This is a genomic window from Stenotrophomonas sp. STEN063, from assembly GCF_056854515.1.
Genome location: NZ_JBXFWF010000028.1, coordinates 1 through 53,076, shown reverse-complemented (window position 1 = coordinate 53,076; position 53,076 = coordinate 1). Strand labels below are relative to the sequence as shown.

Annotated in this window: 42 protein-coding genes; 30 read left to right on the top strand and 12 right to left on the bottom strand. The window is 63.7% G+C overall.

Features of this window, described 5'->3' with window-relative positions; genetic code table 11:
- Positions 1-155 precede the first annotated feature (155 nt).
- Together AC1VWL_RS09630 and AC1VWL_RS09625 are read right to left on the bottom strand one after the other, a co-directional pair.
- Positions 156-533, bottom strand: a complete 378-nt coding sequence (locus AC1VWL_RS09630; RefSeq protein WP_482986520.1) for a hypothetical protein — start codon at positions 531-533, stop codon at positions 156-158.
- Between the two features lie 318 nt (positions 534-851).
- Entirely contained in the window at positions 852-1,775 is a 924-nt protein-coding gene (locus AC1VWL_RS09625) for a LysR family transcriptional regulator (protein ID WP_482986519.1), read from the bottom strand.
- Between the two features lie 107 nt (positions 1,776-1,882).
- Between AC1VWL_RS09625 and AC1VWL_RS09620 the strand changes: the two genes are divergently transcribed.
- Together AC1VWL_RS09620 and AC1VWL_RS09615 are read left to right on the top strand one after the other, a co-directional pair.
- Positions 1,883-3,394 (top strand): FAD-dependent oxidoreductase, encoded by a 1,512-nt coding sequence (locus AC1VWL_RS09620; protein WP_482986518.1) that lies wholly within the window; start codon positions 1,883-1,885, stop codon positions 3,392-3,394.
- A gap of 2 nt (positions 3,395-3,396) precedes the next feature.
- The gene (locus tag AC1VWL_RS09615; protein ID WP_282272769.1) at positions 3,397-3,588 is read left to right on the top strand and encodes a hypothetical protein; all 192 of its coding nucleotides are present in this window, start codon (positions 3,397-3,399) and stop codon (positions 3,586-3,588) included.
- Positions 3,589-4,036: 448 nt separating this feature from the next.
- On the opposite strand, the gene AC1VWL_RS09610 is transcribed toward AC1VWL_RS09615, so the two are convergent.
- From AC1VWL_RS09610 to AC1VWL_RS09590, 5 genes are read right to left on the bottom strand one after another with little or no spacing between them, the layout of a single operon-like run.
- A complete protein-coding gene (locus AC1VWL_RS09610) occupies positions 4,037-4,945 on the bottom strand; it encodes a 2-dehydro-3-deoxygalactonokinase (RefSeq protein WP_482986517.1) in 909 nt (302 codons plus the stop codon).
- A complete protein-coding gene (locus AC1VWL_RS09605) occupies positions 4,942-5,862 on the bottom strand; it encodes an SMP-30/gluconolactonase/LRE family protein (RefSeq protein ID WP_482986516.1) in 921 nt (306 codons plus the stop codon). Before AC1VWL_RS09605 ends, AC1VWL_RS09610 begins: the two co-directional genes overlap by 4 nt.
- Positions 5,856-7,007 (bottom strand): galactonate dehydratase, encoded by a 1,152-nt coding sequence (dgoD, locus tag AC1VWL_RS09600; RefSeq protein ID WP_482986515.1) that lies wholly within the window; start codon positions 7,005-7,007, stop codon positions 5,856-5,858. Before dgoD ends, AC1VWL_RS09605 begins: the two co-directional genes overlap by 7 nt.
- Entirely contained in the window at positions 7,004-7,621 is a 618-nt protein-coding gene (locus tag AC1VWL_RS09595; protein ID WP_482986514.1) for a 2-dehydro-3-deoxy-6-phosphogalactonate aldolase, read from the bottom strand. Before AC1VWL_RS09595 ends, dgoD begins: the two co-directional genes overlap by 4 nt.
- A gap of 1 nt (position 7,622) precedes the next feature.
- On the bottom strand, positions 7,623-8,357 hold the full coding sequence (locus AC1VWL_RS09590; RefSeq protein WP_482986513.1) for an SDR family oxidoreductase: 735 nt from the start codon (positions 8,355-8,357) through the stop codon (positions 7,623-7,625).
- Positions 8,358-8,602: 245 nt separating this feature from the next.
- On the opposite strand from AC1VWL_RS09590, the gene AC1VWL_RS09585 reads away from it, so the two are divergent.
- The 12 genes from AC1VWL_RS09585 to AC1VWL_RS09530 all read left to right on the top strand — a co-directional run bounded on the left by AC1VWL_RS09585 (position 8,603) and on the right by AC1VWL_RS09530 (position 32,749).
- On the top strand, positions 8,603-9,556 hold the full coding sequence (locus AC1VWL_RS09585) for a LysR substrate-binding domain-containing protein (protein ID WP_282267426.1): 954 nt from the start codon (positions 8,603-8,605) through the stop codon (positions 9,554-9,556).
- 304 nt (positions 9,557-9,860) lie between these two features.
- The gene (locus AC1VWL_RS09580; RefSeq protein ID WP_482986512.1) at positions 9,861-12,800 is read left to right on the top strand and encodes a TonB-dependent receptor; all 2,940 of its coding nucleotides are present in this window, start codon (positions 9,861-9,863) and stop codon (positions 12,798-12,800) included.
- Positions 12,801-12,892: 92 nt separating this feature from the next.
- On the top strand, positions 12,893-15,085 hold the full coding sequence (locus AC1VWL_RS09575; protein ID WP_482986523.1) for a cellulase: 2,193 nt from the start codon (positions 12,893-12,895) through the stop codon (positions 15,083-15,085).
- Between the two features lie 17 nt (positions 15,086-15,102).
- Entirely contained in the window at positions 15,103-17,004 is a 1,902-nt protein-coding gene (locus tag AC1VWL_RS09570) for a sialate O-acetylesterase (protein ID WP_482986522.1), read from the top strand.
- 38 nt (positions 17,005-17,042) lie between these two features.
- Positions 17,043-18,740 carry a DUF5597 domain-containing protein gene (locus AC1VWL_RS09565; RefSeq protein WP_482986511.1) on the top strand — a complete coding sequence of 566 codons (1,698 nt, stop codon included), beginning with the start codon at positions 17,043-17,045 and terminating at the stop codon, positions 18,738-18,740.
- A gap of 55 nt (positions 18,741-18,795) precedes the next feature.
- A complete protein-coding gene (locus AC1VWL_RS09560; protein WP_482986510.1) occupies positions 18,796-21,663 on the top strand; it encodes a TIM-barrel domain-containing protein in 2,868 nt (955 codons plus the stop codon).
- Between the two features lie 97 nt (positions 21,664-21,760).
- Positions 21,761-24,142, top strand: a complete 2,382-nt coding sequence (locus AC1VWL_RS09555) for a glycoside hydrolase family 95 protein (RefSeq protein WP_482986521.1) — start codon at positions 21,761-21,763, stop codon at positions 24,140-24,142.
- A gap of 28 nt (positions 24,143-24,170) precedes the next feature.
- A complete protein-coding gene (gene xylB, locus AC1VWL_RS09550) occupies positions 24,171-25,664 on the top strand; it encodes a xylulokinase (RefSeq protein ID WP_482986509.1) in 1,494 nt (497 codons plus the stop codon).
- Positions 25,665-25,702: 38 nt separating this feature from the next.
- Positions 25,703-27,037 (top strand): xylose isomerase, encoded by a 1,335-nt coding sequence (xylA, locus tag AC1VWL_RS09545; RefSeq protein WP_482986508.1) that lies wholly within the window; start codon positions 25,703-25,705, stop codon positions 27,035-27,037.
- Between the two features lie 41 nt (positions 27,038-27,078).
- Entirely contained in the window at positions 27,079-28,488 is a 1,410-nt protein-coding gene (locus AC1VWL_RS09540) for a sugar porter family MFS transporter (RefSeq protein WP_482986507.1), read from the top strand.
- Between the two features lie 2 nt (positions 28,489-28,490).
- A complete protein-coding gene (locus AC1VWL_RS09535) occupies positions 28,491-31,067 on the top strand; it encodes a glycoside hydrolase family 3 protein (RefSeq protein ID WP_482986506.1) in 2,577 nt (858 codons plus the stop codon).
- A 119-nt stretch (positions 31,068-31,186) separates the two neighbouring features.
- Positions 31,187-32,749, top strand: a complete 1,563-nt coding sequence (locus AC1VWL_RS09530; RefSeq protein ID WP_482986505.1) for a sodium/sugar symporter — start codon at positions 31,187-31,189, stop codon at positions 32,747-32,749.
- A gap of 437 nt (positions 32,750-33,186) precedes the next feature.
- Here AC1VWL_RS09530 and AC1VWL_RS09525 read toward each other — a convergent pair whose 3' ends face one another.
- From AC1VWL_RS09525 to cutA, 3 genes are read right to left on the bottom strand one after another with little or no spacing between them, the layout of a single operon-like run.
- On the bottom strand, positions 33,187-33,777 hold the full coding sequence (locus tag AC1VWL_RS09525) for a TlpA family protein disulfide reductase (RefSeq protein ID WP_482986504.1): 591 nt from the start codon (positions 33,775-33,777) through the stop codon (positions 33,187-33,189).
- Complete coding sequence (locus tag AC1VWL_RS09520) at positions 33,777-36,137, bottom strand: protein-disulfide reductase DsbD family protein (protein ID WP_482986503.1); 2,361 nt, start codon at positions 36,135-36,137, stop codon at positions 33,777-33,779. Before AC1VWL_RS09520 ends, AC1VWL_RS09525 begins: the two co-directional genes overlap by 1 nt.
- Positions 36,138-36,140: 3 nt before the next feature.
- Entirely contained in the window at positions 36,141-36,464 is a 324-nt protein-coding gene (gene cutA / locus AC1VWL_RS09515; protein WP_282267453.1) for a divalent-cation tolerance protein CutA, read from the bottom strand.
- A gap of 187 nt (positions 36,465-36,651) precedes the next feature.
- Here cutA and AC1VWL_RS09510 point away from each other — a divergent pair, with 187 nt between their 5' ends.
- The 10 genes from AC1VWL_RS09510 to AC1VWL_RS09465 all read left to right on the top strand — a co-directional run bounded on the left by AC1VWL_RS09510 (position 36,652) and on the right by AC1VWL_RS09465 (position 46,398).
- Entirely contained in the window at positions 36,652-37,059 is a 408-nt protein-coding gene (locus AC1VWL_RS09510) for a type IV pilin protein (RefSeq protein ID WP_481533468.1), read from the top strand.
- Positions 37,056-37,556 (top strand): pilus assembly FimT family protein, encoded by a 501-nt coding sequence (locus tag AC1VWL_RS09505; protein ID WP_481533469.1) that lies wholly within the window; start codon positions 37,056-37,058, stop codon positions 37,554-37,556. The genes AC1VWL_RS09510 and AC1VWL_RS09505 overlap by 4 nt, the downstream gene beginning before the upstream one ends.
- Entirely contained in the window at positions 37,540-37,959 is a 420-nt protein-coding gene (locus AC1VWL_RS09500; protein WP_481533470.1) for a type IV pilus modification PilV family protein, read from the top strand. Before AC1VWL_RS09505 ends, AC1VWL_RS09500 begins: the two co-directional genes overlap by 17 nt.
- Before the next feature lie 2 nt (positions 37,960-37,961).
- Complete coding sequence (locus tag AC1VWL_RS09495; protein WP_482986502.1) at positions 37,962-38,663, top strand: hypothetical protein; 702 nt, start codon at positions 37,962-37,964, stop codon at positions 38,661-38,663.
- Between the two features lie 20 nt (positions 38,664-38,683).
- Positions 38,684-40,942: a hypothetical protein gene (locus AC1VWL_RS09490; RefSeq protein ID WP_482986501.1), complete on the top strand. Its 2,259-nt coding sequence runs from the start codon at positions 38,684-38,686 to the stop codon at positions 40,940-40,942.
- Positions 40,943-41,206: 264 nt separating this feature from the next.
- A complete protein-coding gene (locus AC1VWL_RS09485; RefSeq protein WP_482986500.1) occupies positions 41,207-43,720 on the top strand; it encodes a type VI secretion system Vgr family protein in 2,514 nt (837 codons plus the stop codon).
- 4 nt (positions 43,721-43,724) lie between these two features.
- Entirely contained in the window at positions 43,725-44,000 is a 276-nt protein-coding gene (locus AC1VWL_RS09480) for a DcrB-related protein (protein ID WP_482986499.1), read from the top strand.
- Positions 44,001-44,057: 57 nt separating this feature from the next.
- Positions 44,058-44,552, top strand: a complete 495-nt coding sequence (locus AC1VWL_RS09475; RefSeq protein ID WP_482986498.1) for a hypothetical protein — start codon at positions 44,058-44,060, stop codon at positions 44,550-44,552.
- Complete coding sequence (locus tag AC1VWL_RS09470; protein ID WP_482986497.1) at positions 44,549-45,868, top strand: PAAR domain-containing protein; 1,320 nt, start codon at positions 44,549-44,551, stop codon at positions 45,866-45,868. Before AC1VWL_RS09475 ends, AC1VWL_RS09470 begins: the two co-directional genes overlap by 4 nt.
- On the top strand, positions 45,868-46,398 hold the full coding sequence (locus AC1VWL_RS09465) for a hypothetical protein (RefSeq protein WP_482986496.1): 531 nt from the start codon (positions 45,868-45,870) through the stop codon (positions 46,396-46,398). The genes AC1VWL_RS09470 and AC1VWL_RS09465 overlap by 1 nt, the downstream gene beginning before the upstream one ends.
- 277 nt (positions 46,399-46,675) lie before the next feature.
- Here AC1VWL_RS09465 and AC1VWL_RS09460 read toward each other — a convergent pair whose 3' ends face one another.
- Positions 46,676-46,843 (bottom strand): hypothetical protein, encoded by a 168-nt coding sequence (locus AC1VWL_RS09460; RefSeq protein ID WP_482986495.1) that lies wholly within the window; start codon positions 46,841-46,843, stop codon positions 46,676-46,678.
- Between the two features lie 425 nt (positions 46,844-47,268).
- Here AC1VWL_RS09460 and AC1VWL_RS09455 point away from each other — a divergent pair, with 425 nt between their 5' ends.
- Positions 47,269-47,556 carry a co-chaperone GroES gene (locus tag AC1VWL_RS09455; protein ID WP_282267469.1) on the top strand — a complete coding sequence of 96 codons (288 nt, stop codon included), beginning with the start codon at positions 47,269-47,271 and terminating at the stop codon, positions 47,554-47,556.
- A gap of 84 nt (positions 47,557-47,640) precedes the next feature.
- Positions 47,641-49,290 carry a chaperonin GroEL gene (gene groL / locus AC1VWL_RS09450; RefSeq protein ID WP_282267471.1) on the top strand — a complete coding sequence of 550 codons (1,650 nt, stop codon included), beginning with the start codon at positions 47,641-47,643 and terminating at the stop codon, positions 49,288-49,290.
- Between the two features lie 248 nt (positions 49,291-49,538).
- Here the strand turns inward: groL and trxC are convergent, their stop codons facing one another.
- Positions 49,539-49,985 carry a thioredoxin TrxC gene (gene trxC / locus AC1VWL_RS09445; RefSeq protein ID WP_482986494.1) on the bottom strand — a complete coding sequence of 149 codons (447 nt, stop codon included), beginning with the start codon at positions 49,983-49,985 and terminating at the stop codon, positions 49,539-49,541.
- Positions 49,986-50,505: 520 nt separating this feature from the next.
- Between trxC and AC1VWL_RS09440 the strand changes: the two genes are divergently transcribed.
- From AC1VWL_RS09440 to AC1VWL_RS09425, 4 genes are all read left to right on the top strand, one after another.
- Positions 50,506-51,579, top strand: coding sequence for a 3-deoxy-7-phosphoheptulonate synthase (locus AC1VWL_RS09440; RefSeq protein WP_482986493.1), 1,074 nt, complete (start codon positions 50,506-50,508; stop codon positions 51,577-51,579).
- Positions 51,580-51,729: 150 nt separating this feature from the next.
- Positions 51,730-52,173, top strand: a complete 444-nt coding sequence (locus tag AC1VWL_RS09435; protein WP_481533475.1) for a hypothetical protein — start codon at positions 51,730-51,732, stop codon at positions 52,171-52,173.
- Between the two features lie 16 nt (positions 52,174-52,189).
- The gene (locus tag AC1VWL_RS09430) at positions 52,190-52,447 is read left to right on the top strand and encodes a GIY-YIG nuclease family protein (protein WP_481509357.1); all 258 of its coding nucleotides are present in this window, start codon (positions 52,190-52,192) and stop codon (positions 52,445-52,447) included.
- A 129-nt stretch (positions 52,448-52,576) separates the two neighbouring features.
- Entirely contained in the window at positions 52,577-52,912 is a 336-nt protein-coding gene (locus tag AC1VWL_RS09425; RefSeq protein ID WP_482986492.1) for a YegP family protein, read from the top strand.
- Positions 52,913-53,076: the final 164 nt, after the last annotated feature.

Genomic DNA, 53,076 nt, shown 5'->3' with positions numbered 1-53,076 from the left:
GGTAGCCTTGAAATGATCGGTATAGCGGTAGGTGCTTCTGGGGCCAGGGCGGGGCATTGGGATACTCCTGATCGTTAGGTCAGGGTGTCCACTAAAGCGAAGGAGCTACCGGTTCGGCTTGAATGAATTGTTAGGTGCCATCGAAGCGATAGACACTAGCTTGCGATCTCCATCTTGGCTGACCCGTAAAGGCGAACTGACCGCTCAAGAGATGGAGAGCCTTCATGCTCTGGGTATGAGGACACACTTATCACCCAATTTTGACCAAAGAACACAAGTTCGAGTGGGGTCAGCTTAGTGAGGAAGAGCAATGCCAACTGTTCCTCAGAGCTTGCAGTGAAGAATTCGAAGTCTGCCTTGTACTCTTCTACGCCAATTGCAGACGACCCGCCTTTGGAGCTAACGAAGCGACCTATTTTGCTGAGCCAGGCGCCATAAGCATCTGCCTCTGGAAATAGCTCAATTCTCTCCATGGGGCTCTGCAATATTTTCCGAAGAGTTTCAGCTTCCTGCTTTGTGACCGGAGCAATCATTGGACCCTCTTGTGGCACCTAACTCTTAGTAGACCGCCTAAACGCGGTGTAAAGCTGAGTATGCCCACTTTCGAACCGCTTTGAAACGGGAGTGGTTCTCCGTATAAACAATGGCTTGCAAAATGCGGCGCGGCTTGCGATCACCTCCTCCCTCCCAGTTTAGGATCGTTTGTTCACGGTGATATCGAATACACCCCTTTCCCGTCGGGCGTATTGGCGCTTGGAATGTCGTGATCGCGATGATTCCTCCGTCGGTTCATCCAGGCCGCGTGACGATTCCGGAGTCGACCCAGTGCTCCGCCACGCTTGCTCAAGCCGTTACTCCACTTCCCGAATCCGCGCCAACTCCGCCGCATTCCGCAGCGCCTGTAGGAATCTCGCCAGCGGCGCGTTTTGCGGCTCGCCGTCACGCGTGTAAACCATCACCGGCCGCTGCCAGGAAAACCCTGGTGCATCCAGTTTCACCCACTGTCCGGCAAGCAGCTCTGCCTGCGCCAGACGGCTGGGCAACAACGTGAGATAGCCGCCATCACGAATCATCGCGCGCATGAATTCGGGGGAACCACTTTCCATCGTGTTGAGCGGGGGCTCCAGCCCTGCTTCATGGAAGCGCTGGCGGAATGCGCCCTCCACCGCGCCGAGGCGACGGCCGAAAATCCATGCCTGCGCCAGCAGCTGCGCCGGCGTGATGGCGCGTTGCCGCGCCAGCGGGTGACGCACGCTGGCGAGTACGCGGTACTCGTCGTGCATCAGCACTTCGCTCTTGATGCGCGGGTCGGGGTCGCCATCGCCAAAGGTGTGCAGGGTGACTACCGCATCGAGTTCGCGCGCCAGCAGGCTGGGCAGCAGTTCGGGCAGGATACCGCTGCTGACATGGATGCCGATCTTCGGCCAATGCCGCCGCAGCGCCAGCACCGCCGGTGCTACCAGCGAGCCGGCGGTACTGGGGCCGGTGCCGATGCGGACTTGCCCTTCGGCGCCGGTCTGCAGCTCGAGTAGGCGGTCCTCGAAGCGGCGCACGGCGTCGTGGGCAGGCTGGGCGTGTTCCATCAGCAGGCGGCCGACGTCGGTGAGCCGGGCCTCGCGGCTGCCGCGTTCGAACAAACGGGCGCCCAGCTGTTGCTCCAGTGCCTGGATGCCCTTGCTCAGGGCCTGCTGGGTGCGGCCGGTGGCGGCGGCGGCGCGGGTAAAGCTGCCGTGTTCGACCACGGACAGGAAGTAGCGAAGCTGGCGGAGGTCCATGGCGGCACGAGGTAACAACCAATGGTTGTGGATCGTACTCGAATTGGTTGGCGGTAATCGGGGCAGGCCATCGATAGTCGGCTGATCGCATCTCCCGGAGGGGCACCATGGCCAGCCGCAACGCCGTCAAACAGTGGGACCAGCAGTACGACCTCGTCATCGCCGGATTTGGTCTGGCCGCCATGTGTGCCGCCATCGAGGCGCACGACCTGGACCCGAACCTGTCCATTCTTATTCTGGAAAAGGCCAATGAGGCTGAGACCGGTGGCAACAGCCGCGTTGCCGGGCAGTCGTTGCTGATCACCAGGAACGCCAAGGTGCTGGCCGAGTACCAGCGCAAGATGAGCGTAGCCAACCCGATCCCGGAGGACATGCTGGTGCCGTGGTCAGAGGCGATGGAAGCGCTGGAACCGTGGATCCAGGAGCGTGCGGCCCAGGCCGGCGCGCAGTTCATCCACGGCACCGGCTTCTCCGAGCGAGATGCGGTGCTGGAGTTCCCGGAGTTCGGTGCGCGTGAGGCCGTGCATTGCACCGCCACCATCCTGCCGATCCCATCCGGCGTGTACCTCGCTTTCCGCGAGAATATCCGCCTGCGCCCGCGCATCCAGATCGCCTATGAGTCGCCGCTCAAGGATCTGGTGCAGGACCCGGATACGCTGGAGGTATTCGGCGTCATCGCCGAGCAGAACGGCGAGCGCGTGGCCATCCGTGCCAACAAGGGCGTGGTGATGGCGACCGGTGGCTTTGAGGCCAACCTGGACATGCAGCGCAATTACTTTGGTCTTGCCAACCCGGCACCGCTGGGTACGCCGCACAACACCGGCGACGGCATCAAGATCCTGCAGAAGGCCGGTGCGGATCTGTGGCATATGCGTAACCAGGGCCAGTCCGGTGGCATCTGGCCGGGCTTCAAGCCGGAAGGTTTCGTCAATGGCTTCCTGCGCAACTTCTTCTGGCAGAGCTTCAGCTGGATCGAGGTGGATGCGAACACCGAGCGCTTCTACAACGAAACCGCCGAATTGCAGCTCACGCACTATAAGGAAAAGAAGCACGGTCATTGGGTGGACACCCCGCATTACCGTGCGCAACCGGTGCATATGATCTTTGATGCCATCACCTGCCAGTACAACAAGCTGGTGGTTGAAGTGATGAGCTGGAACCCGGTGGTGCGTGGTTACACGTGGTCAGATGACAATTCGGTGGAAGTGGAGAAAGGGTGGATCCAGAAGGCCGATACGCTGGAAGAGTTGGCAGCGCAGATCAACCGCGATCCGGCCAAGCTGCGTGCCGAGGTTGAGCGCTACAACGCGGCCTGTGCAGCGAGGAATGATGCCGATTTCGGGCGTAACCCTGAGACCTTGTTCCCGATCGCGCAGGCGCCGTTCTATGCCATGCGGATTGATCCGGTAATCGTGTGCACGGGCGGTGGCGCGCGCCGCAACATCAAGTCCGAGGTGCTGGACCATGATGGCAAGCACATCCCGCGTCTGTATGAAGCCGGTGAGATGGGGTCGATGTTCTCCGATCTCTATCAGAACGGTTCGTACCTTACCGAGGCAATGATCTCTGGACGCGCTGCGGGTCGTGAGATCGTCGGTCTTGGCAACTGGGAGGCTTGAGCATGAAGGTTGCTACCCCCGCGATGAAGCTGGATGTGCGCATCAATGACGTGAAGGCCGAGGAAGGGCTGCTGGTGATGGACGGTGTTGCGGGCATGCTGCCGTGCAAGACCAGTCTGACGCCGGCTGAGTTTCGACAGATGATGAAGCTGGCGCTGCGGCCGAGTGTGTTGGCGTTGTTGTTCAAGAAGTAAGGCGGAAGCCGTTGCTTGGAGCCTTGCTTGAAGCCTTGCTTGAAGCCCCTCTCCCCCCGGGAGAGGGGTTGGGGAGAGGGTGAGTGCGAAGTGCCCTGCAAAAGCCAAAAAGCAAAAGCCCCCTCATCCGCCCCTTCGGGACACCTTCTCCCGCGAGCGGGAGAAGGGATAGGAGCCAAAGCCAAAGGCAAAGCCAAAGGCAGAGGCAGAGGCAAAGGCAGAGGCAAAGGCAGAGGCAAAGGCAGAGGCAAAGGCAAAGGCAAAGGCAAAGCCATAGCCACAGCCACAGCAAGAACCAAAACCAAAACGGCTTGGCTTCCGTCGAACTTTGTTCGGTTGATGAGAGCTTCTAGAGGAGCGCTTGGCAGCGAAAGATGCTCCACCAAACGCTACATGCGTTGACCTGGCCCGTTGATCAGCTCAGTTCCGCACTACAACGCGTTGAAGCTCAAACACCACCCAGCTCCAACCGTCGCTGCCACAGCGCATGCATGCCGCGCGCAGCCAGGTCTTCCGGGTGGCGTTGTACGCCGATGCCCCAGGAAATCAACGCCTGTGCATACAGTGCCAGCAAGCGGTCACTGCCAATCAGGTGCACCTGCGACAAGCGCGGGGTGTGTTCGAGTACGCCGGAGGAAAGTATCTCATGGCCGATCAGCAGGCCTGACAGATAAGACGGCAGGGCGCTGCCTTCCAGCTGGTTGAACAGGCCGAGGGTGCGCACACCGAAAAGGTGATGCAGAAGTCCGCCCTTCTGCCGGCTGCGCTTGAGTCCACTTTCAAATGCCCAGGCGTCGAAACGGCTGTCATCTTCGGGCATCAGCTTGCCCAGTAGGCTGTGGGTGCGCAGTACCGCGTATAGCTCGCCCGTCATTGCCGTTGTCAGGCGACGTATCTGGCCATCGGCAATCGAAACCCACTTGCTATGCGTGCCGGGCAGGCAGACGACATGATTGCCGCGTGGCAGTACCGCCAGCAGTGCGGCCAGCTGGGTTTCTTCGCCGCGCATTACGTCGGGTACGGCGTCGCCGCCGGTATCGCTGACACCTGGCACGACCCATAACGCGCGATCGGCCAAGCCCGGTGCCTGCAGCGGTACCAAGGCAGCGGCAAGGTCGTCGATGCCGGCGGGGCAGGGCAGGTAAGGTACTTCCTGCCAACCGCTGCGGCTGCCGACCATGCCGGACAGGAGCAGCAAGCGGTCATCCCAACCGGCAATCTCTTCTGCAAGCACCGCTTCAAACTGTCCGGCACTGGCTTGCAGGCCGCGTTCGCTGCGGCGGCGCTCGCAGACATGGCCGCTCTCATCGAGGCGGTACAGGCGCAGGCTGCTGGTACCCCAGTCCACGGCGATCATGGCAACTCCACGCGATCCACGCTTGCCTTCAACTGCGGGTGCTCCCAGACAAAGATGCCTCCTGCATCGGGCTGCGCGCTCAAGGCGGCGGCATCCAGACCGACGCGGGCACTGCTGATGTACAGCGCACCGGGTGCCAGTACGCAGCAGGAGGCGTGCTGGGTGGGGATGTGAACCAGTTGCTCGATGCGGCCATCGGCGGAATAGCAGGCAACCCGGCCTGCGCCCCACTGTGCGTTCCATACGCGACCTTGGACATCGACTACCGCGCCGTCAGGTTCGATGCCTGGTTCGCTCAGGCTGGCAAATGCCTGCAGCTCTTCAACCAGTGCGCTGTGCGGGTCATAACGGCCAGTGATGATGTTGGCCTGCGGCGAGTCGCAGAAGTAGATGCGCTCACCGTCAGGGCTGAAGCAGATCGCGTTTGGAATGGCGGCGTGTGGCAAGGGCAGACGGCGCAGGCCTTTGCCTGCACTCCATTGGTAGAAGCTGCCGCCGCGACGTCCGTCGGCATGGTCGCTCTTGGTGCCGAACACGAAGTTGCCGTGGCGGTCGGCACGGCCGTCATTGATGCGGGTGTTGGGGTTGTCGGCTTCCACCTGTGCCAGCAGTTGCAGGCTGAGTTCGCGGTCCTGCAGCTGGGCTTCCGGGTCGGCTGCATGCAGACCATTGGCCAGGCCCAGCAGCAGGCGGCCATCGTTTGCCAGCGCAAGGCAGCCTAGCGGCTCGTGCAGCTGCCAGTACTGGCTGCGGCCGCTGGCTGGATCGTAGCGCCACAGGCGTGCTGCGAGGATGTCGGTCCAGTACAGGACATTGCGGCGGTCGCACCAGAGGATGCCTTCGCCGAGCTCGCAGCGGCTGTCCACCAGCAGCCGTGCGTCGGCTTCGGTTACCTGCGGCACCTGTGCATTCACCATTCGGCAACGCTGCCGTCGCTGTGGCGCCACAGCGGATTGCGCCAGCGCGGTGGATTCTTGTTGGCTTCGATCAGGCGTGCTTCGTCGATCTCCACGCCCAGGCCCGGCTTCGGCAGGGCCGCGATGCAGCCCTGTGCGTCGCAGGCGAAGTCGTCCTTGTTGATGACGTAGTCCAGCAGGTCCACACCCTCGTTGTAGTGGATGCCGATGCTCTGTTCCTGCAGCACCGCGTTGTGGGCGACGAAGTCCAGCTGCAGGCAGGCGGCCAACGCCACCGGTCCGAGCGGGCAATGCGGGGCCAGCGCGACGTCATGCGCTTCGGCCATCGCGGCGATCTTGTGGCACTCGCTGATGCCGCCGGCATGCGACAGGTCCGGCTGTAGGATGGCCAGTCCGCCGGCTGCCAGCACCGGCTTGAACTCGGTGCGCGAATACATGCGCTCGCCGGCCGCCAGCGGAATGCTGCTGACCTCCGACAGTGGGCGGTAGTACTCCCATTGCTCCGGCAATACCGGCTCTTCGACAAACAATGGGCGATACGGCGCCAGTTCTTTCAGCAGTACGCGCGCCATCGGTGCACTCACCCGGCCATGGAAATCGATGCCGAAATCCACGCTGTTGCCGAGGGCGTCGCGGATGGTGGCGACTTTCTCGATGGCGGTGTCGACGGCGCGTGGGCTGTCGATCAGCTTCAGTTCTTCGGTGCCGTTGAACTTGAAGGTGTCGTAGCCAAGCGACTTGTAATGCTGCATCTGCTTGACGATGTCGGCCGGACGGTCACCGCCAACCCAGCGATAGGTCTTCATGCGGTCACGCACCAGGCCGCCGAGCAGCTGGTAGACCGGCACGCCCAGCGCCTTGCCCTTGATGTCCCACAGCGCCTGGTCGATGCCGGCGATGGCACTCATCAGGATCGCGCCGCCGCGGTAGAAACCACCGCGGTACAGCACCTGCCACAGGTCGTTGATGCGGGCCGGGTCCTTGCCGATCAGGTAGTCGCCGAGTTCGTGTACGGCGGCCTCCACGGTGGCTGCGCGGCCTTCGATCACCGGTTCGCCCCAGCCGCTGATGCCCTCGTCGGTCTCGATCTTGAGGAACAACCAGCGCGGCGCAGCCTGGTAGGTGGTCAGACGCACGATCTTCATGCCGAGTAGTCCAGATAGGCCTGGCGGAACGCACGCGCGTTGTCGCGGGTGGTCTGCACCGGTTGGCCGGGTTGATAAAGGTCACCGCCGGTGCCCGCACCCTGACAACCAGCGGAAAGATAGCTGGCCAGGGTGGCGGGGGAGACGCCACCGACGGCGAAAAGGGGGACCGGCGGCAGCACGCTGCGCAGGGCGCGTATCAGTGCTGGGCCGTGGATGGATGCAGGGAACAGCTTCAGCATCTGCGCACCCGCGCGCAGTGCCTGGAAGGCCTCGCTGGCGGTGGCGAAGCCAGCCGCCACCAGCAGCCCTTCGGCAACCGCGCGTTGGATCAGCTGCGGGTCTGTATTCGGGGTGACCATCAGCCGGCCACCAGCACGCAGCAAGGCGTCGACATGCTCGGGCAATACCACCGTGCCGGCGCCGATGCAGGCGTGCTGGCCGTGGCGCTGCACGCTGCGTTGCACGCTCTGCTCCCAGCCCGGCGAGTTGCTCGGGATCTCGATCGCGTCGAAACCCTCCTCGACCAGCGCATCGACATGTGCATCCACCTCACCCGGCGTGATGCCGCGCAGGATCGCGATCAAGGGCAACTGGAAGGGCAGGGCGGTCATGTCAGTCGTGGTAAACCTGTGAGCGGCCGCCATCGATCAGGATGTCGGTGGCGTTGATGAAGCGCGCTTCGTCGCTGGCCAGGAACAGCGCGGTATAGGCCACTTCTTCCGGCCTGCCGATGCGACGCGGCGGCAACAATGCGGTCTGGCGCGCGCGGGCGCCGGGTTCGCGTTCGAACCAGGCCTCGATGCGTGGCACCAGGATCAGCCCCGGCGAAATGGAGTTCACGCGGATGCCATGCGCGGCGTACTCGATGCCGAGCGAGCGGGTCATGCCGATCAAGGCGTGCTTGGCCACGGGATACGGGAATGCGCCAGGAATGATCTTGTGCCCATGCACCGAGGCGATGTTGACGATGGCGCCAGCCTGCTGCGCGACCATGCCGGGCAGCACGGCCTTGCACAGCTGCCAGGCACCTTCCAGGTTCAGCGCGAAGCAGCGCTGCCATTGGGCGTCGTCCAATGCCAGCGGATCGGAGAACACATCGGCGCCGGCATTGTTGACCAGCACATCGATGCGGCCATGGCGCTCGAGGGCGGCTTCGATCAGGCTGCGCATCGCGGCGGTATCGGTGATGTCGCCCTGCAGCAGCTCAATGCCGTCGGCATCGCCGACAGTCAGGTCGATGCCGATCACCTGCGCGCCTTCGGCATGGAACAGGCGGGCGATGGCCGCGCCGATGCCACTGGCGGCACCGGTCACCACTGCCACCTTGCCGGCCAGGCGAGCGCTCATCGGCTGCCTCCGGCCCGGCAAACACAGTGGCCGCCCGCGCTGCTGGCGCTGGCTGATAGTGAAACCTTCATCCCTTTCTCCCTGGAGCCTGCTGTCGGTACTGGCCGCGCCGGCCCGGCAGGGCGGCGGCGGTGCTGACGGAAGCGTGGCATAGCCTTGCGTGAGAACCTATGTGCGACAAATGAAATTTTTGTCGTAATGTATTCGCTGGGCGAATAGCTACTCAGTCGAGGGGATCGGCACGCATGGTTCAACCCACCACCGGCTGGTTCAATGCCACCCGTTTGAAGACCCGGCACCTGTTGCTGCTGCTGCATCTCTACGAGCAGCGCTCGGTGCTGCGCGCGGCCGAGGCGGCCAACATGACCCAGCCGGCGGCGTCCAAGCTGCTGGCCGAAATGGAGGACCTGCTGGGCGTGCCGCTGTTCGAGCGGCATGCGCGAGGGGTGGAGCCGACCTGGTACGGCCAGGTGCTGATCCGCCGGGCGCGTTCGGCGCTGTCGGAGATCGGCCGGGCCCAGGACGAGATCGCGGCGCTGCGCAGTGGCCGCACCGGCCAGGCCGCGATCGGCACCGTGGTCAATCCCGGCACCAACCTGGTGCCGCAGGCGGTGGCCGCGCTCAAGCGCGACTTCCCCGACATCCTGATCCGGATCGAGATGGACTACAGCCGGCCGCTGGTGGCCAAGCTGCTCGATGGCCAACTCGACATCGTGGTCGGCCGCATCATGGGCGCCGAAGGCAGCAGTGAGCTGGAGTTCGAGCCACTGGCCGATGAGCCGCACTCGGTGATCGTGCGTGCCAGCCATCCGTTGGCGGGGCGCAAGCGCGTCGGCTACGGCGATCTGGTCGAGTACGGCTGGATCATGCCGCCCGATGGCAGCGTGCTGCGCTCACGGCTGGACGCGGTGTTCCTGGAACATGGGTTGGTGCCGCCGCAGAACATCGTCGAGACCACCTCGCTGCCGGTCACCATCCATCTGCTGCGTCACAGCGATATGTTGACCGCGCTGCCGGCCGAATCGGTCGCGCCCTACCTGCAGACCGGGCAGATGCTGGTCCTGCCGATCGCGCTGGACGTGCGCATGGAGTTCTTCGGCATCATCCGCCGGCGCGACCAGTTGTTGTCCCCCGGTGCCGAGCGCGTGCTGGAGGCGCTGCGGCTGACCGCGCGGCGCTTGTACCCGCCGGTCGCCTGAACCGGGGTATTCACTTCCGATATACATCCTGCGCATTTTTTCATTGGTCGGGAATGAGTACCCCCGCCTATGCTCGCCGCCGTGGCTGTTTCAGGTCATTGGTATCAGGGCCATGGCCCGCGTGCGCCAGGGGGCATGCGGATCCACCGGCAAAGTGATGTGGAGAGCGGTAAGTCGGGCGCCCGGCCATGGCGGGGTGTGCAGGTACGCGGTTTTCAATCAGCTTCACCTGGTGCCAAAGGCGCAATGACGTCGGTGCTGGGGACAACTCAATCGTCGTCATGTGTCCTGGGAGGGAACATTCATGTCAACGTTCCAGCGCCGCCTCACGGTGGCCAATAGCGCGCGTCGCCGCGCTTGTAGCGGTCTGCAACCGACCGTCCTTGCCCTGAGTGTGGCGCTGCTGCTTTCGGCCGCCGCTCAAGCACAGGAAGCCGCCACCACGCCGACCACCACCGACCTGGACAAGGTCGAGGTCACCGGTACCCGTGGCAGCCTGACCAAGGCACAGATCATCAAGGAACAGTCCGACCAGATCGTTGATTCGATCGTGGCCGAGGACATCGGCAAGCTACCCGACAACAACGTCGCCGAGGCATTGCAACGCATCACCGGCGTGCAGATCACCCGCAACAAGGGCGAAGGCAGCGGCATCATGGTGCGCGGCCTCACCCAGGTGCGCAGCGAGCTCAACGGCCGCGATATCTTCACCGCCAACGCCGGCCGTGCATTGAGCTGGGAAGACGTGCCGGCCGAACTGCTCGGCGGTGTGGACGTCTACAAGAACCCCAGTGCGGAGATGATCGAAGGCGGCCTCGGTGGTCTGGTCAACCTGCGCACCCGCATGCCCTTCGACCAGGACGGCATGAAGGTCTCCGGCAGCTTCACCCTCAACAAGTGGGACCTGCGCGACTCGTTGCAGCCCTCGGCGTCCATCCTGTTCTCCAACCGCTGGAACACCGAAGCCGGTGAATTCGGCGTGCTGTTCAACGTTGCCCACCAGGAAGGCCAGTACCGCGAAGACCGCATCAACATGGGCAGCTACCTGTCCTATGACGATGTACCCGGCTACGAAGGCCAGAACGTTGTCATTCCCAGCGAAGTCGGCATGTACAGCCACTTCGGTGACCGTGAGCGTGACGGCCAGTACGTGGCGTTGCAGTGGAAGCCGAACGACGACGTCGAGATCTACGGCACCGTGCTGCGTTCGGACTACAAGTTCCGCAACCGCGAATACAGCGTGCGCGTGGGCAACCTCAACAACAACACCCAGGACCTGGTGAACTGGTCCAACAACGGCTGGGGCTTCGTTTCGCCGAGCATCCCGGGCTACGAAGCGTTCAACGACCCGTTCGGCTTCGACGGCAACGGCGAGTTCCAGTACGGCACCTTCAACAACGCGCTGATCACCACCACCGCGCGCATGGACTGGCGCAACTCGGTGACCACCGACTATGCGCTGGGCGGCAAGTGGCAGGTCAATGACAACCTGCACCTGTCCACCGACTTCCAGTACATCGATGCCACCACCGAGAGCGTCAACTACTGGGTGGACCTGCTCGCCGGCCAGGTGGATCCGGATGACTGGCGTGGCTGGTCCGGCCTGTACGGCGTGCCGCCGGTACGCGTGGACATGAGCGGCCGCTATCCGTCGGTGACCGTGCTCGACCGCGAGACCGGCCAGCCGATCAATGGCTACATGAGCGACATCAGCAACTACGGTGGCTGGTACTCGCACCTGGACAAGCGTGACAACAACGACGCCGACCAGTTCTCCTGGCGCGCCGACCTGCGCTGGGATTTCCTCGACAGCGACCTGCTCAACGACCTGCGCATGGGCGTGCGTTACACCGACCGCAGCGCCATCACCCGCAGCTCGGGCTGGAACTGGCAGAAGATCGCACCGGCTGGTACCGACAATGCCTGGGGCAGCTTCACTCCGGCGCCGTTCGCCGACTACCCCAATGCCTGCTACCGGCTGTTCCCGTTCAGTGACCACTTCCGTGGCAACAGCGGCTTGCCGACCGGCTACGTTGCCTGCGACGAGATGGTCGCCGACTACGAGAACACCGTGCGCATGTTCGGCCACGAGCCGATCGCCTACAACCCGATCACCGACATCCGCGAGTACACCGAGAAGACCTACGCCGCGTACGCCATGCTGCGCCTGGGCAACGACTCGGCGCGCTTCCCGTGGGACGTTAACGTCGGCGCGCGCGTGGTGCGCACCGAGACCACGGTCAACGGTTATGAGCTGGCGCAGAATTCGGCCACCAACGACACCAACCAGGTCAACGCCAAGCACTCGTACACCGATGTGTTGCCGAGCCTGAACTTCCGCATGTTCCTGACCGACAGCCTGCAGTGGCGCGTGGCTGCCTCGCGGGCGATGTCGCGCCCGGACTTCAACCTGATGGACCCCTACGTCTATCTCAACGACACGTTCTTCGACTTCAACACCGGTGGCGTTTCCTACGCCAGCCGCGGCAATCCAAACCTGGATCCGATGTACTCCAATCAGTTCGATACCTCGCTGGAGTGGTACTTCGGCCTGGGCTCGATGATCTACGGCACCGCGTTCTACAAGCAGGTTGACGGCTTCTACTACTACGACACGATCGCCGCCAATTACTTCGACCCGAACTTCGACATGCCGCTGGAAGGTTCCACCACCGGTGAGACCCGTCCATGCGTGAGCATGGAGTGCGTGCGCGAGTTCCAGCTGCAGACCCGCGCCAACGGCCAGGACGGCAAGATCAAGGGCTTCGAACTCGGTTACCGCCAGTTCTTCACCTTCCTGCCGGGCGCGCTGGACGGCCTGGGCTTCGAGGCCAACTACACCTACGTGGACAGCAAGGCACCGGCACCGGACGCCGCCAGCACCGACGGCATCGAGATTTCCTACCTGCCGTTGGAAGGCCTGTCGAAGAAGAGCTACAACGTGGTGTTGATGTACGAAAAGGAACGTGTGTCCTTCCGTGCCGCCTACAACTGGCGTGATACCTGGCTGGTCACCACGCGGCCGCCGAATGCGGGTCACGTGCCGCAGTACCACGACGCCACCGGCCAGCTGGATGCCTCGCTGCGCATCAACCTCAACAAGATCTGGTCGCTGACCCTGGACGGCACCAACCTGCTCGATGAGGTGCGTTCGGATTACTACGGCAGCAGCAGCCGTCCCAACGGCTGGTACGTCAATGATCGTCGTTATGGATTGAGCATCCGGGCCAACCTGGATCTTTGAACGGAGGTGCGGTGATGGCAGGTGTCGGGCGCTTCAATACGGGTGGTACGCAGCAACACGCGGCCACGGGCGCCGGGCTCCTGCGGCGGTGGATGCTGGCGGCGGCGGCGATGCTGCTGCCAGCGCCGGTCGCGCTGTCCGCACCCGCGGCGGCGCCAGCGGAGTACCAGTGGCACAACGTCGCCATCGGCGGCGGCGGCTTCGTCACCGGGCTGGTCTTCCACCCGCAGCAACAGGGGCTGCAGTACGCGCGCACCGATATCGGTGGCGCGTACCGTTGGGAGCCGGCGCAGCAGCGCTGGCAACCCCTGCTGGACTGGATGGACGCCAGCGACCAGGGCCGTTTCGGCGTGGAAAGCATGGCCGTCGATCCGGCCGACCCCGAACGCCTGTACATGGCGGTGGGCACCTATCTGCACGAGCGTGGCAGCAACGGCGTGATCCTGCGTTCGAACGACCGCGGGCAGAGTTTCCAGCGCACCGAACTGCCCTTCAAGATGGGCGGCAACGAACTGGGCCGTGCCAATGGTGAGCGCCTGGCGGTGGACCCGAACGACGGCAAGGTGCTGTTGTTCGGTACCCGTGGCAACGGCGTGTGGCGCAGTGCCGACGGTGGTGTCAGCTGGAGCGAGTTGACGTCGTTCCCGGCAATCGCCAAATCCACCGCAGCCACCGCGCAGAGCTGGGGCGGTGCGCAGGCCATCGGCGTGGCCTTCATCAATTTCGAACCAGACAGCAAGGGTGGCGACGGTGCATCGCGCACGGTCTACGCCGGCGTCTCGACCCAGCAGACCGCGCTGTACCGCTCCGACGATGCCGGCCGCAGCTGGCAGGCAGTGCCGGGCCAGCCGACCGGCTTGCGCCCCAACCACATGGTGCGCGACAGCCTGGGCCGCTGGTTGCTGAGCTACGGCGACCAGCCCGGTCCCAACACCATGAACAACGGTGCGCTGTGGCGCTTTGATCCGCGCGACGGTGCATGGACCGACATCACCCCGGTGCCGCAGTCCACCGACCTGCAGGGCGACGGCTTCGGCTGGGGCGCGGTGGCGGTGGATCCGCAGGACCCGCAGCGTATCGTCGCCAGCACCTTCAATCGCTTCGCGCCGCATGACGACATCTTTCGCAGCGTCGATGGCGGCCGCAGCTGGACCGCGCTGTCCACGCGCGCCGACTTCGACCACTCCTATGCACCGTGGACCGAAGAGGCGCGGCCGCATTGGATGGGTGTGCTGGCGATCGATCCGCACGACCCTGGCCACCTGCAGTTCGTCACCGGCTACGGCATCTGGGATACGCGCGACCTGCGCAGCTTCGACGACGGCAAGCGCCTGACCTGGCGTTTCCCGTTGGCTGGCTTCGAGGAGACCGTTCCGCTGGCGCTGGTCAGCCCGCCGCAGGGTGCGCACCTGGTCAGTGGCCTGGGCGACATCGACGGCTTCGTGCATGACGATCTGGACACGCCGCAGCAGCGGTTTGCCGGCGTGCGCTTCTCCAATACCGAAAGCCTTGCCTATGCCGGGCAGGCACCGCAGCTGATGGTGCGTACCGGCTATTTCCATGACCGCCCCGAAGGCGCGGTGCGTGCGGCCTGGTCGAAGGATGGCGGGCGCAGCTGGACGGCATTCGCGCACGAGCCGCCCGATGGCGAAGGTGCAGGCCGCATCACCCTGGCCGCCGATGGCAAGCGGGTGATCTGGCAGACCCGCAATGGCGGCCATTGGCTCAGTGCCGATTTCGGCGGCCGCTGGCAGGCGGTGAAAGGCCTGCCGAAGAATGCGGTGGTGGAAGCGGACAAGCTGGAGGCCGGCGTGTATTACGGCTTCGATCCGGTCAGCGGTGCGCTGTATGTCAGTGGCGACGGCGGCGTGGAATTCCGTCAGGCCGAGGCCGGCGTCGGCGCGGTGGGTGATTGGTTCCGTGCCGAGATCCGCCCGAATCCGTGGCAGGCCGGGGAGGCCTGGGTCGCCGCCGGCTGGCGTGGGCTGTTGCACTGGTCGCCGGGCAAGCTGCGCCGTGTGGAAGGCCTGGACAACGTGTTCTCGGTCGGGCTCGGCAAGCCGCTCAAGGAGGGTGACACGCCGGTGCTGTTCGTATTCGGCGAGATGGCCGGCAAGCGTGGCCTGTACCGTTCCGACAACGGTGGCCGCCGCTGGACCCGCATCGACAACGACGCGCAGCGCTTTGGCGGCGTGATCCGCCATGTCACCGGTGATACGCGTATTCCCGGCCGCGTCTATTTCGGCACCGAAGGCCGTGGCATCTGGTACGGAGAATCGAAGTGAAATCGTTGTTCGCAGTGATGGGCCTGGCAGCGCTTGCCAGCAGTGCACAGGCAGTGGAGCTGCCGCGTGTGTTCGCCGACGGCATGGTGCTGCAGCGTGACCAGCCCTTGCCCGTATGGGGCAAGGCTGCACCGGGTGCACAGGTACGCATCGATTTCGCGGGCAGGCAGGTGACGGTGAAGGCCGCTGCCGACGGCAACTGGCGCGCGCAGTTGGCCGCGTTGCCGGCTGGCGGCCCGTATGTGCTGAGCATCGACGACAAGGCTGCGCCAAAGCAGTTGCGTGACGTCTACGTCGGTGAAGTGTGGCTGGCCTCGGGCCAGTCCAACATGGAATGGCCACTGGCCCAGACCGATGGCGCCGAGGCGGCGATCGCCGCTGCCAATGATCCGCTGATCCGCCATTTCAAGATCCCCAAGTCGTGGGCCGGCGCACCGCAGTGGCAGCTCACTGGCGGCGACTGGCGGCAGGCAACGCCGCGTACCGCCGGCGACTTTTCGGCAGTAGCGTATTACTTCGCGCAACAGCTGCGTGCGCGCACTGGTGTTGCGGTCGGCATCATCGACAGCACCTGGGGCGGCAGCACCATCGAAGCCTGGAGTGATGCAGCAACGCAGGGCCTGGACAGCGCCGCGCTGGCCGCACAGGCGGCTGCACTGCGCGAGGCCGACACCAAGGCGCTGCAGGTAACCCACGCCAACCTTGCGCGCTGGCCGCAACTGCCGGCCGATGCCAGCCACTGGCATGAGGCCGATGTCGATGCGGCGCAGTGGACCACCATCACCGTGCCCGGCCTGTGGGAAAGCCAGGGCTGGAATGGCATGGACGGCGTTGCCTGGTACCGCGCCAGCTTCCGCCTCAGTGCCGATGAAGCTGCCAGGGGCGTGACCCTGGGCGTGGGCCGCATCGACGACAGTGATACCACCTGGGTCAACGGCCAGCAGGTCGGCGAAACCAAGCTGCAGTACAACCTGGCGCGTCGCTACAGCGTGCCCGCGTCCGCATTGCACGCCGGGCTCAACCATGTCGCCGTGCGCGTGCAGGACTTCGGCGGCGGTGGCGGCATCCACGGCGAGGCCAGCGAAGTGTTCGTGCAGCCGCAGGGCGCGGCCGCGCGTGCGCTGGATGGCTGGAGCTTCCGTGTCGAGAGCGCGCAGGTCGCGCTGGTGGACGACAAGAACCAGCATCCAACCCTGTTGTACAACGCGATGATCCATCCACTGCAGGATTACGGCGTGCGTGGCGTGCTCTGGTACCAGGGCGAATCCAACGCCAATACCTTGCCGCAGGCGCAGAAGTACCGGCAGCAGTTCCCGGCGTTGATCACGCAATGGCGCGCACAGTGGAAGGCACCTGCGCTGCCGTTCCTGTGGGTGCAGCTGGCGCCGTTCTCGTCCGGTGCGGACAAGCGCGATGCCGACGATGTCGCCATCGACAGCCCGTGGGCCCTGCTGCGTGAATCGCAGGGCACGACACTGGCGCTGCCAGCCACCGCCCAGGTGGTGATCACCGACGTTGGCGATGTGCACGACATCCACCCGCGCAACAAGCGCACCGTTGGCGATCGCCTGGCGCTCGCCGCAGGGAAGTTGGTTTATGGCGACAGCGCGGTCGTTGCATCCGGCCCGAGCCATGTCGGCCATGACGTGCAGGGCAGCAGCGTGGTGCTGCGTTTCGACGCGGGCGCTGCGCCGTTGCAGGTAGGCGGTGGCGGTGAACTGAAGGGCTTTGAGGTTGCCGGCAGTGATGGGCATTTCCATCGTGCGCAGGCCCGCATCGATGGCAACCGGGTGATCCTGCAGAGCAGCGCAGTGCAGGCGCCGGTGGCCGCGCGCTATGGCTGGAGCGATACCGCGCAGGGCGCCAACCTGACAGGTGCCACCGGCTTGCCGGCGTCGCCTTTCCGCACCGGGCCATGAGCGTGCGGACTACCTGCATGAAGCAAAAGGAAACGACCATGAAGTTGACGTCCCGACGTTCCGCGCCGGTCACCGGTGGCCTGCTCGCAACCGCGATGGCATTGCTGTTGGCTGCCTGTGGCAGCGCCAACCCGGACGCACCCGCTGCGCAAGGTGGCGAAGCCAAGACTGCAGCCGCGGCCGCGGCCGCGGCCACTGCAGCGGACCTGCCGCGCGTGGTCACCGAGAATGGTCGCCATGCCTTGTTCGTCGATGGCAAGCCGTTCCTGATCCTTGGCGCGCAGGTCAACAACTCCAGCAACTACCCGCAGGCGCTGGACGACGTATGGCCGGCCATCGACATCCTCAAGCCGAACACGGTGATGGTGCCGGTGGGCTGGGAACAGGTGGAAGCCAAGGAGGGCGAGTTCGATTTCTCCTTCGTCGATACCCTGCTGGAGCAGGCCCGCGAAAAGAAAGTGCGGTTGATCCTGTTGTGGTTCGCCACCTGGAAGAACAACGGCCCGAACTACGCGCCGGAGTGGGTGAAGCTGGACAACCAGCGCTTCCCGCGCGTGATCACCGCCGACGGCCGCACCCTCAACTCGTTGTCGCCGCATGCACCGGCAACCCTGGAGGCCGACCGCAAGGCCTTCGTGCAGCTGATGCGTCACCTCAAGGCCAAGGACCCGCAGCACACCGTGATCATGGTGCAGCCGCAGAACGAGCCGGGTACCTATGGCAGCGTGCGTGACTTCTCGCCGCTTGCGCAGAAGGATTTCGATGCAGCCGTGCCCGAGGCCTTGCTGAAGAAGCTGGGCAAGCAGCCGGGGACGTGGCGCGACGTGTTCGGGGCCGATGCCGACGAGTTCTTCCATGCCTGGCATATCGCCCACTTCATTGACCAAGTGGCTGCTGCCGGCAAGGCCGAGTACAACCTGCCGATGCTGGTCAATGCAGCATTGCGCGGCCCGTTCAACCCGGGCCAGCCCGGGCAGTACGCCAGCGGTGGCCCCACCGACAACGTGCTGGACGTGTACAAGGCAGCAGCGCCGAACATCGACCTGTTGGCGCCGGACATCTACATGCCCGAGTACACGATGTACACCACGGTGCTGGAGCGCTATTCGCGCGCCGACAATCCGCTGTTCGTCGCCGAGACCGGCAACCGCGAGGAGTACGCGCGTTACTTCTTCTCCGCGTTGGGTCACCAGGCCATCGGCTGGTCGCCGTTCGGCATCGACTACTCCAAGTACTCCAACTATCCACTTGGCGCACGGGCCATGAACCCGGAGACGCTGGAGCCGTTCGCGCTCAACTATCGGCTGGTGGCGCCGGCTGCCGGGGTGATCGCCAAGGCCAGCTTCGAGGGCAAGGTCCGCGCCACCGCCGAGCAGCCAGGGCAGGCCGTGCAGACCCTGAAGATCGACGACAAGTGGAACGCGGTGATCACCTATGGCGTGCCGCAGTTCTGGTTCCAGGGCGAGCCGCCGGGCAATCCCGAGCCGATTGGCCGGGCGCTGGTGGTGCAGTTGGCTGCGGATGAATTCCTGGTCACCGGTGCGCACGCGCGCATCAGCCTGGTGGCGGCCGATCCGGCGGTTGCCGAGCGGCAGATCTACCACTCGGTGGATGAAGGCACCTATGTCGACGGCGAGTGGAAGTTCCGCCGCCGCTGGAACGGTGACCAGACCGATTACGGCCTCAATTTCTCCAGCGCACCGCAGTTGCTGCGGGTGAAGCTGGCCACGTACTGAGCAGTCGCATACAGCAAGGCGCCAGCCAGGCGCCCCAACGGAGGGAGATCCAATGATGTTGCAGAACAAGCACGCGCGGCTGCGCACCAGCCTGCTGGCACTGGCCGTGGCCGCCGCCATGGCGCCGCTGGCCGCATCGGCACAGACCGTGGAGCGCCAGGCCGATGGCGTGATCGTGCGCCCGGCCGATGCCAAGGCCGCCGATGTGCGCCTGCAGTTGGTGGACGACCGCATCGTGCGCGTCAGCGCGGACGTGGATGGTGATTTCCAGCGCAGCCCCAGCCTGATGCGGGTGGCCAACAGTGTGCCGGTGCCGGCATTCGAGCTCAGCCAGGACGCCAGCGCCGTGACCCTGAAGGCCGCGGGTATCTCCGCGCAGGTAGCCCTGGCCGATGGCCGCGTCAGCTTCTTCGATGCCGCCGGCAAGCCGCTGCTGGCCGAGTCAAGCGCAACCCGCGACTTCAGCGCCGAGCAGGTTGAAGGCAAGCCGATGTACAGCGTGCGCCAGCGCTTCGATTCGGTCGAAGGCGAAGCGCTGTACGGCACCGGCCTGCACCAGCAGGGCTGGATGAACCTCAAGGGCCGCGATGTTGAACTGCTCCAGCACAACATCGACAACGCCATTCCCTACCTGATCTCCAGCCGCAACTACGGCATCCTCTGGGACAACAACTCGATCACCCGTTACGGCGATCCCAAGGGCCTGCGACCGCTGCAGGAAGACCTGGTGGTCTATGACGCGCAGGGCAAGCCGGGTGCATTCACCGCGACCTATTCGTTCGATGGCCAGCAGCGTGTGGTGCGTCGCGAGAACGAGATCAACTACCAGTACATCAAGGACCTGAAGGCGCTGCCTGCCGACGGTTGGAACAAGGCCCAGGGCGGCCGTACCCAGGTGGTGTGGGAAGGCGCCATCGAAGCCAGGCAGGGCGGTCGCCACACGTTCTCGATGTACAACAGCGAGTACGCCAAGGTCTACATCGACGGCAAGCTGGTGATCGACCGCTGGCGCCAGAACTGGAACCCGTGGCACCACGAGTTCGCGCTGGACCTGCAGCCGGGCCAGAAGCACCAGGTGAAGGTGGAATGGGACGCGATCGATCCGGCCTATATCGCGCTGCTGCATCGCGACCCGCTGCCCGCCGCCGAGGCCAATGATCTTTCGATCTGGTCCGAAGCCGGGCAGATGATCGACTACTACGTGGTTGCCGGCAGCAATGCCGATGAACTGATCGCTGGCTACCGCGAACTGACCGGCAAGGCCGTGCTGCTGCCGAAGTGGTCGTATGGCTTCTGGCAGAGCCGCGAGCGCTACAAGACCCAGGACGAGCTGACCGGTGCGCTGGACGAGTACCGCCGCCGCAAGCTGCCGATCGACGCCATCGTGCTCGACTGGTCGTACTGGCCGGAAGACGCCTGGGGCTCGCACGACTTCGACAGCAAGAACTTCCCCGACCCGACCGGCATGATCAAGCACGTGCACGACCAGAACGCGCAGATCATGATTTCGGTGTGGCCGAAGTTCTACCCGACCACCGCCAACTACAAGGAACTGGACGCCGCCGGAGCCATGTACCACCGCAACGTCGAAGTCGGCGAGCTGGACTGGATCGGCAAGGGCTACCTGAATTCCTTCTACGACCCCTACTCGCAGAAGGGCCGCGATATCTTCTGGCGGCAGGTCAACGAGAAGCTCAACAGCCGTGGCATCGATGCCTGGTGGCTGGACGCCTCCGAGCCGGACCTGCACAGCAACATCGACATCGGTGAGCGCAAGGCACGCACCACGCCGACCGCGATCGGTTCCTCGGTGGAGTACTTCAACTCCTATCCGCTTGTGCATTCCGAAGGCGTGTACGAAGGCTCGCGCGAGGTCGATCCAGACAAGCGCGTGTTCATCCTCTCGCGTGCCTACTTCGCCGGCCAGCAGCGCGCCGGTGCGGCGTTCTGGAGCGGTGACATCGTGCCGCGCTGGGACGACATGCGTGAGCAGATCTCCGGCCTGGTCAATGCCTCGATGGCCGGTGCACCGAACGTCAGCTTCGACATCGGTGGCTTCTCGCCGGAGCAGCGCTTCATCGACAAGGACCCGGCGCACCTGCCGGAGTGGCGCGAGATGAGCCTGCGCTGGTTCCAGTACGGCGCCTTCGTACCGGTGTTCCGCCTGCACGGCCAGTTCCCGTACCGCGAGATCTGGGAAATCGCCCCGGAAGGCTCGGCGCACTACAACAGCTTCGTCCACTACCTGAAGCTGCGTTACACGCTGCTGCCTTACATCTACACCCTGGCCGGTGATACCTGGCAGAAGGACGGCACCATCCTGCGCGCGATGGCGATGGACTTCCCGGCCGACCCCAAGGTGCGTGACATCGCCGACCAGTACCTGTTCGGCCCGGCCTTCCTGGTTGCGCCGGTGACCGAGTTCAAGGCCACCAGCCGCCAGGTCTACCTGCCGGCCGGCACCAGCTGGATCGACTTCAACACCGGCGAGCGTCATGCCGGTGGCCAGACCATCACCGCCGCCGCACCGCTGGAGCGCAGCCCGCTGTTCGTGCGTGCCGGCTCCATCGTCCCGCGCACCGTGGTCCAGCAGTACGTCGACGAGCAGCCCAACGCACCGGTCACCATCGAGGTCTATACCGGCGCTGACGGCAGCTTCTCGCTGTACGAGGACAACGGCCGCAACTATGGCTACGAGCGTGGCCAGTCCAGCCGCATCGCGCTGCAGTGGGACCAGGCCAAGGGCGTGCTGAGCATCGGTGCGCGCGAGGGCAGTTACCCGGGCATGCAGGACAAGCGCGAGCTGCGCGTGCGCTGGGTCGATGGCCCGCGTGACGGCATCGGCACGCTGGAGCCCAAGGCCGACGTGGTGGTGCGTTACGACGGCAAGGCGCAGGCCATCACCCGTCCGGCTGCCCGCTGACAGCGACAGCCAAGTTCGGCATTATGGAAACCGGTGGACATTTGAGTCTGGGAGGGCCGGAATGAACGCTGCAAACGGTCCTGTCCCGGTCGTCGGGATGACCACTGAAAGCGCCGGGCTGGCACAGCCCGGCCGCCGTGCGCTGTTCAAGGGCGCGGCGGCCGCGTTGGCCGTCGGCAACCTGCCGCTGGCCGGCGTGCTGCAGGCGGCGACGTCGGAAGCCGCGGCGTCGGCCGCCGACCTGCTGTGGTACCGGCAGCCGGCGCGCAGCTGGGTGGAGGCCTTGCCGCTGGGCAATGGCCGGCTTGGTGCAATGGTGTTCGGTGGCGTCGCCAACGAGCGCCTGCAACTCAATGAAGACACGCTCTACGCCGGTGGCCCGTACAGCGCGGTCAACCCGCGTGCGCGCGACAGCGTGCAGCGCGTGCGTGAGCTGGTCTTCGCCGGTGACTATGCCGCCGCCGAGGCGCTGGCCAACGAGACGCTGATCTCGCGGCCGGTCAAACAGATGCCGTACCAGCCGCTGGGCAACCTGTGGCTGGAGTTCCATCGCCTGGAAGGCATCAGCGATTACCGCCGCGAGCTGGATCTGGATGCGGCCATTGCCCGCACCACGTTCCGCGCCGGTGCCGGCCTGCATCGCCGCGAGGTGTTCATCTCGCCGGTCGATCAATGCCTGGTGTTGCGCTACACCGTGGAAGACGGTGAGCCGATGGGTGGCTTCATCCGCACCGCCAACGAGCACGCAACCAGTACGACGGCCACCGACGATGGTTGGCTGGTCAGCGGTCACAACGTGTCGCGCGACGGTGTGCCCGGCAAGCTGCGTTTTGCGTTCCGTGTGCAGGTACGCCACGTTGGCGGCAAGCTGCGTATCAACACCGATCACATCGCCTTCGACGGCGTGCGTGAGCTGGAACTGCGACTGGTCGCCGCCACCAGCTTCCGCGCCTTCGATGACGTCGGCGGCGATCCGGAAGCGATCACCGCCGCACAGTTGTCCAAGGCGGCAGGCAGAAGCGCCGCGCAGCTGCGCGCCGATCACCTGGCCGAACACCAGCGCCTGTATCGGCGCATGCGTCTGGACCTGGGCCGCACTGGCGCCGCCGAAAAGCCTACCGACGAACGCATCGCGGCTTTTGCCAGCGGTGATGATCCGGCACTGGTCGCGCTGTACCACGCCTATGCCCGTTACCTGTTGATCTGCAGCTCGCGTCCCGGCACCCAGCCGGCCAACCTGCAGGGCATCTGGAACGATCTGATGGACCCGCCGTGGGAGAGCAAGTACACGCTCAACATCAACACGCAGATGAACTACTGGCCGGCCGAAGCGGCGGCCTTGCCCGAATGCGTGGAGCCCTTGCAGCGGATGATCGGCGAACTGGCCCGCAGCGGCGCGCTCACCGCGCAGCAGATGTACGGCGTCGATGGCTGGGTGGTGCACAACAACACCGACTTGTGGCGCGTCAGCACGCCGCCCGATGGCGCGCAGTGGGCGCTGTGGCCGACCGGTGGCGCATGGCTGCTGCAGCAGCTGTGGGACCGCTGGGACTATGGCCGCGACCCGGCTTACCTGCGCCAGGTCTGGCCGCTGTTCAAGGGCGCGGCACTGTTCTTCGTCAACAGCCTGCAGCGCGAGCCGAACACCGGCCACCAGGTCACGGTGCCGTCGATCTCACCGGAGAACCAGCATCCACACGGCGCGGCGATCTGCGCCGGGCCGACCATGGATGCGCAGTTGCTGCGCGACCTGTTCGGCCAGTGCATCGAAGCCGCTCGCCTGCTCGATACCGATCACGCCTTCGCCGCACAACTGGACACGCTGCGTGCGCAGCTGCCGCCGAACCGGGTCGGCCGCGCCGGCCAGCTGATGGAATGGCAGCAGGATTGGGACATGCAGGCGCCGGAGCTGCACCATCGCCACGTCTCGCATCTGTACGGCCTGCACCCGTCCAGCCAGATCAACCGCCGCGACACACCCGAGCTCAGCGCCGCCGCACGCCGCACCCTGGAACTGCGCGGTGACGAAGCGACCGGCTGGGGCATCGCCTGGCGCCTGAACCTGTGGGCGCGGCTGGGCGAAGGCCAGCGTTGCCTGCAGATCCTGCGCCTGCTGCTGGCACCGCAGCGCAGCTATCCAAACCTGTTCGACGCACATCCGCCGTTCCAGATCGACGGCAATTTCGGTGGCGCCGCCGGCATCGTCGAGATGCTGGTGCAGAGCTGGGGCGGGGCGGTGTTCCTGCTGCCTGCGCTGCCGGCCGAACTGGCGCAGGGCACCTTGCAGGGCGTGCGTGTGCGCAATGCCGGCGTGCTCGACCTGCAGTGGAGCGCAGGCCGCCTGCAGCAGGTCAGCCTGCTGGCCGAACGCGGCGGCGCCTTCAACCTCGTTTACCAAACCCACGAACTGAAACTGGACCTGCGTGCCGGCCAGCGCATCACCGCGCAGCTGCACGACGGTCAATGGAGTCTTGCATGAGTCACCTTGCTTCCCGTTGGTGCGCGGCATGAGCATCGTCGCCGGTATCGACGCGGGCACGCAGAGCCTGAAAGTCGTGGTCTACGACGCCGCGCAACGGCAGTTGCTGGCCACGGCCAGCGCACCGCTGCAGCTGCACAGCGCCGATGACGGCAGCCGCGAGCAGGATCCGGCAGCGTGGGTCGCGGCGATGGAGGATTGCTTCGCCCGCATCGACCCGCAGCTGCGCCAGCAGGTGCAGGCGCTGGCGGTGTCGGGCCAGCAGCATGGCTTCGTCGCGTTGGATGCGGACGGCAAGGTGCTGGCCCCGGCCAAGCTGTGGTGCGACACCAGCAGCAGCGCCGAATGCGCGCAGATCATGGACGCGGCCGGCGGCGCGCAGCGCTGCATTGAACTGGCCGGCAACCCCATCCTTGCCGGCTACACCGCCTCCAAGCTGCCATGGACGGCCAAACACCGGCCGGATGCCTACGCAAAGCTGGCGCATATCCTGCTGCCGCACGACTACCTGAACTTCGTGCTGACCGGCCAGTACTACTGCGAGCACGGCGATGCCTCGGGCACCGGCTGGCTGGATGTGCGCACGCGCCAGTGGTCGCCGGAACTGCTGAAGGCGACCGACGCCAACCGTGATCTCGCTGCCTGCCTGCCGCCGCTGGTGGACGCCGATGCCCTGTTTGATATCGCGCCCGTGGCTGCAGCACGCCTGGGCTTGCCGGCCACGGTGAAGGTTGGTGCAGGCGGCGGTGACAACATGATGGCCGCGATTGGCACCGGCTGCGTTGCGCCGGGCAAGCTGGCGATGAGCCTGGGCACGTCGGGCACCTTGTTTGCCAGCTCCGATGTGCCGGTGGTGGATGCCGGTGGCGCATGGGCGGCATTCTGTTCGTCCAGCGGCGGTTGGTTGCCGCTGATCTGCACGATGAACTGCACCGTGGTCACCGAGCAGGTGGCGCGCATGTTCGGTTTCAGCAGTCGCGATGGCGATGCGCATATCAATGCGACCACACCGGGCGCCGATGGGCTGGTGATGCTGCCTTTCCTCAATGGCGAGCGCACCCCCGACCTGCCGCTGGGCAAGGGTGTGCTGGCTGGCCTGGACGCCACCACCATGAATCCCTCGCACTTCTACCGCGCGGCGATGGAAGGGGCGACCTATGCACTGAAGTACGGCTTTGATGCCTTCGTCGGCGCCGGCATGCGCTTCGACCGCATCGTGCTGACCGGTGGCGGCAGCAACAGCGCTGCCTGGCGGCAGATGGTCGCCGATGTGTTCGGCCTGCCGGTGGAAGTGCCGCAGCAGTCCGAAGGCGCCGCATTCGGTGCCGCCCTGCAGGCGCTGTGGGCATTGCAGCGCAGCGCCGGCAACGACGCATCCCTGGCCACACTCGCGGCCGCCCATGTAACCCCCGAAGCCGCAGCCACTGCCACGCCCGACGGCGCGCGCAGCGCGGCCTATGCGCTGGCCTACCAGCGCTACCTGCAACACCTGCACGCCGTCATGCCGCTGTACCGCGGTTGATTCTTTCCCCGTAGTTTGTCGACACAGGAATTCGCACCATGAGCAAGCAGCCCTTCATCGGCGCCACCGAGTATTTCCCCGGCATCGGCCAGATCCCGTTCGAGGGTCGCGACTCGGACAACCCCTTGGCGTTCAAGGTCTATGACGCGGACAAGCTGGTCGGTGGCAAGAGCATGCGCGAGCACCTGCGCTTCGCCGCCTGCTACTGGCACACCTTCTGCAACGCCGGCGCCGATCCGTTCGGCCCGGGCACGCGCCGCTTCCCGTGGGAGAAGGGCGACGCCATGGCCACCGCCGAGGCCAAGGTCGATGCTGCGTTCGAGTTCTTCACCAAGCTCGGTGTGCCTTACTACTGCTTCCACGATGTCGACGTGGCGCCGGACGCCGATGACATCGGCACCTACGAAAAGAATCTCAAGCACGTGGTGGCGCTGGCCAAGCAACGCCAGCAGGCGACCGGCACCAAGCTGCTGTGGGGCACTGCCAACCTGTTCTCGCACCCGCGCTACATGAACGGCGCGGCGACCAACCCGGATTTCAACGTGGTCAGCCGCGCCGCAGTGCAGGTCAAGGCCGCGCTGGAAGCCACGGTTGAACTGGGCGGCGAGCATTTCGTGTTCTGGGGTGGCCGCGAAGGGTATGCCAGCCTGCACAACACCAACATGAAGCGCGAGCTCGAGCACTTCGCACGCTTCCTCAGCGCCGCGCGCGACTACGGTCGCAGCATCGGCTTCACCGGCAAGTTCTTCATCGAACCCAAGCCAATGGAGCCGATGAAGCACCAGTACGACTTCGACTCGGCAACCGTCGCCGGCTTCCTCAAGGCCAATGGCCTGCAGGATGACTTCATGCTCAACATCGAGGCCAACCACGCCACGCTGTCCGGCCACACCTTCGAGCACGACCTGCAGGTCGCCTCCGATCACGGCCTGCTCGGCAGCATCGATGCCAACCGTGGCAACGCGCAGAACGGCTGGGACACCGACCAGTTCCCGACCGACCTGTACGACACCGTCGGCGCGATGCTGGTGGTGCTGCGCCAGGGCGGCCTGGTTGGCGGCCTGAACTTCGATGCCAAGCCGCGCCGCGAATCCACCGACATGGAAGACCTGTTCATTGCCCACATCGGTGGCATGGATGCGTTCGCACGCGGTCTGGAAGTGGCCCACGGCCTGCTCAATGATTCGCCGTGGGAACAGTGGCGCGCACAGCGTTACGCCAGCTTCGATGCCGGCGCCGGCAAGGACTTCGCCAGCGGCAAGCTGGGCCTGGCCGACCTGGCCAAGCTCGCGGCCGGCAACGGCGAACCGCTGCAGGCCAGCGGCAAGCAGGAGCGCTACGAGAACCTGCTCAACCAATACCTGCTGCGCTGAGCACCAGGCCGACGACATAACCAGACAAAGAGGGTGAGGGGATGGGGCAGTCAGCAGCAAACAAGGAAAACACCGCGCTGATCGTATTGATCAGCGTGGTGGCGACGATAGGCGGGTTCCTGTTCGGTTTCGACAGTGGCGTGATCAACGGCACCGTCGATGGCCTGAAGCAGGCCTTTGGTTCCACCGAGGCACAGCTGGGCTTTGAAGTGGCCTCGATGCTGCTGGGCTGTGCGATCGGCGCGTTCTTCGCCGGCCGCCTGGCCGATCGGCTGGGCCGGCGCTCGGTGTTGATCATCTCGGCGGTGCTGTTCCTGCTGTCGGCCCTGGGTGCCGGCGGTGCGCACAGCTCGCTGGTGTTCATCGCCGCGCGCGTGGTCGGTGGTTTCGCGGTGGGTGCGGCCAGCGTGATGTCGCCGGCCTATATCGCCGAGGTTGCACCGGCGCGTTACCGCGGTCGGCTGGCCACGGTGCAGCAGATCGCGATCATCTCCGGCCTGTTCATCGCCTTCCTCAGCAACTACCTGCTGGCCAAGGCCGCTGGCGCCTCGACCGAGCCGCTGTGGGCCGGCCAGGCCGCATGGCGCTGGATGTTCTGGATGCAGGCGATCCCGTCGCTGCTGTTCCTGCTGCTGTTGTTGTTCATCCCGGAAAGCCCGCGCTTCCTGGTGGTCAAGCGCCGCAAGGATGAAGCACTGGCCGTGCTGACCCGTTTGTTCGGTGCCGAGCAGGCGCAGGCCACGCTGGGTGAGATCGACGCGTCGTTGTCGCAGGACCACCACCGCCCGCAGCTGTCGGATCTGGTCGACAAGGCCACCCGCAAGATCCGCCCTATCGTCTGGGTGGGTGTTGGTCTGGCGGTGTTCCAGCAGCTGGTCGGCATCAACGTGGTGTTCTATTACGGCGCGGTGCTGTGGCAGGCGGTGGGCTTCTCGGAAAGTGATGCGCTGCTGATCAACGTGCTGTCCGGTGCGCTCAGCATCGGTGCCTGCATCGTCACCGTGCTGCTGATCGACAAGATCGGTCGCAAGCCGCTGCTGTGGATCGGCTCCAGCGGCATGGCGGTATCGCTGGGACTGGTGGTCTACGCCTTCGCCAGTGGTTCGATGGTGGAAGGCCACCTGCAGCTGCCCGGCCACATGGGCACGCTGGCGCTGGTCGCGGCCAATGCCTACGTGGTGTTTTTCAACGTGTCCTGGGGCCCGGTGATGTGGGTGATGCTGGGCGAGATGTTCCCCAACCAGATCCGTGGTTCGGCGCTGGCGGTTGCCGGTGCGGCGCAGTGGACGGCGAACTTCATCGTCACGGTGACCTTCCCGATGCTGCTGGCCGGCATTGGTCTGGCATCGACGTACAGCATCTACCTGGTATCGGCGGTGATCTCGGTGTTCTTTGTTATCAAGTTCGTGCGTGAGACCAAGGGTCGTTCGCTCGAGCAGATGGAGGGTTGAGGATGATGACGTTTTCGACACGCCGCGCTGCCCTGATTGGCGCGCTGGCAGTGGGTATCGCGGTGCTGGCCGGCTGCAACAGCGGCGACAAGGCTGCACCGCAGGCGGCCACGACCGATGCCGCGTATGACGGCACGATCCATCCGGAACAGTGGCCGGTGGTGGAATGGCCGCTGGCGGAAGATCCGGCGCTGGAAAAGCGCGTCAACGATCTGCTGGCGACGATGACGCTGGAGGAGAAGGTCGGCCAGCTGGTGCAGGGCGACCTGGCCAGCATCACCCCGGACGACGTACGCAAGTACCGGCTGGGCTCGATCCTGGCCGGTGGCAGCTCCGACCCGGGGGGCAAGTACAACGCACCGGCCAAGGACTGGCTGCAGGTTGCCGATGACTTCTGGGCCGCGTCGATGGATACCAGCGGTGGCGGCAAGGCGATTCCACTGCTGTTCGGTATCGATGCGATGCACGGCCAGAGCAACGTGGTGGGCGCGACGCTGTTCCCGCACAACGTTGGCCTGGGTGCAACCCGCAACGTTGAACTGCAGCGCCGGATCGGCCAGATCACCGCCGCCGAAACCCGCGCCACCGGCATGGAGTGGGCGTTCGCGCCGACCGTGGCGGTGCCGCAGGACGTGCGCTGGGGCCGCGCCTATGAAGGCTATTCGGAGAACCCGCAGCTGGTGGCCGAGTTCGCCGCGGCGATGGTCGAAGGCCTGCAGGGCAAGGTCGGCGCGCCGGACTTCCTCGACGACAAGCACGTGATGGTGTCGGTCAAGCATTTCGTCGGCGACGGCGGCACCACCGACGGCAAGGACCAGGGCGATACCGCGGTCAGCGAGGCCGAGCTGCGTGATGTCCACAGCGCCGGTTACGTCACCGCCATCAAGGCCGGTGCACAGTCGGTGATGGCTTCGTTCAACAGCTTCCACGGGGTCAAGATGCACGGCCACAAGCCGCTGCTGACCGACGTGCTGAAGGGCCGCATGAACTACGGCGGCTTCGTGGTCGGCGACTGGAATGGCCACGGCCAGATTCCCGGTTGCAGCACCACCGATTGCCCGGCCACCTATGACGCCGGCCTGGACATGGCGATGGCCACCGACAGCTGGAAGGGCATGTACGAGTCCACCGTCGCCGCGGTGAAGTCGGGCAAGCTCTCGACCGAGCGCCTGGATGATGCGGTGCGTCGCGTGCTGCGGGTGAAGTTCCGCATGAACCTGTTTGATGCGCCGAAGCCTTCGGCGCGTGCGTTGGGCGGCAAGTTTGAACTGCTGGGCGCAGCCGAGCACCGTGCTGTCGCCCGTCAGGCCGTTCGCGAATCGCTGGTGCTGTTGAAGAACAACAACGGCATCCTGCCGCTGCGCGCCGACCAGAAGGTGCTGGTGGCCGGTGACGGCGCCGACAACATCGGCAAGCAGGCCGGTGGCTGGACCTTGAACTGGCAGGGCACCGGCACGACACGTGCTGACTTCCCCAACGCCGACACCATCTGGGAAGGCCTGCAGCGTGAAGTCAGTGCTGCTGGTGGCAGCGCCGAGCTGGCGGTCGATGGCAAGTACAAGGCCAAGCCGGATGTGGCGGTGGTGGTGTTCGGCGAAGAGCCTTATGCCGAATTCCAGGGTGACATCCCCAACCTGCTGTACAAGCCGGGCAACGATGCCGATCTGGAACTGCTCAAGCGCCTGAAGAGCGAAGGCATTCCGGTGGTGGCGGTGTTCATCAGCGGTCGTCCGCTGTGGATGAACCGCGAGATCAATGCCTCCGACGCCTTCGTCGCGGCCTGGTTGCCGGGTTCGGAAGGCGCGGGTATCGCCGATGTGCTGCTGCGCAAGGCCGATGGCAGCGTCAACCACGACTTCAAGGGCAAGCTCAGCTTCTCCTGGCCGCGCACCGCGATCGACTCGGCGGTCAACAAGCCGGGCCACAACCCGCTGTACAAATTCGGCCATGGCCTGAGCTATGCCGACAAGGGTGATGTGGCAGCGCTGCCGGAAGACTCCGGCGTGAGCGGTGAGCAGGCCGGCAGCGGCGTGTACTTCGCCAAGGGCCGCCCGGCGCTGGGCCTGTCGCTGCAGCTGTCCAGTGCATCGCAGCCTGACATGCCGGCCACCACCGTGCCGACCGTACTGGCTGACGGCACCTTGAAGATGACCGCGGTCGATCACAAGGCGCAGGAAGATGCACGCCGCCTGCAGTGGTCGGGCACGGCACTGGCAAAGTTCGCCTTGATTACCGCCACGCCCATTGACGTCACCCGCGAGAGCAACGGCGACGTGCAGCTGCAGTTGACGCTGCGCCGCGACAGCGCGGTATCGGCACCGTTGACGGTGGGTGTGGGTTGCGGTGCGGGTTGTGCGGCCAAGGTCGACCTGCAAGCCACCTTGTCGGCCATTCCGGCTGGCAAGTGGGTCAGCGTTGGCGTGCCGCTCAAGTGCTTTGCCGCCGCGGGTGCGGATCTGTCCAGGATCCAACGTACCACTGAGCTGGAAACGGCTGCCGTTGCGGATATTTCGGTATCACGGATCGCTCTTGGCGCTGCCGGTGAGGCCGAGGTAAACGTAGACTGCGCAACACGCTGAAACAGCGAAAGCGCCGGTACGGGAGGGTGCCGGCGCACCTGATGATGTGGCCCGTTGGGGTCGGTAGCGAAAGGGCGCAGGGATGACAGCCCGGTCGGTGCACAACAGGGAGTGATGAGATGGGTTTGGGTACGTTGGATATCGCGATCGTACTGGTCTACCTGGCCGGTATTTTCGTCCTTGCGCAATGGGTGTCGCGGGAGAAAGCCGGGCACAGCAAGGACGCCAAGGACTACTTCCTGGCCAGCAAGTCATTGCCGTGGTGGGCGATCGGCGCCTCCTTGATCGCGGCGAATATTTCCGCCGAGCAGATCATCGGCATGTCCGGTTCGGGTTATGCGATCGGTCTGGCGGTGGCCTCGTATGAGTGGATGGCCGCACTGACCTTGTTGATCGTCGGCAAGTGGTTCCTGCCGGTGTTCCTGCGCAACGGCATCTACACCATGCCGCAGTTCCTGGAACAGCGTTATGGCAGCCGCATCCGCACGGTGATGGCGGTGTTCTGGCTGGGCCTGTACGTGTTCGTCAACGTCACTTCGATCCTGTGGCTGGGCGCGGTGGCGGTCAACCAGGTCACCGGCATCGACCAGATGACCGCGGTGGTGCTGATCGGCGTGTTCGCGCTGCTGTACCAGTTGTACGGCGGCCTGAAGGCCGTCGCGCTTACCGATATCGTGCAGGTCACGCTGCTGGTGCTCGGCGGCCTGTTCGTTGCAGGGCTGACTTTGAACCAGCTCGGCGATGGCGCGGGTATCGTCGCCGGTTTCAACAAGTTGTGGCAGGCGCAGTCGGGTCACTTCGAGATGATCCTCAGCAAGGACAACCCCTTCTACAAGGACCTGCCTGGCCTGAGCGTGCTGCTGGGTGGCCTGTGGATCATGAACATCAGCTACTGGGGCTTCAACCAGTACATCATCCAGCGTGCACTGGCGGCCAAGAGCATCGGTGAAGCACAGAAGGGCGTGTTGTTTGCTGCGTTCCTGAAGCTGTTGATGCCGGTGATCGTGGTATTGCCGGGTATCGCCGCGGTGATGCTGGCACCGAACCTGGACAAGCCGGACCAGGCCTATCCGACGATGATGCGGATGCTGCCGACCGGCGTGCTCGGCCTGGTGTTTGCCGCGCTGGTGGCGGCCATCGTTGCCTCGCTGGCATCGAAGATCAATTCGGTGGCGACCATCTTCACTTTGGATTTCTACGCCAAGCGCAATCCCGAAGCGGATCAGACCAAGCTGGTACGTGTGGGCCGTATCGCTGCGGTGATGGCGGTGGTGCTGGGTATTCTCACCGCCAAGCCCTTGCTGGGCAGCTTCGACCAGGCGTTCCAGTACATCCAGGAATACACCGGCTTCTTCACCCCGGGCATCGTGGTGATCTTCATGCTGGGCCTGTTCTGGAAGCGTGCCAATGAGGCGGGTGCACTGTCGGCGGCGATTGGTTCGTTCGTGTTGTCGATCGTGTTGAAGCTGGCCTGGCCGGCATTGCCCTTCATCGACCGCGTCGGCCTGGTGTTCCTGCTGGCGTTGGCCTTGGCGGTAGGCGTATCACTGTTGACCCCGGCGGCGCCGGAGAAGGACATCATCGACACCCGTGACGTGGATTACCGCACGGGCGTCGTGTTCAACATCGGCTCGGTGGCGGTGATCGCGATCCTGGTCGCGCTGTACGCGGCGTTCTGGTGATCTGAGCTTGAGCCCTTCTCCCTCCGGGAGAGGGGTTGGGGAGAGGGTGAGGTGCGAAGCACCTTGTAGAAGCCAGAAGCAGAAGCTCAAAGGCAAAAGCTCAAAGCAAAGCTTCCCCTCATCCGCCCCTTCGGGGCACCTTCTCCCGCAGGCGGGAGAAGGGACGTAAAGCAGAGCGGAGCAAAGCAAATCAAAGCAAAGCAAATCAAAGCAGAGCAAATCAAAGCAGAGCAAAACAAATCAAAGCAGAGTTGGGAATGCGTCAGTTGCAGCTGAACACGAGCGGAGTGCATTCCCTTCTCCCGCAAGCGGGAGAAGGTGCCCCGAAGGGGCGGATGAGGGGAGCTCTTGGCTCTTGGCGCGAACCAAGCCTCGGGCGCGCTGCGCTTATCCGTGCGACCAATCCAAGCGCAAACATCAATCCAGGGCTTGCAGGTTCACTGCTTGGCAGCAGGCTCCACGCTGGCAACCCACGCATCAATCTCACCCGCCTTGAACGGCCCCAGCTTCTGCGCGAGTACGCGCCCCTGCGCATCGATCAACACGCTGTAGGGCAGCAGGCCCCGCGAATTGCCCAGCTTGACGCTGGCATCCTGCGGCCCCGGCGTTTCGATCACGATCGGGTAATACACCGGCACGTTGCCAAGGAAATCCAGCACCGCTTCCGGCGTGTCCAAGGCCAAGCCCACCACCTGCGGTCCAGTGTCCGCATGACGCGCAGCAAAGCGCGCCAACTCGGGCATCTCCTCGATGCAGGGCGCACACCAGCTGGCCCACACATTGATCAACAGCGGCTTGCCCTTGAACTGCTCCGGGAACTTCACCGGCATGCCATCCAGGTCGGGCAGGGTGAATGAAGGCATCAGTTCGCCGACACGCACACCCTGCACCGGCGTCGCCGATTTCAGCGGTGCAGAGGGCGTGCTCATCGACGGCAGTGGCGGTGTGACCGGGCGGCTCAGCCATGCACCGGCCGACAGCCCGGCTGCGGCCGCGATACCTGCCACCCACCACGCGGCGCGGCGCATCAGCGTGCCGCGCGCAGCAGCGCTTCTTCAGCGATGGATTGGGTCAGTACGGTCGGCAGCACGCGCGGCGGTGCCCCCGGTCCATACACCACATACAGCGGCACACCGACCGCCTTGTGCTGCTCGAGGAAGGCGCTGATCTGCGGATCCACATTGGTCCAGTCACCGCGCATGTACACCGCGTTGACCCGCTTGAGCGTGTCACGGAACTTGTCGCGGTCCAGCACGTTGCGTTCGTTGGCCTTGCAGGTGACACACCAGTCAGCGGTCATGTTGACGAACACCACGCGGTTGTCGGCGCGCAGGCGGTCCAGCATCTGTGGCGAATAGGACACCGTGCCTTCGCTGGCGATGGCAGCGCCCGGCGGCGGCAGGCGGGTCACGCCCCACACCGGCACCAGCGCCAGCAGCGCGATCACCGCGCCCAGCACCATGCCGATCCGACGGCTATGCCAGCGGCTGCGTTCAAACCACCACAGGCCCAGCGCCAGCAGGGTCAGGCCGACCAGCATCAGGCCCATCGCATCGATGCCCCGCTGCTTGCCCAGCACCCACAACAGCCAGATGGCAGTGAGGTACATCGGGAAGGCCATCACGTGCTTGAAGGTTTCCATCCATGCGCCCGGCTTGGGCAGCCGCTCGGCCAGCGCTGGTACAAAACCAATCAGCAGGAACGGCAGTGCCAGACCCAGCCCCAATGCCAGGAACACAAGCATCGCCAAGGCCGGCGGTGCGGTGAAGGCGTAGGCCAAGGCAGGACCCATGAACGGTGCGATGCAGGGGCTGGCGACCACGCAGGCCAGCACGCCGGTGAAAAAATCACCGCTGGGGCCGCTGCGACTGGCGAGGCTCTGGCCCAGTTGGCCGGCATTGCCGCCCAGGGTGAACAGCCCGGACAGGCTCAGGCCAACGACGAACATCAGGTACACCAGCGCGGCGATGAACCACGGGTGCTGCAACTGGAAGCCCCAGCCGGCTGCCTGGCCGGCAGCGCGCAGTGCCAGCACCAGGCCACCAATCGCGGCAAACGCAACCAGCACGCCTGCCGTGTACCAAAGTGCGTGGCTGCGCGCGCGCTGGCGGCTCTCGCCACTCTGTGCAACGCCCAGCACCTTCAGCGACAGAATCGGCAGGACGCAGGGCATCAGATTGAGGATCAGGCCGCCAGCCAGCGCCAGCAGCAGAACCCACAGCAGCGAACCGTTGCCGGCGGTATCGGCGGGCGGTTGGCTGCGGCGGGTATTGTCGGCGGACGCATCGGGCGCGGCTTCGGCCAGGCTGGCGGCCGCAGCAGCCGGACGCACCACCAGCGGCTGCGGTGCCGGCGGGTTGGCCGGGTCGATCAGCGGCATCGGCGGGACTTCGCCCTTCTTGCCGGCCGGCAACGGCTGGATCACCAAGGGGGCAACTGCCAGTTCTTCTTTTTCCTTCGACGAGATCTTGCCGGCGGGCAGCGACAGCCGTACCCGGCGGGTCATCGGTGGATAGCAGATACCGTCGGTCTGGCAGCCCTGGAACGTGACAACCAGGGTGGCCGGCGTGGCGTCGGGCTTGTCGCGGCGCAATGGCAGCGGTACATCGACCTGGTCGAAATAGACCACCACGTTGCCGAAATGCTCGTCGCGGTAGGGCTTGCCGGCGGGCCATTGTGGGCGGCCGGCGCGCACGCCATCGGCGCCTTCCAGTGCCAGCGAGGTGCGGTCGCGGTACAGGTAATAGCCCGGTGCCGGCGAGAAGCGCAGCAGCAGGCGGTTGCCGTTGTCGACGATGGCCTCGAAGCCGAAGGCCTTTTCCGAGGGCAGCGGCAGGCCCTGCACGGCGGGCGCGCCGGGCAGGCTGAGGCCGCCACCGTTGTTGCCGGCGAGCGGGTTGAAGATGGGTGCGGAAGACGGTGCAGCGGCTGCAGCCGCGGGCGCGGCGCCGCTTGCTGCGGGCAGTCTTACTTCGACGTTGCGCTTTTGCGGCGGGTAGCACACGCCGGCATCGGCACAGCCCTGGTAGCGGACTTCGAGGGTGACGCTGGTGGCGCCCGCGTCGGCGGTACCCGGCAGGACCGCGCGCAGCTGGCGATGGTAGGTCTCCACATCGCCAAAGAATTCGTCGTGCTTCTTCTCGCCCTGTGGCATCTGCAGCGCGCCGGCAGTGAAGCCGGGGCTGGCTTTGACACTGGTGCGGTGATGGTAGAGGTAATAGCCCGGGGCGATGTCCCAGCGCAGCTCGATGCGGTCGCGGCTGAGAGCCTCGGCACGCAGGGCAAAGGCCTGGTCTACGGGTAGCAGGTCTTTCTCATTGATGGCCAGCGCCGGCAGGGCGGTCAGGGTAAGCAGGCAGAAAGCGGCAAATTGTCGCAACAGCATCATTAATTATGTTTCCTCCCGGGTCTGCGCCCGGATCCAGTCCAGATACGCCGGCAGGCCGGCGCTGGGGGAGATCGCCACGATCTCCGGCAATTCATAAGGGTGGTGCAACCTGATCGCGGCGCTCAACGCATCCAACCGATCAGCACAGGTTTTTATAACAAGCTGAATCTCTTCAGCTTGTTCAATCTGCTCCTGCCAGCGGTACACAGACCGCATCGCAGGCAACAAGTTCACGCAGGCAGCCAAACGCTGCTCCACCAGATGGTGAGCCAAGGCCTGCGCGGTTTGTTCGTCGGGGCAGGTGCAGAAGACCAGTCTTACGTCCATCGAGCCATTGTGGCAGAAGCGCTTGAGGCGTTTTCGGATGGAAGTGTTGACATCGTTGTCATCAATTGTATATTGCGGCCGGTCACAGTTTCACGCGGTTTTCATCTGATGCCAGATGGAGGCCAATTCCTACGAAGGTTCTTGTCACGGCGGATGCAGGTGTTCGCAGGGCTCTACAGGGGGGCATATGCAGCAACACAAAAACCGGGGCTTCACGCTGATCGAGCTGATGATCGTCGTGGCCATTATTGCCATCCTGGCCGGCATCGCCATGCCGCTGTACTCGGACTACGTTCTGCGCAGCAAGCTCCGTACAGCGCAGAGCGATTTGATGGCGTTGTCCAGTACGGTCGAGAATTTCCGCCAGCGCACACTGGGCTACCCGGCCAGTGACGCGGCAGCCAAGAAGGGCTGGAATGCGGCGACCAAAGCTGGCCAGTTCACCTATAGCTATACCGCCACCAACAGTGGTTATGAGCTCAAGGCGGTCGCCGGCAGCGCGTTGGGCAAGGCCAGTGGCTGCACGCTCAAGCTCGATTCGGACAACAGCCGCACGGTGTCCGGTAACTGTGCCGGCGTGAGTGACTGGCCATGAGCCGCCGCGCCACGGGTTTTTCACTGATCGAATTGATGGTGACCCTGGCGGTGATGGCGGTGCTGGCCTTGGCAGGCATGCCGTTCACGCTGCAGTGGATCGACAGCAACCGGCAGATGCAGGCACGCAACCTGCTGTGGGAGGCCGTGTCGCAGACCCGCTCGCTGGCCTTGCGCAATCCGGAGCACGTCACCGGTGCGGCTGTTTCGGCACGTCTGCAGCACAGTGGTCGCAGCCTGCAGATATTGCGTGGCGCTGGCAACGAAGTGTTGTGGCAGGGCGAGTTGCCGCGCGGTGGCGAGTATCGCCTGACCGGCGCCGATGACTATGCCGATGCAGACGAGCTGCAAGCCTCGGGCGCGCTGATGTCCTGCGTGGCCTTCGACAACCGTGGCCAGCGCCTGCCGGGCGCGGCGAGCTGCAGCAGCGCAGCCACCCATTCGCGTATCGCCATTGGCATGAACAGCCAGGAACCGCTCTATGTCGATCTGCTTTGACCCGCGACGCCGGCAGCGCGGCGACATCATGCTCGAGGCTCTGGTCGGGGTGTTGATCACCAGCATCATCGGCGCCGGTCTGGCCCATGTAATGGCCAATGTGATGAACAACCAGCGCGATGCCAAGGTCGAAAACCTGGTGGTTGAGCGTCTGCGCGACAGTCTGCAGACCCAGGGCGTGGGCTTGTGCGGCAGTGGCACGCTGGAGATCGGCATGCCCAACGGCGAGTCCAGGAGCGCTGCGGTCAGCTGCGAGGCCGCCACCGCAACGGTAGCCATGGCGGGTATTGCACGCACCGTGGAGGCACCACAGCGGGTGGACCTGACGGTCGCCGCGACCGATCTCGGCAGCAAGGGCGCCAACGAAAACGATCCCGATCTGCTGGTGTCGACGAAGCAATGAACATGCATGCACGCACTGCCACCCGGATCGGCCGCCGGCAGCAAGGCGGCCAGAGCCTGATCAGCATGCTGGTAGGGCTGCTGATCTCGCTGATCACCATTGCCGCGATGATGACGCTGTACAAGACCATGGTGGAGGTTTCCGCGAACGCATCGCGTTCTGCATTGCGCGATGGGCAGGTATCGGCGGCGTTGTTGTCGGCGCAGATCGAGCTGCAGGGCGCTGGCTTTGGTGTGCCGGCCGCCGACAGCTTGACCAGCAAGCTGCATGTTCGCGACGCAGGCAAGGAGTTGGTGTGGCGCTACAAGACCGAGCTCTCTGCTGCCGGCTATGTCTGCTCGGGCCTGCGGCTGGTGGATGGCGAAGGCCTGTATCGTTTCACCCCCAAGGCCTGCAGCGACGCCCAGGTCGCCGCGTGGAACAGCAGCGAACGACAGCTGCTCGCCGGCAGCGCCGCTTTCTTCACTCCGGCACAGAAAGACGGCAGTGCGTTCGCGTCGGGCGAGGAGGAAGTCGGCGCGATGACACTGGCGCCCGGCTACGTGTTCTCACTGAAGGGGCAGCGGCAATGCCTGCCCTACATGCAGCAGGATTTCAGTAGCACGCCTGCCGCGGCAGTCGGCCAGCAGCTGGCCTTGGAACGCAACGATGCCAGCAGCCATCTGTTCCTGGCCTGCCTGCCCAACCTGGCCGTGACCATCTGATGCACAGGGGACGTGTTGGCATGGACAGGAATCGCTTTTCCGCATTCAAACGGCAGCGCGGCGTAGCCACGTTGTTGATCGTATTGATGGTGGGGCTGGCGGTATCGGTCACGGTTGCCGCAACCATTTACTCGTTGCGCGGCACCCAGTCGCAGCAGCTCACCACGCATTCGGCCACGGCTGCACAGGCGGCGGCATGGCGCGGTGTCGAAGCACTGCGGCTGTACCTGCTGCAGGTTGATACCAGCGTATGGCCGGGCTGGGTAGGCAATGATGCCAAGCCAGTCAGCGGGCTTGAAGCGCTGGGCGTGCGCGCTGCAACGGTGACATCGATCGAGGCTACCGGCAGCGACCACTACCGGGTCAGTGCCCAGGTCATTGGCACCGCGGGTGTCGGCAGTGCCTTGACCACAGCCACCGTCGAAGTGATCTATGACGTTGTGCCCGGCAGTGGCACCCCGGGCATTCCACCGGTATGCGCATCGATGCCAAAGGCACCGATGGTGTTCAACGGCAACCTGGATTACAGCGGCGGCAAGCTCGACGTCACCAATGCGGTGGATTACGAGAACATCGTGGTAGCCGGCAACCTGACGATTGGCGGTGGTTCGACCGCGCGCATCTCCGGTTGCGTCAAGGGCGATGTGTCATTGAGCGGCGGTGGCATCACCGACAACGGTCATCTGTATTCGGAAGGCACCATCCGCATCAACGGCATGGGCAATCCCAATGGAACCACGCTGTGGGCACGCAATGTCGAGATCGGCAGTGGTGTCAGCGGTGGCAACTACACCGCGATCAAGGCTGGCGCCTATGCGGTTGGCGTTTACTCCGGCACCGCGCTGATCGGCACCGCCGAAGTCGGCGGCCACCTGATTGCGTCCACAGTAACCGGCGGCACGCCGTGGGTGACGGGTACCGTTGCGCCGCTCCACAGCGGCCACGCAGTGATCACCTTGGCCGACCAGAGCCAGTTCCTGCTGGATTTCAGCAAGCAGGACAGCGCCGGCGCGCCGCTGTTGAAGGTCGATGCAACGACCGGCCTGGTAACCGGTGCGGCCGCTGCCGAGCGCTTGAAGGGCGCGGACAATGTCAGCCTGCCGGATGCGCTGAGCTTCCGCTCCACCCGTATTGCCGGCGGCACCGTTGGCTTGGCAACACTCACGGTGGGCCAGTTGTGGGGCTATAACGTCACCGTGTCGGGTTGGAGCGGCAAGTACGAGACGCTCTGGGCCAGTGGAAACATCGCGATGACATCGGGCACGGTGAAGAATCTGCTCGGTGGCGGTGACATGACGGTCAACCAGGTTTCAGTCAGTGGCTCGGGCCGGCTCGCCGGCACCCTCAACATGCCGGTAAACAACGTGCAGACTAGGCAGGCAGGCACCAGTCCGGGCCTGCCCGGCATCCCGTACTGCGAAGCGCGGGTCAAACCGGTGGATGCCGACAACTTCCTGGCCACGGCCAACTACGCCTTCAGCACGGTTGGTGGCGCCGCGCAGTTGACCATCCGCAATGTAAAGCGTGCCAATGGTGATTCCATCGACGGGGTGTATCCGCTGAACAATCCCAGCCCCGCGCAACTGGCGATCCTGCAGGAGTTGATGACCTGCAACTACACCAATGAGAAAGGCTGCCTGAAGGCCAGACAGAGCGATGGCAGCTGGTTGCTGCACGGGGTCAGCAAGATGCCGGCGGGCGTGCTGTGGTTTGACCAGTCGGTGAAGATCGACGGAACCAGTACCGATTTTCTAAATACCTTGGTGGTACGCGGTTGTGACGACCCGAGCCAGGCCACCTGTGGCGGCAACGTCACCCTTACCACTGCCGGCCATCGCGATCTGATCGCGCCGAATTTCGCCGGTGCGGCCAAGGTCTGTGGCGGCGACTTCTATCCGACCAACCTGTGCGCCAGCCGCACGCAGCTGGTGGAGTGGGAAGGGCAGGGACCTGATGGCAAGCCGCAGACCTACCAGGGCCTGCCGATTGCCAACACCACCGTGATCGCCGAAGGCGCTGCCGACATCGCGGGCTGGGAGCTGCGTGGCAGCGTGATGCTGGGCAAGCAGCTGTCGACCAGTGGTGCCACCGTCACCATCCACGGCAGCTTGACGGTAGGCAGCAACCAGACCGCCGATACCAAGATATCCGCTGGCGGCATCGCGGTTGATGTTCCCAGCGGTGGCGGCCTGAACCTGCTCCCGGTGTGCAGCACCGGCAGCGGTGGGCTGCCGGCAAGCCCTGCCAGCGCCTCGGTGCAGTGGTCGCGGTACCTCTGATATTCCAAAAAAAGTAGTTCAGCCCAGAACAGGGCGGTTCTCTATTGCCATGGCGTGCTCCGTTATCCCCGGAGCGCGCCATTTTTTTATTCTCTTTTGCTGATGTGTTGCTGAAGTTTCTCTGGTGAAACTGATATCCAATGCCGAACCCCGAAATCGGTATTGGGCAGCGTAATTCCGGAGATATTTTGAATCATCTGGTGCTGAATCTGCCTATAGTCAAGCGAACGCTATTCGCTAGTGCTGTACCGGGCAGGAGGCCGCATGCCAGAAAAATTCAAGAGTTCGCCGTCGACGCCAATCATCGGCGCTACGCCGTGCATTGTTGCCACTGGGTCGGTCCCGGATGTGCTTGCTCCAGGCAAAGCATTGAAGGCAGCGGACGAAGTCCTGCAGTCCATTGATGGCGAAGTTGCTGCAAAGGCGCAGAAGGCCATTTTGACAGCCTCAACGGTACTGAGTGCAGCACAAGCGCTGCAGAGTGGTGATGCCTTGGCGAGCCTTGCAGCCAGCGCGCCGCTTGCCGGAATTGTTGCGCCAGGGCTCTCTCGCGTCACTGATGCCGCGACCGCTGTCTCTGGCATTGCAGACTTTGTGGCAGCTCCCGCCAGCCTGCCGGGTTTCGCAACGCCGCCTTTCGTGCAGGGAACGTTTAAGGTGCCCGATAGCACGGGGCTTGCGCAGTCGTTGGCTACTCCTGCCAGCTTGGCGAACTTTGCAACACCACCCTTTGTAGCGGGCAGCTTGATCCCCGACGAGCATCCACTCGGCGGCCAGGCCGTGCAGGACTTCATCGCCAAGCCTGAGTTCTACGCGCCGCCGATGACCCACCTGCGCGACACGCTGGATGAAGCGCGTGGGGCACTGGAAGACAGGGATCGCCTGCTGCGCCTGCATGCCCCCTTGGGTGGCGACAAGCGCTTGTACGCGAGCAGCCTCGAAGGCAGCGCTGCGCTATCGGACCTATACTGCTATCACCTGCAACTGCTATCACGCAATGCGGCAATCGACCTGCAGGAAGTGATGGGGAACAGCTTCACCGTCGGGATCAGGTTGGCCGATGGCAATGAGCATCCGATCAATGGCTATGTCACCTCGTTCGGTTTCGCATGCACTGACGGTGGCCTAGCGGTGTATAGCGCAGAGCTTCGGCCGTGGCTGTGGTACCTGGGCACGCGCATCAACAGCCGTATCTTCCAGGATATGTCGGTGCTGGATGTGCTCGACCTGGTGTTCAAGGACTATGGCGGTCTGCCTGATTACCAGGTGCGGGTGAACCGCAGGCCCAGTGCGGAAACCTATATCGTTCAATACGACGAGAGCGATCTGAACTTTGTCAGTCGCCTGCTTGAGCGCCACGGCCTGTTCTATTACTTCGAGCACCGCGCCGAGGGCCACAGCCTGGTAATCAGTGACGACTCTGCCGACAACACGTTCTGCCCGCCGCAGGCCAATCACGCAGTGGTGCGCTACAACGCGGGCAATCACGTGGATGCGCAGGACACGCTTACCAGCCTGGCGGCGTACCGCAGCTTCCAGCCCAGCGCGGTGGCTTTGAATACGTTCAAGTACACAGACCCATACGCCACTCAGTATGTGGAGCAGCCGACGGTCGCGCAGCAGGGCAATGTGCCCAAGCTGACCGTTTATCACGGAAACCCGGCATATACGTATCCGGACAAGCGCGCAGGCAGCCGCGATGCGCAGCATCTGATGGAAGCCTACGAATGGCAGGCCAAGCTGTTCATGGCGCAATCGCAGTGCCGCGGCATCGTTACCGGCCACACCTTCCAGCTCAGTGGTCACCATTGGTTTGAGAACGGGGCCGATGCTGACTTCCTCGTGGTCGGTACGCAGATCGACGCACGCAACAACTTCAATCTTGATGGCGGCAGCTATGACGAGGCTGATGTCTACAACAACAGCTTGACCCTGATCCGCCGCAAAGTGCCATACCGCCCTTTCCGGCATCATCCCAAGCCGACGATGAAGGGGCCGCAGACCGCGACCGTCGTTGGCCCTGCCGGGCAGGAGATCCACACCGACAGGCTCGGCCGCATCAAGGTGCAGTTCCCGTGGGATCTGGAGGGCAGGCACGACCAATGCAGTTCGTGCTGGATACGCGTGTCGCAACCTTGGGCGGGACGCGGCTGGGGCACGGTCTCCATTCCTCGCATCGGTCAGGAAGTGCTGATCGATTACATCGAAGGCGACCCCGATCGCCCGGTCTGTACAGGGCGCTTGTTCAACGCACAACAGACCATGCCGTTCGACGGCCCTGATGGCGGAAACGTCATGGGGTTCATCAGCAACTCAACGCCCGGTGGTGGCGGCCAATGCCGGATGACGATCCGCGATACCGCCGGCAAGGAGCTGATTGATCTTTATTCGCAGAAGGATATGGATACCACGGTCCTGAACAACATGACCACCGTGGTCAAAGGGCCTATGCAGAGCAATGTAGTCAGTAAAGGGTGTCAGACCAACACGGTTCAAAAATCCATCGAGATTGCTGCGGTCGAACAGCACATTACGCTCAAAGCGCAAACCGCGATTGGACTGAGCACTAAAGCCAAAGGAATCAAAGCAGAGGCGCACACACGCGTGGAGCTGGAGGCCAAAACTGAGTACGTGAAAATCACTGGGAAAACTGCTGTTCGCCTTGAGGCCGGAAAGAGCAGCCTGGAACTTCAGGCTGACGGAACGATCCTGCTCAATGGCGTGGTCGTGCAGATCGTCGGCACTACGTCTGTCGACCTCAACCCGGAAGCGGAGTAACAGAATGTCTCAGTATCACCTGCACGAAGGTTTGCTGTGTGTGCCAGAAGGTTGGCGTGACCAATCGATGAACGTGTTTCGCTTGCCCGGCTCCAATAGCAACAAGGACGCCGCGATCATTCTTACGCGTGACTACGAAACAACGTTGGAGACGCCTGCCGAGTATGCGAGTGCACAGCAGGAGGCCGCAAAGAAGAGTTTTCCTGGTTACAAGCAGATCAGCATGAATGAGCTTGAGGTTGATGGGTGCGCTGCGGCCATCGTTGACTACCAGTGGTGAAGCAACGGCAGTGCGTTGCTGCGGCAACGACAGCTCTATGTGCGGCATCAATCAGCGATGCTCACTCTGACCGCGTCGGCGATGGCGAGTGAGTTCAAGCGGATAGATAAGGTCTGGCAACAGCTGTTGACCAGCTTCAGGCTGTTTAAACGTGAGGCAGAGACAGCTGAAGCGGATGAGCCAATGGAGACCCAGCGGCTTCCGCATGTATTTGTGCTGTCTGCGCGAGATCGGCAGCTACACGTGTTTGAAAACTCAGAGCAAGCCTGTCGCCGTATCGACCCGTTGGAGGTTGAGAGTGAGGGGTGGGTATTCTTCGCCAGCGACGGACTCCCTCTCAAACCTGTTTTTGTCAAGCTGAATCGTCGGAGTGTGCTGCGGGTAGAACGCGGATTCTATGAGCTTCTTCCAGACACCGTGGGTGTGTCGTTGCCACTGCAGAAGCGCTTGAGTGGGGTGTCCGGGCTCGTTGGAGCACCTCCTTTCGATACCCTCGAAGCACTCCGAAGCCATTTGGAAAGCGTCGCCACCTCTTCTCGGCAATCTGAGTGAGCGCCGCGGAAGCGGCGCTACGCGCTGCACGATTGGACGACGAAGTTGTTCATGGTTTCGGCCTGATGGGGATGGTGGCTGGTGCCTTGATTGGAGCAGCTATAGGTCTTGCCATTGTCGCAGCCGGGGTAGCGACCGGCGGGCTCGCAATCGTAGCCATCGTTGGCGGTTGTATCGCAGGTGGCGGGATGGCCGGTGGTGCATTGGCGCGCGGCATCATGAAGGCCGCGGATCTACCTGGGCCAACCACAGGCACACTCGTTGCAGTCGGAGCCAGTCGGGTAACCGTCAACAGTCGGATGGCGCTACGCGCTGGTATGGATTTTGCGCCCGGCTGTAGTGGTGCGCCAATGAACCACCTCACGATGCCAGGCCCCGTTCTGATCGCGGAGGGCTCAAAGACCGTCACCATCAATGGCAAGCCAATGGTGCGGCAATCGATGAGACTGGTTTGCGGCGCGAAGATCAAAGGCGGGAGTGCCAATGTAACCGTGGGTGGTCCAACCGTCTGCGTCGTCAATATCACTGATTACGAAGCGATGTTCGAGACAGGGTTGCAGGTTCTCGGATTCGTGGCTCTGGGCGCAGCTGGTGCAGCGGCTTTTGCTGCGGGGCTTGGAGCTGCTTTGGTGTTCGGTGCAGTGGTCACAGGATCCGCGCTGGGCATGATGAAGCTACATGAATGGGGGGAGTCACTTGGGCCCGGTTATGGCGACATCATGGTGGGTGTTGCGGGCTTTGCGTTGTTGTTCGCGGGTCCAAGGCTAAGCAGAATTGGCCAAGGCTCATTGCCCAAGCCGGGCTCCCCAGTTTTCAAGCCGGGTGTTATTGCGGATGACATTGTTGCCATTCCTAAGGGCTCACGTCCGGCACCAGATACGTACCTTGAGAAGGCTTACATTGATGAGCATCTCGGCTCATTCAAACGAGATGGTGGTGGATTTCTTTTCACCGCGGATGATATCGCCAATCCGAAATACCCATCATTCAATCCGCAGAAATTTCTGATGAATCAGGCTGACTTGGATGGAGTCATCATTCAATACAAGGCTACTGGCGATGTCGCAGTCTTGGAGAACGCGCTGGGCTACAATCCGGGTTCACTGAGGGGGAAAGACATTTACATGATGACTGTCAAAGATCCCGATGTGGTTATGCCTAGTGGAAACGAAGGTGGCGCAAATAGTCTTTGGAGGCCAGGAGGTCTGACGGCCCCGGGAGGTATGAGAGAGAGTGTGCTGAACAATTTTCCCATTCGTCACGCGAATGATATTGATGGTTTGAAGGCGCTTCCGGGCGTTAAAAAGGTTCAGTAATGAAGCCAGATCCTGTGGTTTTTTTCGATGTGATGAACAGGGGCGAAGTGGCAAAATTTTTGGCAGGCGTTCCCCCATACTTCATTGAAGGAAAGAGTGACAATGCCGAGCCACAGAATGTAAGCGATGCCTTTAACTTCGTGGTCTTTCCCGCATGGCTTGAGACCAAAGACTTGCGTGTGCCAAGCTCATTTTGCTTAGGGCTTCTCGATCTCCTCAAAACGCACATTGATACCAATAGAGCAGTTTATGTGGCTTGTGACTGGATTTGGTTCTACAGCTATTGCTTGAACGATAGAAGGAAGAATCCCACGGGTGTCTACACAGACCTATTTGAAGTTGATCTTGAAGAAGTGGCCTTTGTTCTCCGAGAGTTATTGGAAAGTGGTAGGGAGTCGTTGGTGCTGGATAAGCGGTGGGCGGGCGCGGAATGGAATAGCGAAGACGGGCTGTGGTCACCTCTAGTGCGTCAAGCGCTAGCGGTTAGAGACCAGCTCAGCGGGGTCGACTTTGTTCCGAGGTGTCTGTGATTCGGAGATTGGTGGTAAACGCCGACCGGCGGTTTTCTCGACAAGCGATGTGCATCTGCGGTGCGGTTTGTTGAGAGGGGAAATGGCCGAGTGCGACCTGTCACGGTTCTCTCGTTTGTCATAGTTGGCGCGGCAGGCCTTCCCTCAAGACGGCGGCTATCTGTGGTCTGGGAACAAGGATGCGGAAAAGCCATTTCTGCAGACCGGGGCGGTGTTTCTCTTGAGACAACCCAAGGCGGTGGACTGGCCAGATCTTTGCGCTCGGCCATGGCCTGGATCAGGCGCTCGGCATCGTTGCCGCCGCTCCAATCGTTACCTTGGCGATCAGGCCGTTCCAGTTGCTGATGTTGGCGTCCATGTATTCGCTGGCAGACGGGCCGGTCAGCTGGCTACAGGCGGCGAGAAAGACAGGCAAAAACGGGCGAAATCGATACAGCACTTTCATTCTTTTCTCCTTTGACATTGAAATGGGTATCCATACACAGCTCTCGGAATAGTGTCATGGACTTGGTCAGCAGCCAGTACGCGCTCAGTGCGTGGCCAATGCTTTGCGATTGAGACTTGTGCCCGCCTCGGTAGTGGTGATCGGGGGCGGGCGACGGTTCGGCCGGACCAAGGAAGCCAGTTGAGGAGGCCGGACTGCGTCAGCTCTCCCTCGGGGGAAGGGCAGAGAGGCCCTGCCGACCCCGAATTGGCCCGGCAGGGCCGCGCCAATCAATTTGCCGACCTGCCCTTGAAAGGCCCCCAGCCAGCCCCATCTCCCAAACAAGCCCGCACGACGGGTCTTTTTACGCGTGATGCCGACGTCCCCCTGTTTTCCAGTCGGTGTCGCCGGAATTTCAGGCCAATCAATTACTTAAGAGGTCCTTCATGAGCATCAAGCCGCTTCACGACCGCGTTGTGGTCAAGCCGATCGAAGCCGACGAAATCTCCGCCGGCGGCATCCTGATCCCGGATTCGGCCAAGGAAAAGTCCACCAAGGGTGAAGTCGTGGCCGTGGGCCCGGGCAAGCCGCTGGACAACGGTTCGGTGCGTACCCCGTCGCTGAAGGTTGGCGACAAGGTCATTTACGGCCAGTACGCCGGTTCGTCCTACAAGGCCGAAGGCGTCGAGTACAAGGTGCTGCGCGAAGACGACGTGCTTGCCGTCATCGGCTGAGCTGCCGCGCCACCTGTTCCTGTAAACCCCCTTTCCCGATAAAAGCAGCCGAGCTCGGCTCGGCTCTACTCAGAGGTAATCGCAATGGCTGCCAAGGATATTCGTTTCGGTGAAGACGCCCGTTCGCGCATGGTGCGCGGCGTCAACGTTCTCGCCAATGCCGTCAAGGCAACCCTGGGCCCGAAGGGCCGCAACGTCGTGCTCGAGAAGAGCTTCGGCGCCCCGACCATCACCAAGGACGGCGTGTCCGTTGCCAAGGAAATCGAACTGGCTGACAAGTTCGAGAACATGGGCGCGCAGATGGTGAAGGAAGTTGCTTCGCGCACCAATGACGACGCTGGCGACGGCACCACCACCGCCACCGTGCTGGCCCAGGCCCTGATCCGCGAAGGCGCCAAGGCCGTTGCCGCCGGCATGAACCCGATGGATCTGAAGCGCGGTATCGACAAGGCCGTGATCGCCGCCGTCGCCGAGCTGAAGAACATCTCCAAGCCCACCGCTGACGACAAGGCCATCGCCCAGGTCGGCACCATTTCGGCCAACTCCGACGAGTCGATCGGCAACATCATCGCCGAAGCGATGAAGAAGGTCGGCAAGGAAGGCGTGATCACCGTTGAGGAAGGCTCGGGCCTGGAAAACGAGCTGGACGTCGTCGAGGGCATGCAGTTCGACCGCGGCTACCTGTCCCCGTACTTCATCAACAACCAGCAGTCGCAGACCGCTGACCTGGATGACCCGTACATCCTGCTGCACGACAAGAAGATCTCCAACGTGCGTGACCTGCTGCCGGTGCTGGAAGGCGTCGCCAAGGCCGGCAAGCCGTTGCTGATCATCGCCGAGGACATCGAAGGCGAAGCGCTGGCGACCCTGGTGGTCAACACCATCCGTGGCATCGTCAAGGTCGTGGCCGTCAAGGCACCGGGCTTCGGCGACCGTCGCAAGGCGATGCTGGAAGACATGGCCGTGCTGACCGGCGGCACCGTGATCTCCGAAGAAGTTGGCCTTTCGCTGGAAAAGGCCACCATCAAGGACCTGGGCCGCGCCAAGAAGGTGCAGGTCTCCAAGGAAAACACCACCGTCATCGACGGCGCCGGTGATACCGCTGCCATCGAATCGCGCGTCAAGCAGATCAAGACCCAGATCGAAGAAACCTCTTCGGACTACGATCGCGAGAAGCTGCAGGAACGCGTTGCCAAGCTGGCCGGCGGCGTTGCCGTGATCAAGGTCGGTGCATCGACCGAAATCGAAATGAAGGAAAAGAAGGACCGCGTTGACGACGCCCTGCACGCTACCCGCGCAGCCGTCGAAGAAGGCGTGGTCCCGGGCGGCGGCGTCGCCCTGGTGCGCGCTGTTTCCGCACTGGCCGGCCTGAAGGGCAACAACGAAGACCAGAACCACGGCATCCAGATCGCCCTGCGCGCGATGGAAGCGCCGCTGCGCGAAATCGTTGCCAACGCCGGTGAAGAGCCGTCGGTCATCGTCAACAAGGTCAAGGAAGGCACCGGCAGCTTCGGCTACAACGCCGCTTCCGGCGAGTTCGGCGACATGCTGGAATTCGGCATCCTGGACCCGACCAAGGTGACCCGTTCGGCACTGCAGAACGCAGCCTCGATCGCTGGCCTGATGATCACCACCGAAGCCATGGTTGCCGAAGCTCCGAAGAAGGACGAGCCGGCAATGGGCGGCGCCGGTGGCATGGGCGGCATGGGTGGCATGGGCGGTATGGACTTCTAAGTCCACCGCAGCCTCACCGCTGCTTGCAGTACGCAAAACCCCGCCGAAAGGCGGGGTTTTGTTTTGTTGCTTCCTCCATTGCGCCGAAGGCGGAGGGGAGGGTTGGGGAGGGGTAGCTCTGCGGCCTTTCAAGCAGCACCAGCCTCGCGGCTCACGCCGCTCCTACAAACACCAGCACCCAGCCGTAGTGCCGAGCCATGCTCGGCAGGAGCTTTACCGCGAACGCCTCTGCCGAACATGGCTCGGCACTACAGGTGCTTGCTCGCCCATTGCACGATGCTGCCGGCTGGCATGGCGCCGGACTGCCGCGCAATCTCGCGGCCACCCAGGATCAGCACCATCGTTGGAATGCTGCGGATGGCATAGCGCGTGGCGATGGCGGGCTCGGCTTCCGTGTCCAGTTTGCCCAGGCGCATATGCGGCTCCAGATGCACGGCAGCCTTCGCGAACTCCGGCGCCATCTGTCGGCAGGGACCGCACCAGCTGGCCCAGAAATCCACCAGCAGCGGAATCTGCGAACGGTTGGCGTGTGCTTCAAACGCGCTCGCGTTCAAGACCATCGGCGCTGCGGAAAACAAGGCCTGATGGCAGCGGCCGCATGACGGTGCCTGGCTCAGGCGAGTGGCAGGGACGCGGTTTACGGCGTTGCAATGCGGGCAGGCAATCTGCAGTAGTTCGGAACTGGTGTCGTTCATCGGAATGACTTTGTGCGTTTAATCAGTTGTCAGTATCGCTGCCACGACGAGCCGATTGTCCAGCTACCTGTGGAACGCGCATTTCCGCGCGGGATGAACAATTGCAGCGCACACATTGCGGCAATCCACGGTTCATATGCGCGCAGTCGCGTTGCCAAACGGGCTCATTCATTGGAGCTCCGGCAGATGTCGCTGATCGATTCAACAGCTGCTTGAAAGGCCGAATGACGAGCTGCTGTTGCCCACTCGCCAAGGCTGAACCTGTCGACGCTCCCGGTCTGTTGCCGCTGAAACTGTCGCATCGCACAAAAAACCGTGTTATCAATGCTCCCCATGAACGCAGCCCGCGCCAGCTTTTACTTTTGGTATTACTTTCCCAAGCCGCTGGCGGAGGAAGGACTGCGCTTACCCTGAAGAAACTTTCAGATGCATTCCCGAAAAGCCGCCAGCGAACCTGGCGGCTTTTTTCATGCCGCCACGCTGGGGCCAAACCATTCACTGCTTTGAACTGGAGACCCCCATGCCCCCCCATACCGACGATCTGCGCATCCGTAAACTTGAACCCCTGACCTCGCCGGCGCAGCTGCTGGCGCTGCTGCCCTGTGACGAGGAAGCCTCGCAGACCGTGGCCGACGCCCGTGCCTCGTTGCACAGCATCCTGCACGGCCAGGACGACCGCCTGGCGGTTGTCGTGGGCCCGTGCTCGATCCACGACCCGATTGCGGCGATGGAATACGCCCAGCGCCTGCGTCCGCTGCGCGATGCGCTGGCCGGCGAGCTTGAGATCGTGATGCGTGTGTACTTCGAGAAGCCGCGCACCACGGTGGGCTGGAAGGGCCTGATCAATGACCCGGACCTGGACGGCAGCTTCAACATCAACAAGGGCCTGCGCGTTGCGCGTGGTCTACTGCGTGACATCAACCGCCTCGGCCTGCCGGCTGGCGTGGAGTTCCTGGACGTGATCTCGCCGCAGTACATCGCCGATCTGGTGGCCTGGGGCGCGATTGGTGCGCGTACCACCGAAAGCCAGGTGCACCGCGAGCTGGCTTCGGGCCTGTCCTGCCCGGTTGGCTTCAAGAACGGCACCACCGGCGATGTGAAGATCGCTGCCGATGCGGTCGGCGCGGCCTCGCACCCGCACCACTTCCTGTCTGTGACCAAGGAGGGCGGCACCGCCATCGTGGCCACGCGCGGCAACCCGGATTGCCATGTGATCCTGCGCGGCGGCAAGGCCCCGAACTACGACGCCGCCAGCGTGCAGGCCGCCAGCGACGTGCTGGCCAAGTCGCAGCTGCCGGCGCGGTTGATGATCGACGCCAGCCACGCCAACAGCAGCAAGAAGCCGGAGAACCAGCCGAAGGTAGTCGATGACATTGCCAGCCAGCTGGAAGCCGGCGAGCAGCGCGTGGTCGGGGTGATGATTGAAAGCCATCTGGTGGCCGGCCGCCAGGACCTGGTCGAAGGCCAGCCGCTGGTCTACGGCCAGAGCATCACCGACGGCTGCATCGATTGGGACAGCACCTTGCAGGTGCTGGAGCGTCTGGCCGAGGCAGTGCGTGCACGCCGCCGCGCCCAGCTGGAGGCGGCGGCCTGAGGATTCCGTGACAGTTTCACTGGCGCACATCGGGCTGTCCAAGTAGTTTACGCGGCGGGAGGCGGTAGGCCTCCCGCCTGCTTTGGAGACAGGGGGAGCACCGTCTCCGGCAGGAAGCCTATGAATCACCGCTCCATGGAGAAGGAACTGATGCGTACCCGTATGTGCACCGTGGCATTGGCGATGATGCTGGTCCCGTCGCTGGCGCTGGCCAAGAAGGAAGTTTTTGATTCGGGCAGTGGCTGCCTGCAGAACCTGTCGGTGGCCGGTGGCTTCACCAGCGGCAAGCAATTCCTGGCTTCGACCGACCATGAAGGTGTCAGTTACGCCGACGCGTTCGCCAAGACCGTTGCTGCGATCGAAGCCGAAGGCATGGTCGGGATTTACCCGAACGAGACCACCGGCTACATCGCCGCCGAGAATCCGGTCCGTGGCGGCGGCGGTTCTACCGTTCCGTTGCGCACCACCGTGCGTCGCCAGCCTGACGGCAGCGTCCGCGTCGAAGTGCGTTTCAGCATCAAGGGTGGCCAGATGACCTCCAACAAGGCGGTTGGCGAAGGTCTGTGCAAGATTGCCGACGCAGCCAGCCTGTAAGCCGGGGCAGGGCCAGGTGAAGGGGCTGTGGTTTCTGTATCTGCTGGAGTGCCGTGACGGCAGCTATTACGCGGGTATCAGTACCGATGTGCAGGCCCGTTTCCTGGCCCATGTTGCCGGCAAGGGCGCGCGTTATACCCGCGCGCACCCGCCGCTGCGGGTGCTGGCCAGCCGCGCCTATGCCGACCGCTCGGCCGCGTCCCGCGCCGAATGGCAGATCAAGCAGCTGCCGCGTGAGCGCAAGCTGGCCTGGCTGGAACGGACAGAAGATTGAGGTAGAGTCGCACCTGTAGCCGCGGCAGCTAGCGGCTTCCAACGTCCGGTCATCCGGGCAACAGCCACGCATGCGGCGGCGGTAGCAGGGCGGCAGCGTGCCGGCATCATCCTCAAGCGGGGTATTGCAATGGCAGGTTGGTACGAGTTGGACAAGAGCAGCGACGGTCAGTTCTATTTCGTGCTCAAGGCAGGCAACGCCGAGGTCATCCTGACCAGCGAGCGTTACACCGCGCGATCCGGGGCTGAGAACGGCATCGCCTCGGTGCAGAAGAACAGCCCGGATGAAGCGCATTACGAGCGCAAGACCGCCAGTGACGGTCGCTACCATTTCAATCTGAAAGCGGCCAATCACCAGGTGATCGGCAGCAGCCAGATGTATGCCTCGCAGGCCGCGCGCGAAGCCGGCATCACCAGCGTCAAGGGCAATGGCCCCAGCACCACGATCAAGGACAAGACGGCGTAGGCGGTGTTGTAGCTGTTGTAATGAAAAACCCCGGGAAAACCGGGGTTTTTCAATTGTAGTGCCGAGCCATGCTCGGCAAGGGTCTTTCACAGCGGTATTGCCGAGCCATGCTCGGCAGGGGCTTCACCGGTAAGGCCCCTGCCGAACATGGTTCGGCTCTACCC

What these genes read in the sequence shown, in the direction of transcription:
- AC1VWL_RS09630 (WP_482986520.1), bottom strand. Translation starts at nt 533, where the DNA reads ATGATTGCTCCGGTCACAAAGCAGGAAGCTGAAACTCTTCGGAAAATA.
- AC1VWL_RS09625 (WP_482986519.1), bottom strand. Translation starts at nt 1,775, where the DNA reads ATGGACCTCCGCCAGCTTCGCTACTTCCTGTCCGTGGTCGAACACGGC.
- AC1VWL_RS09620 (WP_482986518.1), top strand. Translation starts at nt 1,883, where the DNA reads ATGGCCAGCCGCAACGCCGTCAAACAGTGGGACCAGCAGTACGACCTC.
- AC1VWL_RS09615 (WP_282272769.1), top strand. Translation starts at nt 3,397, where the DNA reads ATGAAGGTTGCTACCCCCGCGATGAAGCTGGATGTGCGCATCAATGAC.
- AC1VWL_RS09610 (WP_482986517.1), bottom strand. Translation starts at nt 4,945, where the DNA reads ATGATCGCCGTGGACTGGGGTACCAGCAGCCTGCGCCTGTACCGCCTC.
- AC1VWL_RS09605 (WP_482986516.1), bottom strand. Translation starts at nt 5,862, where the DNA reads ATGGTGAATGCACAGGTGCCGCAGGTAACCGAAGCCGACGCACGGCTG.
- dgoD (WP_482986515.1), bottom strand. Translation starts at nt 7,007, where the DNA reads ATGAAGATCGTGCGTCTGACCACCTACCAGGCTGCGCCGCGCTGGTTG.
- AC1VWL_RS09595 (WP_482986514.1), bottom strand. Translation starts at nt 7,621, where the DNA reads ATGACCGCCCTGCCCTTCCAGTTGCCCTTGATCGCGATCCTGCGCGGC.
- AC1VWL_RS09590 (WP_482986513.1), bottom strand. Translation starts at nt 8,357, where the DNA reads ATGAGCGCTCGCCTGGCCGGCAAGGTGGCAGTGGTGACCGGTGCCGCC.
- AC1VWL_RS09585 (WP_282267426.1), top strand. Translation starts at nt 8,603, where the DNA reads ATGGTTCAACCCACCACCGGCTGGTTCAATGCCACCCGTTTGAAGACC.
- AC1VWL_RS09580 (WP_482986512.1), top strand. Translation starts at nt 9,861, where the DNA reads ATGTCAACGTTCCAGCGCCGCCTCACGGTGGCCAATAGCGCGCGTCGC.
- AC1VWL_RS09575 (WP_482986523.1), top strand. Translation starts at nt 12,893, where the DNA reads ATGCTGGCGGCGGCGGCGATGCTGCTGCCAGCGCCGGTCGCGCTGTCC.
- AC1VWL_RS09570 (WP_482986522.1), top strand. Translation starts at nt 15,103, where the DNA reads ATGGGCCTGGCAGCGCTTGCCAGCAGTGCACAGGCAGTGGAGCTGCCG.
- AC1VWL_RS09565 (WP_482986511.1), top strand. Translation starts at nt 17,043, where the DNA reads ATGAAGTTGACGTCCCGACGTTCCGCGCCGGTCACCGGTGGCCTGCTC.
- AC1VWL_RS09560 (WP_482986510.1), top strand. Translation starts at nt 18,796, where the DNA reads ATGTTGCAGAACAAGCACGCGCGGCTGCGCACCAGCCTGCTGGCACTG.
- AC1VWL_RS09555 (WP_482986521.1), top strand. Translation starts at nt 21,761, where the DNA reads ATGACCACTGAAAGCGCCGGGCTGGCACAGCCCGGCCGCCGTGCGCTG.
- xylB (WP_482986509.1), top strand. Translation starts at nt 24,171, where the DNA reads ATGAGCATCGTCGCCGGTATCGACGCGGGCACGCAGAGCCTGAAAGTC.
- xylA (WP_482986508.1), top strand. Translation starts at nt 25,703, where the DNA reads ATGAGCAAGCAGCCCTTCATCGGCGCCACCGAGTATTTCCCCGGCATC.
- AC1VWL_RS09540 (WP_482986507.1), top strand. Translation starts at nt 27,079, where the DNA reads ATGGGGCAGTCAGCAGCAAACAAGGAAAACACCGCGCTGATCGTATTG.
- AC1VWL_RS09535 (WP_482986506.1), top strand. Translation starts at nt 28,491, where the DNA reads ATGATGACGTTTTCGACACGCCGCGCTGCCCTGATTGGCGCGCTGGCA.
- AC1VWL_RS09530 (WP_482986505.1), top strand. Translation starts at nt 31,187, where the DNA reads ATGGGTTTGGGTACGTTGGATATCGCGATCGTACTGGTCTACCTGGCC.
- AC1VWL_RS09525 (WP_482986504.1), bottom strand. Translation starts at nt 33,777, where the DNA reads ATGCGCCGCGCCGCGTGGTGGGTGGCAGGTATCGCGGCCGCAGCCGGG.
- AC1VWL_RS09520 (WP_482986503.1), bottom strand. Translation starts at nt 36,137, where the DNA reads ATGATGCTGTTGCGACAATTTGCCGCTTTCTGCCTGCTTACCCTGACC.
- cutA (WP_282267453.1), bottom strand. Translation starts at nt 36,464, where the DNA reads ATGGACGTAAGACTGGTCTTCTGCACCTGCCCCGACGAACAAACCGCG.
- AC1VWL_RS09510 (WP_481533468.1), top strand. Translation starts at nt 36,652, where the DNA reads ATGCAGCAACACAAAAACCGGGGCTTCACGCTGATCGAGCTGATGATC.
- AC1VWL_RS09505 (WP_481533469.1), top strand. Translation starts at nt 37,056, where the DNA reads ATGAGCCGCCGCGCCACGGGTTTTTCACTGATCGAATTGATGGTGACC.
- AC1VWL_RS09500 (WP_481533470.1), top strand. Translation starts at nt 37,540, where the DNA reads ATGTCGATCTGCTTTGACCCGCGACGCCGGCAGCGCGGCGACATCATG.
- AC1VWL_RS09495 (WP_482986502.1), top strand. Translation starts at nt 37,962, where the DNA reads ATGCATGCACGCACTGCCACCCGGATCGGCCGCCGGCAGCAAGGCGGC.
- AC1VWL_RS09490 (WP_482986501.1), top strand. Translation starts at nt 38,684, where the DNA reads ATGGACAGGAATCGCTTTTCCGCATTCAAACGGCAGCGCGGCGTAGCC.
- AC1VWL_RS09485 (WP_482986500.1), top strand. Translation starts at nt 41,207, where the DNA reads ATGCCAGAAAAATTCAAGAGTTCGCCGTCGACGCCAATCATCGGCGCT.
- AC1VWL_RS09480 (WP_482986499.1), top strand. Translation starts at nt 43,725, where the DNA reads ATGTCTCAGTATCACCTGCACGAAGGTTTGCTGTGTGTGCCAGAAGGT.
- AC1VWL_RS09475 (WP_482986498.1), top strand. Translation starts at nt 44,058, where the DNA reads ATGCTCACTCTGACCGCGTCGGCGATGGCGAGTGAGTTCAAGCGGATA.
- AC1VWL_RS09465 (WP_482986496.1), top strand. Translation starts at nt 45,868, where the DNA reads ATGAAGCCAGATCCTGTGGTTTTTTTCGATGTGATGAACAGGGGCGAA.
- AC1VWL_RS09460 (WP_482986495.1), bottom strand. Translation starts at nt 46,843, where the DNA reads ATGAAAGTGCTGTATCGATTTCGCCCGTTTTTGCCTGTCTTTCTCGCC.
- AC1VWL_RS09455 (WP_282267469.1), top strand. Translation starts at nt 47,269, where the DNA reads ATGAGCATCAAGCCGCTTCACGACCGCGTTGTGGTCAAGCCGATCGAA.
- groL (WP_282267471.1), top strand. Translation starts at nt 47,641, where the DNA reads ATGGCTGCCAAGGATATTCGTTTCGGTGAAGACGCCCGTTCGCGCATG.
- trxC (WP_482986494.1), bottom strand. Translation starts at nt 49,985, where the DNA reads ATGAACGACACCAGTTCCGAACTACTGCAGATTGCCTGCCCGCATTGC.
- AC1VWL_RS09440 (WP_482986493.1), top strand. Translation starts at nt 50,506, where the DNA reads ATGCCCCCCCATACCGACGATCTGCGCATCCGTAAACTTGAACCCCTG.
- AC1VWL_RS09435 (WP_481533475.1), top strand. Translation starts at nt 51,730, where the DNA reads ATGCGTACCCGTATGTGCACCGTGGCATTGGCGATGATGCTGGTCCCG.
- AC1VWL_RS09425 (WP_482986492.1), top strand. Translation starts at nt 52,577, where the DNA reads ATGGCAGGTTGGTACGAGTTGGACAAGAGCAGCGACGGTCAGTTCTAT.